This window comes from Brevundimonas sp. TWP1-3 (genome assembly GCF_049896085.1).
In the GTDB taxonomy this organism is placed as follows: domain Bacteria; phylum Pseudomonadota; class Alphaproteobacteria; order Caulobacterales; family Caulobacteraceae; genus Brevundimonas.
The window spans coordinates 113338-166337 of sequence record NZ_JAFCTP010000003.1 but is presented as its reverse complement, the minus strand read 5'-3'; the positions used below and the strand labels follow the sequence as shown (position 1 = coordinate 166337).

General features: G+C 66.5%; 66 protein-coding genes (2 of these 66 only partly in view). 51 read left to right on the top strand and 15 right to left on the bottom strand.

Annotated elements, in window-relative coordinates; translation table 11 throughout:
* From ACP693_RS17270 to ACP693_RS17115, 32 genes are all read left to right on the top strand, one after another.
* Positions 1 to 367, top strand: the end of a protein-coding gene (locus ACP693_RS17270; RefSeq protein ID WP_426016412.1) for an acyl-CoA thioesterase. 368 nt of this gene lie to the left of the window's left edge; the window shows 367 of its 735 coding nt (coding positions 369-735); its start codon lies beyond the left edge, outside the window; its stop codon occupies positions 365 to 367.
* 325 nt (positions 368 to 692) lie between these two features.
* Entirely contained in the window at positions 693 to 998 is a 306-nt protein-coding gene (rpsJ, locus tag ACP693_RS17265) for a 30S ribosomal protein S10 (protein ID WP_105563630.1), read from the top strand.
* A gap of 21 nt (positions 999 to 1019) precedes the next feature.
* The gene (gene rplC / locus ACP693_RS17260) at positions 1020 to 1769 is read left to right on the top strand and encodes a 50S ribosomal protein L3 (RefSeq protein WP_055753390.1); all 750 of its coding nucleotides are present in this window, start codon (positions 1020 to 1022) and stop codon (positions 1767 to 1769) included.
* The gene (gene rplD / locus ACP693_RS17255) at positions 1769 to 2407 is read left to right on the top strand and encodes a 50S ribosomal protein L4 (protein WP_135195321.1); all 639 of its coding nucleotides are present in this window, start codon (positions 1769 to 1771) and stop codon (positions 2405 to 2407) included. Before rplC ends, rplD begins: the two co-directional genes overlap by 1 nt.
* Complete coding sequence (locus ACP693_RS17250; RefSeq protein ID WP_135195322.1) at positions 2407 to 2709, top strand: 50S ribosomal protein L23; 303 nt, start codon at positions 2407 to 2409, stop codon at positions 2707 to 2709. The genes rplD and ACP693_RS17250 overlap by 1 nt, the downstream gene beginning before the upstream one ends.
* Before the next feature lie 4 nt (positions 2710 to 2713).
* Entirely contained in the window at positions 2714 to 3550 is an 837-nt protein-coding gene (gene rplB / locus ACP693_RS17245; protein WP_135195323.1) for a 50S ribosomal protein L2, read from the top strand.
* Between the two features lie 2 nt (positions 3551 to 3552).
* A complete protein-coding gene (rpsS, locus tag ACP693_RS17240) occupies positions 3553 to 3831 on the top strand; it encodes a 30S ribosomal protein S19 (protein WP_135195324.1) in 279 nt (92 codons plus the stop codon).
* Positions 3832 to 3834: 3 nt separating this feature from the next.
* Positions 3835 to 4215: a 50S ribosomal protein L22 gene (gene rplV, locus ACP693_RS17235; RefSeq protein ID WP_135195325.1), complete on the top strand. Its 381-nt coding sequence runs from the start codon at positions 3835 to 3837 to the stop codon at positions 4213 to 4215.
* On the top strand, positions 4215 to 4970 hold the full coding sequence (gene rpsC, locus ACP693_RS17230) for a 30S ribosomal protein S3 (RefSeq protein WP_135195326.1): 756 nt from the start codon (positions 4215 to 4217) through the stop codon (positions 4968 to 4970). Before rplV ends, rpsC begins: the two co-directional genes overlap by 1 nt.
* A gap of 3 nt (positions 4971 to 4973) precedes the next feature.
* Positions 4974 to 5414: a 50S ribosomal protein L16 gene (gene rplP / locus ACP693_RS17225; protein WP_087119314.1), complete on the top strand. Its 441-nt coding sequence runs from the start codon at positions 4974 to 4976 to the stop codon at positions 5412 to 5414.
* Positions 5414 to 5611: a 50S ribosomal protein L29 gene (gene rpmC / locus ACP693_RS17220; RefSeq protein ID WP_135195327.1), complete on the top strand. Its 198-nt coding sequence runs from the start codon at positions 5414 to 5416 to the stop codon at positions 5609 to 5611. Before rplP ends, rpmC begins: the two co-directional genes overlap by 1 nt.
* A 10-nt stretch (positions 5612 to 5621) precedes the next feature.
* Positions 5622 to 5864: a 30S ribosomal protein S17 gene (gene rpsQ / locus ACP693_RS17215; protein ID WP_008262472.1), complete on the top strand. Its 243-nt coding sequence runs from the start codon at positions 5622 to 5624 to the stop codon at positions 5862 to 5864.
* A gap of 18 nt (positions 5865 to 5882) precedes the next feature.
* Positions 5883 to 6251 carry a 50S ribosomal protein L14 gene (gene rplN, locus ACP693_RS17210; protein WP_003164378.1) on the top strand — a complete coding sequence of 123 codons (369 nt, stop codon included), beginning with the start codon at positions 5883 to 5885 and terminating at the stop codon, positions 6249 to 6251.
* Between the two features lies 1 nt (position 6252).
* Entirely contained in the window at positions 6253 to 6561 is a 309-nt protein-coding gene (gene rplX / locus ACP693_RS17205) for a 50S ribosomal protein L24 (protein ID WP_135195328.1), read from the top strand.
* Entirely contained in the window at positions 6561 to 7121 is a 561-nt protein-coding gene (rplE, locus tag ACP693_RS17200; RefSeq protein ID WP_426016414.1) for a 50S ribosomal protein L5, read from the top strand. The genes rplX and rplE overlap by 1 nt, the downstream gene beginning before the upstream one ends.
* A 19-nt stretch (positions 7122 to 7140) precedes the next feature.
* Positions 7141 to 7446 (top strand): 30S ribosomal protein S14, encoded by a 306-nt coding sequence (gene rpsN, locus ACP693_RS17195; protein WP_135195330.1) that lies wholly within the window; start codon positions 7141 to 7143, stop codon positions 7444 to 7446.
* Between the two features lie 15 nt (positions 7447 to 7461).
* Positions 7462 to 7860, top strand: a complete 399-nt coding sequence (gene rpsH / locus ACP693_RS17190) for a 30S ribosomal protein S8 (protein WP_135195331.1) — start codon at positions 7462 to 7464, stop codon at positions 7858 to 7860.
* A 1-nt stretch (position 7861) separates the two neighbouring features.
* Complete coding sequence (gene rplF / locus ACP693_RS17185; RefSeq protein ID WP_426016416.1) at positions 7862 to 8395, top strand: 50S ribosomal protein L6; 534 nt, start codon at positions 7862 to 7864, stop codon at positions 8393 to 8395.
* 3 nt (positions 8396 to 8398) lie between these two features.
* On the top strand, positions 8399 to 8755 hold the full coding sequence (gene rplR / locus ACP693_RS17180) for a 50S ribosomal protein L18 (protein WP_135195333.1): 357 nt from the start codon (positions 8399 to 8401) through the stop codon (positions 8753 to 8755).
* 12 nt (positions 8756 to 8767) lie between these two features.
* Positions 8768 to 9376 carry a 30S ribosomal protein S5 gene (gene rpsE, locus ACP693_RS17175; RefSeq protein WP_135195334.1) on the top strand — a complete coding sequence of 203 codons (609 nt, stop codon included), beginning with the start codon at positions 8768 to 8770 and terminating at the stop codon, positions 9374 to 9376.
* 2 nt (positions 9377 to 9378) lie between these two features.
* A complete protein-coding gene (gene rpmD / locus ACP693_RS17170; protein ID WP_135195335.1) occupies positions 9379 to 9582 on the top strand; it encodes a 50S ribosomal protein L30 in 204 nt (67 codons plus the stop codon).
* Positions 9583 to 9725: 143 nt separating this feature from the next.
* On the top strand, positions 9726 to 10319 hold the full coding sequence (gene rplO, locus ACP693_RS17165) for a 50S ribosomal protein L15 (protein ID WP_135195336.1): 594 nt from the start codon (positions 9726 to 9728) through the stop codon (positions 10317 to 10319).
* Between the two features lie 127 nt (positions 10320 to 10446).
* Positions 10447 to 11826 carry a preprotein translocase subunit SecY gene (secY, locus tag ACP693_RS17160; protein WP_409718676.1) on the top strand — a complete coding sequence of 460 codons (1380 nt, stop codon included), beginning with the start codon at positions 10447 to 10449 and terminating at the stop codon, positions 11824 to 11826.
* A gap of 37 nt (positions 11827 to 11863) precedes the next feature.
* Complete coding sequence (locus ACP693_RS17155) at positions 11864 to 12424, top strand: adenylate kinase (RefSeq protein WP_409718673.1); 561 nt, start codon at positions 11864 to 11866, stop codon at positions 12422 to 12424.
* Positions 12425 to 12451: 27 nt separating this feature from the next.
* Positions 12452 to 13189: an energy transducer TonB gene (locus ACP693_RS17150; RefSeq protein ID WP_426016418.1), complete on the top strand. Its 738-nt coding sequence runs from the start codon at positions 12452 to 12454 to the stop codon at positions 13187 to 13189.
* Entirely contained in the window at positions 13186 to 13971 is a 786-nt protein-coding gene (locus tag ACP693_RS17145; RefSeq protein ID WP_426016420.1) for a hypothetical protein, read from the top strand. Before ACP693_RS17150 ends, ACP693_RS17145 begins: the two co-directional genes overlap by 4 nt.
* A 110-nt stretch (positions 13972 to 14081) precedes the next feature.
* The gene (gene rpsM, locus ACP693_RS17140; protein WP_135195340.1) at positions 14082 to 14450 is read left to right on the top strand and encodes a 30S ribosomal protein S13; all 369 of its coding nucleotides are present in this window, start codon (positions 14082 to 14084) and stop codon (positions 14448 to 14450) included.
* Between the two features lie 9 nt (positions 14451 to 14459).
* Entirely contained in the window at positions 14460 to 14849 is a 390-nt protein-coding gene (gene rpsK, locus ACP693_RS17135; protein WP_013268944.1) for a 30S ribosomal protein S11, read from the top strand.
* Positions 14850 to 14942: 93 nt separating this feature from the next.
* The gene (locus tag ACP693_RS17130) at positions 14943 to 15962 is read left to right on the top strand and encodes a DNA-directed RNA polymerase subunit alpha (RefSeq protein ID WP_135195341.1); all 1020 of its coding nucleotides are present in this window, start codon (positions 14943 to 14945) and stop codon (positions 15960 to 15962) included.
* A 103-nt stretch (positions 15963 to 16065) separates the two neighbouring features.
* On the top strand, positions 16066 to 16485 hold the full coding sequence (gene rplQ / locus ACP693_RS17125; protein WP_055753399.1) for a 50S ribosomal protein L17: 420 nt from the start codon (positions 16066 to 16068) through the stop codon (positions 16483 to 16485).
* A gap of 89 nt (positions 16486 to 16574) precedes the next feature.
* A complete protein-coding gene (locus ACP693_RS17120; RefSeq protein ID WP_426016421.1) occupies positions 16575 to 17033 on the top strand; it encodes a GNAT family N-acetyltransferase in 459 nt (152 codons plus the stop codon).
* 189 nt (positions 17034 to 17222) lie between these two features.
* Positions 17223 to 18140, top strand: coding sequence for a LysR substrate-binding domain-containing protein (locus ACP693_RS17115; RefSeq protein WP_426016423.1), 918 nt, complete (start codon positions 17223 to 17225; stop codon positions 18138 to 18140).
* Here the strand turns inward: ACP693_RS17115 and ACP693_RS17110 are convergent.
* Positions 18112 to 18969, bottom strand: a complete 858-nt coding sequence (locus ACP693_RS17110) for an ABC transporter permease subunit (protein WP_426016425.1) — start codon at positions 18967 to 18969, stop codon at positions 18112 to 18114. The two genes, ACP693_RS17115 and ACP693_RS17110, sit on opposite strands and share 29 nt — an antisense overlap.
* Positions 18959 to 19870 (bottom strand): ABC transporter ATP-binding protein, encoded by a 912-nt coding sequence (locus tag ACP693_RS17105; protein ID WP_425984269.1) that lies wholly within the window; start codon positions 19868 to 19870, stop codon positions 18959 to 18961. Before ACP693_RS17105 ends, ACP693_RS17110 begins: the two co-directional genes overlap by 11 nt.
* Positions 19871 to 19969: 99 nt before the next feature.
* Between ACP693_RS17105 and ACP693_RS17100 the strand changes: the two genes are divergently transcribed.
* The gene (locus tag ACP693_RS17100; RefSeq protein WP_426016426.1) at positions 19970 to 21226 is read left to right on the top strand and encodes an ectonucleotide pyrophosphatase/phosphodiesterase; all 1257 of its coding nucleotides are present in this window, start codon (positions 19970 to 19972) and stop codon (positions 21224 to 21226) included.
* A gap of 74 nt (positions 21227 to 21300) precedes the next feature.
* Positions 21301 to 23022, top strand: coding sequence for a hypothetical protein (locus ACP693_RS17095; RefSeq protein WP_426016428.1), 1722 nt, complete (start codon positions 21301 to 21303; stop codon positions 23020 to 23022).
* A 152-nt stretch (positions 23023 to 23174) separates the two neighbouring features.
* Here the strand turns inward: ACP693_RS17095 and ACP693_RS17090 are convergent, their stop codons facing one another.
* Genes ACP693_RS17090 through ACP693_RS17080 form a run of 3 tightly spaced genes read right to left on the bottom strand, consistent with a single transcriptional unit; the run spans position 23175 to position 28171 of the window.
* Positions 23175 to 23957 carry a thioredoxin domain-containing protein gene (locus tag ACP693_RS17090; RefSeq protein ID WP_426016430.1) on the bottom strand — a complete coding sequence of 261 codons (783 nt, stop codon included), beginning with the start codon at positions 23955 to 23957 and terminating at the stop codon, positions 23175 to 23177.
* 21 nt (positions 23958 to 23978) lie between these two features.
* Positions 23979 to 25379 (bottom strand): M48 family metalloprotease, encoded by a 1401-nt coding sequence (locus tag ACP693_RS17085; protein WP_426016431.1) that lies wholly within the window; start codon positions 25377 to 25379, stop codon positions 23979 to 23981.
* A gap of 59 nt (positions 25380 to 25438) precedes the next feature.
* The gene (locus ACP693_RS17080) at positions 25439 to 28171 is read right to left on the bottom strand and encodes an Rne/Rng family ribonuclease (protein WP_426016433.1); all 2733 of its coding nucleotides are present in this window, start codon (positions 28169 to 28171) and stop codon (positions 25439 to 25441) included.
* A 508-nt stretch (positions 28172 to 28679) separates the two neighbouring features.
* Here ACP693_RS17080 and ACP693_RS17075 point away from each other — a divergent pair.
* Together ACP693_RS17075 and ACP693_RS17070 are read left to right on the top strand one after the other, a co-directional pair.
* Positions 28680 to 29849, top strand: coding sequence for an N-acetylmuramoyl-L-alanine amidase family protein (locus tag ACP693_RS17075; RefSeq protein WP_426016435.1), 1170 nt, complete (start codon positions 28680 to 28682; stop codon positions 29847 to 29849).
* 45 nt (positions 29850 to 29894) lie between these two features.
* Positions 29895 to 30572: an SDR family oxidoreductase gene (locus ACP693_RS17070; RefSeq protein WP_426016436.1), complete on the top strand. Its 678-nt coding sequence runs from the start codon at positions 29895 to 29897 to the stop codon at positions 30570 to 30572.
* Positions 30573 to 30576: 4 nt separating this feature from the next.
* On the opposite strand, the gene ACP693_RS17065 is transcribed toward ACP693_RS17070, so the two are convergent.
* Complete coding sequence (locus ACP693_RS17065; protein ID WP_426016437.1) at positions 30577 to 31245, bottom strand: J domain-containing protein; 669 nt, start codon at positions 31243 to 31245, stop codon at positions 30577 to 30579.
* Positions 31246 to 31290: 45 nt separating this feature from the next.
* On the opposite strand from ACP693_RS17065, the gene ACP693_RS17060 reads away from it, so the two are divergent.
* From ACP693_RS17060 to ACP693_RS17030, 7 genes are all read left to right on the top strand, one after another.
* Positions 31291 to 31596 carry a BolA family protein gene (locus ACP693_RS17060; RefSeq protein ID WP_426016439.1) on the top strand — a complete coding sequence of 102 codons (306 nt, stop codon included), beginning with the start codon at positions 31291 to 31293 and terminating at the stop codon, positions 31594 to 31596.
* Between the two features lie 79 nt (positions 31597 to 31675).
* Positions 31676 to 33496, top strand: a complete 1821-nt coding sequence (locus ACP693_RS17055) for a response regulator (RefSeq protein WP_426016441.1) — start codon at positions 31676 to 31678, stop codon at positions 33494 to 33496.
* Positions 33497 to 33620: 124 nt separating this feature from the next.
* Positions 33621 to 34097: an RcnB family protein gene (locus ACP693_RS17050; protein ID WP_426016442.1), complete on the top strand. Its 477-nt coding sequence runs from the start codon at positions 33621 to 33623 to the stop codon at positions 34095 to 34097.
* Positions 34098 to 34192: 95 nt separating this feature from the next.
* Entirely contained in the window at positions 34193 to 35881 is a 1689-nt protein-coding gene (locus tag ACP693_RS17045; protein ID WP_426016443.1) for a cisplatin damage response ATP-dependent DNA ligase, read from the top strand.
* Positions 35882 to 35931: 50 nt separating this feature from the next.
* A complete protein-coding gene (locus ACP693_RS17040; protein WP_426016445.1) occupies positions 35932 to 36894 on the top strand; it encodes a mechanosensitive ion channel family protein in 963 nt (320 codons plus the stop codon).
* Positions 36894 to 37910 carry a threonine aldolase family protein gene (locus ACP693_RS17035; protein ID WP_426016447.1) on the top strand — a complete coding sequence of 339 codons (1017 nt, stop codon included), beginning with the start codon at positions 36894 to 36896 and terminating at the stop codon, positions 37908 to 37910. Before ACP693_RS17040 ends, ACP693_RS17035 begins: the two co-directional genes overlap by 1 nt.
* Positions 37911 to 38020: 110 nt before the next feature.
* Positions 38021 to 39871, top strand: a complete 1851-nt coding sequence (locus ACP693_RS17030) for an ABCB family ABC transporter ATP-binding protein/permease (RefSeq protein WP_426016449.1) — start codon at positions 38021 to 38023, stop codon at positions 39869 to 39871.
* Here the strand turns inward: ACP693_RS17030 and ACP693_RS17025 are convergent.
* The 4 genes from ACP693_RS17025 to ACP693_RS17010 form a co-directional block, all read right to left on the bottom strand.
* Positions 39856 to 40335 carry a chemotaxis protein CheE gene (locus tag ACP693_RS17025; protein ID WP_426016451.1) on the bottom strand — a complete coding sequence of 160 codons (480 nt, stop codon included), beginning with the start codon at positions 40333 to 40335 and terminating at the stop codon, positions 39856 to 39858. The genes ACP693_RS17030 and ACP693_RS17025 overlap by 16 nt on opposite strands.
* Positions 40332 to 40883, bottom strand: a complete 552-nt coding sequence (locus ACP693_RS17020) for a response regulator (RefSeq protein WP_426016453.1) — start codon at positions 40881 to 40883, stop codon at positions 40332 to 40334. The genes ACP693_RS17025 and ACP693_RS17020 overlap by 4 nt, the downstream gene beginning before the upstream one ends.
* Positions 40884 to 40995: 112 nt before the next feature.
* The gene (locus tag ACP693_RS17015; RefSeq protein ID WP_159844693.1) at positions 40996 to 41943 is read right to left on the bottom strand and encodes an acetyl-CoA carboxylase carboxyltransferase subunit alpha; all 948 of its coding nucleotides are present in this window, start codon (positions 41941 to 41943) and stop codon (positions 40996 to 40998) included.
* 90 nt (positions 41944 to 42033) lie between these two features.
* Complete coding sequence (locus ACP693_RS17010; RefSeq protein WP_426016454.1) at positions 42034 to 42954, bottom strand: site-specific tyrosine recombinase XerD; 921 nt, start codon at positions 42952 to 42954, stop codon at positions 42034 to 42036.
* Positions 42955 to 43079: 125 nt separating this feature from the next.
* On the opposite strand from ACP693_RS17010, the gene ACP693_RS17005 reads away from it, so the two are divergent.
* The 4 genes from ACP693_RS17005 to ACP693_RS16990 all read left to right on the top strand — a co-directional run bounded on the left by ACP693_RS17005 (position 43080) and on the right by ACP693_RS16990 (position 46878).
* Positions 43080 to 43646 carry a shikimate kinase gene (locus ACP693_RS17005; protein ID WP_426016456.1) on the top strand — a complete coding sequence of 189 codons (567 nt, stop codon included), beginning with the start codon at positions 43080 to 43082 and terminating at the stop codon, positions 43644 to 43646.
* Entirely contained in the window at positions 43643 to 44749 is a 1107-nt protein-coding gene (gene aroB, locus ACP693_RS17000; RefSeq protein ID WP_426016458.1) for a 3-dehydroquinate synthase, read from the top strand. Before ACP693_RS17005 ends, aroB begins: the two co-directional genes overlap by 4 nt.
* The gene (locus ACP693_RS16995) at positions 44749 to 45342 is read left to right on the top strand and encodes a GNAT family N-acetyltransferase (RefSeq protein ID WP_426016460.1); all 594 of its coding nucleotides are present in this window, start codon (positions 44749 to 44751) and stop codon (positions 45340 to 45342) included. The genes aroB and ACP693_RS16995 overlap by 1 nt, the downstream gene beginning before the upstream one ends.
* A gap of 96 nt (positions 45343 to 45438) precedes the next feature.
* Positions 45439 to 46878: a serine hydrolase gene (locus ACP693_RS16990; RefSeq protein WP_426016463.1), complete on the top strand. Its 1440-nt coding sequence runs from the start codon at positions 45439 to 45441 to the stop codon at positions 46876 to 46878.
* Positions 46879 to 46883: 5 nt separating this feature from the next.
* On the opposite strand, the gene ACP693_RS16985 is transcribed toward ACP693_RS16990, so the two are convergent.
* Complete coding sequence (locus ACP693_RS16985; protein ID WP_426016465.1) at positions 46884 to 47945, bottom strand: SDR family oxidoreductase; 1062 nt, start codon at positions 47943 to 47945, stop codon at positions 46884 to 46886.
* A 96-nt stretch (positions 47946 to 48041) separates the two neighbouring features.
* Here ACP693_RS16985 and ACP693_RS16980 point away from each other — a divergent pair, with 96 nt between their 5' ends.
* Positions 48042 to 48422, top strand: a complete 381-nt coding sequence (locus tag ACP693_RS16980; RefSeq protein ID WP_426016467.1) for a winged helix-turn-helix transcriptional regulator — start codon at positions 48042 to 48044, stop codon at positions 48420 to 48422.
* 4 nt (positions 48423 to 48426) lie between these two features.
* Here the strand turns inward: ACP693_RS16980 and ACP693_RS16975 are convergent, their stop codons facing one another.
* Together ACP693_RS16975 and tadA are read right to left on the bottom strand one after the other, a co-directional pair.
* Entirely contained in the window at positions 48427 to 48858 is a 432-nt protein-coding gene (locus ACP693_RS16975) for an MliC family protein (RefSeq protein WP_426016469.1), read from the bottom strand.
* A gap of 43 nt (positions 48859 to 48901) precedes the next feature.
* Entirely contained in the window at positions 48902 to 49360 is a 459-nt protein-coding gene (gene tadA, locus ACP693_RS16970; RefSeq protein WP_426016470.1) for a tRNA adenosine(34) deaminase TadA, read from the bottom strand.
* A gap of 12 nt (positions 49361 to 49372) precedes the next feature.
* Between tadA and ACP693_RS16965 the strand changes: the two genes are divergently transcribed.
* Genes ACP693_RS16965 through rsmD form a run of 3 tightly spaced genes read left to right on the top strand, consistent with a single transcriptional unit; the run spans position 49373 to position 51923 of the window.
* On the top strand, positions 49373 to 50908 hold the full coding sequence (locus ACP693_RS16965) for a pseudouridine synthase (protein ID WP_426016472.1): 1536 nt from the start codon (positions 49373 to 49375) through the stop codon (positions 50906 to 50908).
* A 21-nt stretch (positions 50909 to 50929) separates the two neighbouring features.
* Positions 50930 to 51343 carry a GFA family protein gene (locus ACP693_RS16960; RefSeq protein WP_426016474.1) on the top strand — a complete coding sequence of 138 codons (414 nt, stop codon included), beginning with the start codon at positions 50930 to 50932 and terminating at the stop codon, positions 51341 to 51343.
* Positions 51344 to 51347: 4 nt separating this feature from the next.
* On the top strand, positions 51348 to 51923 hold the full coding sequence (gene rsmD / locus ACP693_RS16955) for a 16S rRNA (guanine(966)-N(2))-methyltransferase RsmD (RefSeq protein WP_426016476.1): 576 nt from the start codon (positions 51348 to 51350) through the stop codon (positions 51921 to 51923).
* 72 nt (positions 51924 to 51995) lie between these two features.
* Here rsmD and ACP693_RS16950 read toward each other — a convergent pair whose 3' ends face one another.
* A complete protein-coding gene (locus ACP693_RS16950; protein WP_426016478.1) occupies positions 51996 to 52448 on the bottom strand; it encodes a hypothetical protein in 453 nt (150 codons plus the stop codon).
* A 248-nt stretch (positions 52449 to 52696) separates the two neighbouring features.
* Positions 52697 to 53000, bottom strand: the 3' portion of a protein-coding gene (locus ACP693_RS16945; protein WP_426016480.1) for a low molecular weight protein-tyrosine-phosphatase. Its footprint extends 158 nt past the window's final position; the window shows 304 of its 462 coding nt (coding positions 159-462); its start codon lies off the right edge, out of view; it ends in the stop codon at positions 52697 to 52699.

The window sequence follows — 53000 nt, the reverse complement described above, 5'->3', positions numbered from 1 at the left end:
GCCCGAGGACGACGGCTGGCTGAGGGCCGTGGAGATGGTCTTCCCGACCTGGACCAATCACTACGGCACGCTTTACGGCGGTGACGCGCTGAAGCTGATGGGCAAGGCGGCCTTCATCTGCGCCACGCGAAAGGCCAGGGCCGTCATGGTCATGGCGGCGTCGAACCGCATCGATTTCTCGTCTCCCATAAGAGAAGGCGACATGATCGAGCTGGCGTCGCGCGCGGCGAAAGTTGGTCGGACGTCGGTGACCATAGAGGTCGAACTCTGGGCCGAAGGGCTGCTGACCGGTGAACGCCGACGGTCTGCAGCGGCAGAGTTCATCATGGTGGCGGTGGACGAAGCCGGACGGCCCAGGCCGATTTAAAGGCCGGCGTCGGCGCTTGAGATCGCCTGACGAAATCCTGTGTCAGCACGGGTTTGCGCGCTTGACGAAATCAGAATCGGTAGGCATAAGCCACCACTCTTGTTGGACCGGCTGTGCAGTTCGCTGCAAACGCGGTTCGCAGGAACGACCTAAGTCACTGTTCTTTGCAGCTTCTTGGGACTTCAGCGGCCTTCGCGGGTAACTGCGTGGGCCGATCGTTTTTGCGGATTTGCGTTCCCTGAGGGCTTTTTGCCCGAAGGCCTTCGGTCTTTGAAATGGTTCACAGGGACGCGGTCCTCCGACCGCATTGGAAGTAAGCACCGATATGGATCAAAGCATCCGCATCAGGCTCAAGGCCTTTGATCATCGCGTCCTCGATTTCTCGACGCGCGAGATCGTCAATACAGCCAAGCGCACCGGCGCGACCGTTCGCGGTCCGATTCCGTTGCCGACCCTGATCGAAAAGTTCACCGTGAACCGCTCGCCGCACGTCGATAAGAAGTCGCGTGAGCAGTTTGAAATCCGCACGCACAAACGCGTGCTCGACATCATCGACCCCACCCCGCAGACCGTGGACGCGCTCATGAAGCTCGACCTGTCCGCCGGTGTGGACGTCGAGATCAAGATTTAAAGTAGAAAGAGGCGGGATCCGATGCGCACGGGCGTGATCGCCAAGAAGCTGGGCATGACCCGCGTGTTCGCCGATGACGGCGCGCACGTACCGGTCACTGTGCTCCAGCTCGACGGCTGCCAAGTCGTCGGCCAACGTACCCAGGAGCGTGACGGTTACGTCGCCCTCCAACTGGGTGCTGGCACGAAGAAGGCCAAGAACACCAACAAGGCTCAACGCGAGACCTTCGCCAAGGCGGAAGTCGAGCCGAAAGCCTATGTGACCGAGTTCCGCGTCGATGCGGACGGTCTGCTGGACGTGGGCGCCGAACTGTCGGCCGAACACTTCCTGGTAGGCCAGAAGGTCGACATCCAGGGCGAGACCATCGGTAAGGGTTTCGCCGGCGCCATGAAGCGCTGGAACTTCGGCGGCCTTCGCGCCACCCACGGCGTTTCGGTCTCGCACCGTTCGCACGGTTCGACGGGTAACCGTCAGGATCCGGGTCGCACGTTCCCCGGCAAGAAGATGGCCGGCCATTACGGCACGGAAACCGTCACCACCCAGAACCTGACCGTCGTCCGCGTGGACGCCGAGCGTGGCCTGATCCTGATCAAGGGCGCTGTCCCCGGTCATGACGGCAGCTACGTCAAGGTTCGCGACGCCATCAAGAAGGCTCGTCCGGCCGACGCTCCGTTCCCCGGTGCGCTGAAGTCGAGCAAGTCTGCTGCTCAACCCGCCTCGACTCCGGCTGAAGAAGCCCCTGTCGAAGCGACCGAAGGCGGTGAAGCGTAATGAAACTCTCTGTCATCCAACTCGACGGCAAGGCTGCTGGCGACGTGGAACTGTCGGACGCCGTCTTCGGCATCTCCGACATCCGCGGCGACATCCTGGCCCGCACCGTCAACTGGCAACTGGCCAAGCGCCGCGCTGGTACGCACAAGGTTCAAACCCGCAACGAGAACTCTCGTACGGGCAAGAAGATGTACAAGCAAAAGGGCACCGGCGGCGCTCGTCACGGTTCGCGCCGTGCACCGCAGTTCGTTGGTGGTTCGCGCGCCTTTGGTCCGATCGTTCGCGATCACGGCTTCTCGCTGCCGAAGAAGATCCGCGCGCTGGCCCTGCGTCACGCCCTGTCCTCCAAGGTCAAGTCGGGCGACCTGATCATCGTCGACACCGTCTCGGTGAAGGAAGCCAAGACCGCCTCGCTGCGCGAGACGCTCGGCAAGCTGGGCTGGACCAAGGCTCTCATCATCGCGGGTCCCGAAGTCGACACGAACTTCGGCCTGGCCGCACGCAACATCCCGCACATCGACGTGCTGCCGAACGCCGGCCTGAACGTCTATGACATCCTGCGGGCTGACAAGCTGGTGCTGACCAAGGCCGCCATCGAAGCGATCGAAGCTCGCTTCAGCGATAAGGAAGCCGCGTAATGGCCGCTCAACCTACCGCCAAGCACTACGACACGATCCTCTCGCCGATCATCACCGAGAAGGCGACGATCCTGTCCGAGCAGAACAAGGTCGTCTTCCGCGTCGCCGACACGTCGACCAAGGACGAGATCGCCGCAGCGGTCGAAAGCCTGTTCAAAGTCAACGTCCTGAAGGTCAACACCCTGGTTCAAAAGGGCAAGACCAAGCGCTTCCGGGGTATCCTGGGTCGCCGGGTCGACATCAAAAAAGCGATCGTGACGCTGGCCGACGGCCAGTCGATCGACGTCACCACGGGGCTCTGATCAGATGGCCTTGAAACATTACAATCCGACCTCGCCGGGCCGTCGCGCCCTCGTGCTGGTCGACCGTTCGGAGCTCCACAAGGGCCGTCCGGAAAAGTCGCTGACCGAAGGCCTGACCAAGTCGGGCGGACGCGGGCAGGGCGGTCGCATCGCGGTCCGCTTCCGCGGCGGCGGCGCCAAGACCCTGTACCGCCGGATCGACTTCAAGCGTCGTAAGTGGGACATGGTCGGCACGGTCGAGCGCCTGGAATACGATCCGAACCGCACGGCCTTCATCGCCCTCGTGACCTACGAAGACGGCGAGAAGACCTACATCATCGCGCCGCAACGCCTTAAGGCCGGCGACACGGTGATCGCGGGCGAAAAGACCGACGTGAAGCCGGGCAACGCCATGCCGCTTCGTTCGATGCCGGTGGGTACGATCATCCACAACATCGAAATGAAGCCGGGCAAGGGCGCTCAGCTGGCCCGTTCGGCAGGCGCCTACGCCCAACTGGTGGGTCGCGATCAGGGTTACGCCCAGATCCGTCTCGGCTCGGGCGAACTGCGCATGGTCCTGGACGGCTGCATCGCCACGGTGGGCGCGGTTTCGAACCCCGACCACATGAACCAGAACCTGGGCAAGGCCGGTCGCAAGCGTCACATGGGCTTCCGCCCGCACGTTCGCGGCGTCGCCATGAACCCGATCGACCACCCGCATGGTGGTGGTGAAGGCCGGACCTCTGGTGGTCGTACCCCGGTTACACCGTGGGGCAAGGACACCAAGGGCACCCGTACCCGTAAGAACAAGGCTACGGACAAGTACATCATCCGTACCCGCCACGTTAAGAAGGCTCGCTAAGAATGGCCCGCTCCTCCTGGAAAGGCCCGTTTGTCGACGGGTATCTGCTCAAGAAGGCCGACGCCGTTCAAACGTCGGGCCGCAAGGACGTGATCAAGACCTGGTCGCGCCGTTCCACCATCCTGCCGCAGTTCGTCGGTCTGACGTTCGGCGTCCATAACGGTCAGAAGCATGTGCCCGTGTCGGTCTCGGAAGAGATGGTCGGCATGAAGCTCGGCGAGTTCGCCCCGACCCGGAGTTTCCCGGGTCACGCGGCGGACAAGAAGGCCAAAAGGAAGTAACTGATGGCCCAGACAAAAAATGAGCGTCGGGTCGCCCCGACAGAGGCCCGCGCAAAGCTGGTCAACGTACGCATCAGCCCGCAAAAGCTGGGCCTGGTCGCCGCATCGATCCGCGGCATGCCGGTCCAGAAGGCGCTGAACGAGCTGGAATTCAGCCGTAAACGTATCGCGACCGACGTCCGCAAGGTCCTGTATTCGGCGATCTCGAATGCCGAGAACAACCACAACCTCGACATCGACAACCTGATCGTCGCCGAGGCCTATGTGGGCAAGAACCTGGTGATGAAGCGCTTCGCGAGCCGTGCTCGTGGTCGTTCGTCGCGCATCCTGAAACCGTTCAGCGAGATCACCATCGTGGTCCGTGAAGCCGGCGAGGCCGCCTGATGGGTCAGAAAATCAATCCGATCGGTCTGCGCCTCGGCGTGAACCGTACGTGGGACAGCCGTTGGTTCGCCGCCGGCGCCGACTACTCCCGCCTGCTGCACCAGGACCTTAAGTTGCGCGAGTGGCTGCGGGAACGTCTGGGCGCCGCCGGTGTGTCGCGCATCATCATCGAGCGCCCTCACAAGAAGTGCCGCATCACCATCTACGCCGCCCGTCCGGGCGTCGTGATCGGTAAGAAGGGCGCTGACATCGAGAAGCTCCGCAAGGACATCTCGGCGCGCACCGAAGGTGAAGTTCACCTGAACATCATCGAAGTCCGCAAGCCGGAAACCGATGCGCAGCTGATCGCTGAAAACATCGCGCAACAACTGGAACGCCGCGTGGCCTTCCGTCGCGCCATGAAGCGTTCGATGCAGTCGGCGATGCGTCTCGGCGCCAAGGGCATTCGTATGAATGTCGCTGGTCGTCTGGGCGGTGCGGAAATCGCACGTATGGAATGGTACCGCGAAGGTCGCGTGCCGCTTCACACGCTGCGCGCCGACATCGACTATGGTTTCTATGAAGCCAAGACGACCTACGGCATCATCGGCGTGAAGGTCTGGGTCTTTAAGGGTGAAGTGCTGGAGCACGATCCCATGGCGCAGGACAAGCGTTGGGCCCAGGAAGCGTCGGGTCCGTCCTCGAACGAAGGCCGCGAACGCGGCGGCCCCCGTGGCGACCGCGGTCCGCGTCGCGACCGGGGACGTGAGAACTAAGTCATGTTGCAACCGAAGAAGACCAAGTACCGCAAGGCCTTCAAGGGCCGGATCCATGGCTCGGCCAAGGGTGGCTTCTCGCTGAACTTCGGGTCGTATGGCCTGAAGACGCTGGAGCCGGAACGCATCACTGCGCGTCAGATCGAGGCGGCTCGCCGCGCGATCACGCGCCAGATGAAGCGTCAGGGCCGCGTCTGGATCCGCGTCTTCCCCGACCTGCCCGTCACGGGCAAGCCGGCCGAAGTCCGGATGGGTAAGGGCAAGGGCGCCGTGGACCACTGGGCCGCGCGCTGCCACCCTGGCCGTATCCTGTTTGAAATCGACGGCGTTCCGGACGATGTCGCCCGCGAAGCGCTCCGTCTCGGCGCAGCCAAGCTGCCGGTCCGCACCAAGGTGGTGACCCGCATCGACGCCGGCGTCGCTCATGTCGAGGTAGCCGCCTGATGACCAAGATCGCCGACTTGCGGTCGCAAACGACCGACCAGCTGTCCGACGAGCTGCTGAAGCTCAAGAAGGAACAGTTCAACCTGCGCTTCCAGGCGGCCACCGGCCAAATGGAAAAGACTCACCGCGTTGGTGAAGTCCGCAAAGACATCGCACGCATCTCGACGCTTCTGCGCGAGCAGCGTGCGGCCTCGTAAGGAAACGAATATGCCCAAGCGAATTCTTGAAGGCGTGGTCGTGTCCGACAAGGGCGAAAAGACCGTCGTCGTGAAGGTGGAGCGCACGCTGCTTCACCCCGTTCTGAAAAAGATCGTTCGTCTTTCTAAGAAGTATCACGCGCACGACGAAGCCAACGCGCTCAAAGTCGGCGACATCGCTCGCATCGTCGAGTGCGCCCCGAAATCCAAACTGAAGCGCTGGGAAGTCCTTTCCAACGCCTCGGCCTCGTAATCAGAAGGATCTGATCTTATGATCCAGATGCAAACTAACCTGGAAGTGGCCGATAATTCGGGCGCCCGCCGGGTCATGTGCATCAAGGTGTTGGGCGGCTCCAAGCGCCGCTACGCCTCGATCGGCGACACAATCGTCGCCTCCGTGAAGGAAGCCATCCCTCGCGGCCGCGTGAAGAAGGGCGACGTCGTTCGCGCCATCGTCGTGCGCACCGCCAAGGACATCCAACGCAAGGACGGCTCGGTCATTCGTTTTGACAAGTCGGCCGCCGTCATCGTCAACAAGCAAAACGAGCCAGTCGGCACGCGGATCTTCGGCCCGGTTCCTCGCGAACTGCGCGCCAAGAACCACATGAAGATCATCTCGCTGGCTCCGGAGGTCCTGTAACATGGCCGCCAAGATCAAAAAGGGCGACCGCGTCGTCGTCCTCACCGGCAAGGACAAGGGCCGCACGGGCAACGTGCTGAAGGTCCTGCCTACCGAAAACCGCGTCCTCGTCGAAGGCTGCAACATGGTTCAGCGCCACACGCGCCCGAGCCAGGCTGACCCGCAGGGCGGTATCAAGAACAAGGAAGCCTCGCTTCACCTGTCGAACGTCGCGATCGCCGACGCCAACGGCAAGGCGACCCGCGTCGGCTTCAAGATCGATGGGGACACCAAGGTCCGCATCGCCAAGACGACGGGAGACGTCATCTGATGGCTACCGAAAAGTACACTCCGCGCCTCAAGGACGAGTATCACGCTCGCATCCGCCAGGTGATGAAGAAAAAGTTCGGCTACACGAACGAAATGCAGGTGCCCAAGCTGGACAAGATCGTCCTGAACATGGGCATCGGTGAAGCCGTCGCGGACTCCAAGAAAGCGAACACCGCCCTCAAGGATCTGACGGCCATCGCCGGTCAGAAGGCCGTCGCCACCAAGGCCCGTAACTCCATCGCCGGCTTCAAGCTGCGTGAAGGCATGGTCATCGGCGGCAAGGTCACCCTGCGCGGCGACCAGATGTACGAGTTCCTGGACCGGTTCATCACGATCGCGCTGCCGCGCGTGAAGGATTTCCGTGGTCTGAAGGGCACGTCCTTCGATGGTCGCGGCAACTACGCCACGGGTCTGAAGGAACACATTGTGTTCCCCGAGATCAACTACGACCAGATCGATCAGATGTGGGGCATGGACATTGTCGTCTGCACCACGGCCAAGACCGATGAGGAAGCCAAGGCTCTCCTCACCGAGTTCAAGTTCCCGTTCGTGAAGAACTGAGCGGGAAGGGAAGAGCACAATGGCTAAGAAAAGCGCCGTAAACCGTAACGAAGCCGTCAAGGCCCTGGTTGCGAAGTATGCCGCGAAGCGGGCCGCCCTGAAGGCGACCGCCAACGACGAAAACCTGCCGCTGGAGGAGCGCTTCGACGCGCGCCTGAAGCTGGCTGAACTGCCGCGCAACTCCGCGCCGAGCCGCATTCGCAACCGTTGCGAAGTGACGGGTCGTCCGCGGGCGTTCTATCGCAAGCTCAAGATGAGCCGGATTGCGCTGCGTGAACTCGGCAACCAGGGCCAGATCCCTGGCCTGACGAAATCCAGCTGGTAAGGGGAGCGAACAGACATGATGATCAACGATCCCCTGAGCGACATGATCGCTCGCATCAAGAACGCGGCGACCCGCAAGCGTTCCAAGGTGCTGACCCCCGCTTCTCGTCTGCGTCAGCGCGTCCTCGACGTGCTGCAGGACGAAGGCTACATCCGCGGCTACAACCTGGTTCAGAACCCGGGTGAGTTTCCGCAGTTCGAGATCGAGCTGAAGTACTTCGACGGTCAGCCCGTCATCGCCGAGATCGCTCGCGTGTCCAAGCCGGGCCGCCGCGTCTATTCGGCGATCGGCGATCTGAAGCCGATCAAGAACGGCCTCGGTATCTCGATCCTCTCGACTTCGAAGGGCGTCATGTCCGACGCCTCCGCCCGCGACGCTAACGTCGGCGGCGAAGTCCTCTGCAGGGTCTACTGATATGTCCCGTATTGGCAAGAAAACCATCGCTGTGCCGAAGGGCGTGACTGTCACGCTCGACGGCCAGAAAGTCACCGTGAAGGGCCCCAAGGGCGAGAGCTTCTGGACCGTCGCCGAAGAAGTCGAAGTCACCCAGGAAGGCGACGACCTGTCGCTGGGTCTGCGGTCGGACACGCAACGCGGTCGTGCGATGTGGGGCCTGTCGCGCACCCTGGTCGACAACATGGTCGTCGGCGTCACCTCCGGCTTCGAAAAGTCGTTGGAGCTGGTCGGCGTGGGTTACCGCGCCGCCATGAAGGGCGACGCCCTTTCGCTGCAACTCGGCTTCTCGCATGAAGTCGATATCGCTCCGCCGGCCGGCGTCAGCTTCGCAGTGCCGAAGCAAACCGAGATCAAGGTCTCGGGCGCTGACAAGCAAGCCGTCGGTCAGATCGCCGCGGTCATCCGCAAGCTGCGTCCGCCGGAGCCCTACAAGGGTAAGGGCGTCCGTTACGCGGGCGAGAAGGTCCGTCGCAAGGAAGGCAAGAAGAAGTAAGTCATGGCTCTTTCTCTTCGACAACAAGCCAAGCGCCGCTCGGAGCGCACTCGTCGCCGCCTGAAGGCTGTCGCCAACGGTCGCCTTCGTCTGTCGGTCAGCCGTTCGGACAAGAACATCTCGGCCCAGATCATCGACGACGCCCAAGGCGTGACCGTCGCGTCTGCCTCGTCGCTGGAAGGCGGCAAGGGCAAGCGTGGTTCGGACACCGCTGCGGCCGCCGCGATCGGCAAGCTGATCGCCGAACGCGCCATCGAGAAGGGCGTCAAGGACGTCGTCTTCGACCGTGGCGAGTACATCTATCATGGACGGGTCAAGGCGCTGGCGGAAGCCGCGCGTGAAGCCGGCCTGAACTTCTAAGGGACGCGACAGATGGCGCATCAACCCCAACGTGGCGGCGGCGGCAACGACCGCAACCGTCGTGACAACCGCAATGGCCCCCAAGCCGATGGTCCGGATTCGGACATCGTCGAGAAGCTGGTCCACATCAACCGCGTCGCCGCCACCGTCAAAGGCGGCCGTCGCTTCAGCTTCGCAGCCCTGATGGTCGTCGGTGACGGCAAGGGTCGCGTCGGCTTCGGTCACGGCAAGGCGCGCGAAGTGCCGGAAGCCATCCGCAAGGCGACCGAAGAAGCCAAGAAGACCATGATCCGCGTTCCGCTTCGCGAGAACCGCACCCTGCACCACGACGGCAACGGCCGTTGGGGCGCCGGCAAGATCATGATGCGCGCTGCCCCTCCCGGGACCGGCGTCATCGCAGGTGGTCCGATGCGCGCCGTGCTCGAAACCCTCGGCGTCCAGGACGTCGTGGGCAAGTCGACCGGTTCGTCGAACCCCTACAACATGATCCGCGCGACGTTCGAAGCGCTGAAGGTCCAGTCCTCGCCCCGTCAGGTCGCGTCCAAGCGCGGCAAGAAGGTCGCGGATCTGATGGGCCGTCGCAACGACGGCGCTTCGACGCCCGAAGCTGTGGAGTCCTAATCATGGCCCCGTCCAAGAAGACCGACGCCAAGACCGTCACCGTCAAGCAGACCGGTTCGCCGATCCGTCGCAAGAACGACCAGCGCGCCACCTTGGTGGGCCTGGGTCTGAACCGCCTGGGCCGTGAGTCGACCCTGGAAGACACGCCTTCGGTTCGTGGGATGATCGCCAAGGTCGCCCACCTGACCGAGATCGTCGAAAAGTAAGCCGTTTCGCCCTCTCCCGGACCCGGGGGAGGGCGTTTCTGCACTTGCGAATACCCCAAGGGTCGCCTATCAGCGGCCCTTAAATTTTTACAGCCGAGTCCGGATCAACGATCCGGGCGCTAGCACCCGAAAGGATCAGGCATATGAAACTGAACGAAATCCGAGACAACGAAGGCGCGCACAAGAAGCGCATGCGTGTCGGCCGTGGCCCCGGTTCGGGCAAGGGCAAGACCGCTGGCCGTGGCGTCAAGGGTCAGAAGTCGCGTTCGGGCGTCGCCATCGGCGGCTTCGAAGGCGGCCAAATGCCGCTGTACATGCGTATGCCTAAGCGTGGCTTCAACAACGCCAACGCTCTGAAGCTGGCCGAAGTGAACCTGTGGCGCCTGCAAGACGCCATCGACGCCGGCAAGCTGGACGCTAAATCGGAATTGAAGGGCGACGCCCTGGTCGCCGCCGGCGTGATCCGTCGCGTCAAGGACGGCGTGCGCCTGCTGGGCACCGGCGAGCTGAAGCAAGCGCTGAACCTGGTCGTCTGGTCGGCCACCTCGGGCGCCATCAAGGCCATCGAAGCCGCTGGCGGTTCGGTCGTGCAAGAGCGCATCGCCGCCGAAGCCAAGGCCGCTGCCCGCGTCGAGAAGCGCAACCTGGCCAAGGGCAAGGTTCCGCCCGCCAAGGCACGCCTGGGCGACGAGAACAAGATCTCGGCCCGCACCAAGCGCGCCGCCGCCAAAGCCTGATCAACGCGTCGTTGCGGCTGATTGGGCCGTGGCCTGAACACATCGCAGCGACGAAAGAACGGAAGCGGCCTCGCAAGAGCGCCGCTTCTCGCCTATCTGACGACTCAATCAGTCGTGGGGACGCATAATGGCTTCGGCCGCAGAACAACTCGCCGCCAATATGAACATGGGCTCGTTCGCGAAAGCGACCGAGCTGCACAAGCGCCTGCTGTTCACGCTGGGCGCGCTCCTTGTTTATCGGATTGGGACGTACGTGCCGATTCCGGGCATCAACTCGCAGGCCTTCCTGCAGTTCTTCCAGGACCCGTCGGGTCAGCGCGGCATCCTGGACATGTTCAACATGTTCTCGGGCGGCGCGGTCGAGCGTATGGCCATCTTCGCGCTGAACGTGATGCCGTACATCTCGGCCTCGATCATCGTGCAGCTGATGGGCACCGTGTACCCGCCCTGGGAGAAGCTGAAGAAGGAAGGCGGCGAAAGCGGCCGCAAGCAGCTGAACCAATACACCCGCTATTTGACGGTGTTCCTGGCGCTGGCGCAGTCCTTCGGCATCGCGGCGGGCCTGAACAGCACGGCCGGCCTGGTCGACAATCCGGGCGTCTTCTTCATCGCCTCGACGGTCGTGACCCTGACCGGCGGCACCATGTTCCTGATGTGGCTGGGTGAGCAGGTGACGGCGCGCGGCGTCGGCAACGGCATCTCGCTAATCATCTTCGCCGGTATCGTGGCGGTCCTGCCTTCCACCATCGCCCGCCTGCTGGGCCTGGCCCAACAAGGCCAGATGTCGGCCTTCGCCCTGTTGTTCATCGCTGCGCTGGCGGTGGCGACCGTGGTCTTCATCGTCTTCATGGAACGCGCCCAGCGCCGTCTTCTGATCCAGTATCCGAAGCGCCAGGAAGGCAATCGTATGGCGGGCGGCGAGCGTTCGTTCCTGCCGCTGAAGGTCAATACCGCAGGCGTGATCCCGCCGATCTTCGCCTCGTCGCTGCTGATGCTGCCGACGACGGTGGCGACCATGACGGCCAACGCCGACCTGCCTAGCTGGATGAGCTGGCTGCCGCTGGTGACGGCGCAGCTGACGCACGGCCAACCGCTGTTCATGGCGCTGTACGCCGCCCTGATCGTCTTCTTCTGCTTCTTCTACACCTCGATCACCTTCAACCCCGAGGACACGGCCGAGAACCTGCGCAAATACGGCGGCTTCCTGCCGGGTATCCGTCCGGGCAAGCGCACGGCGGAATATCTGGACTATGTCCTGACCCGCCTGACCGTGATCGGGGCGGCCTACATCACAGCCGTCTGCCTGCTGCCTGAGTTCCTAGTCGCCCAGATGGGCAACAGCCTCTACTTTGGCGGAACGTCTATCTTGATCGTCGTGTCGGTCACGATGGACACTGTGGCGCAGATTCAGTCCCAACTGCTGGCGCACCAGTACGAAGGCCTGATCAAGAAGGCGAAGCTGCGCGGTCGTGGCGGTCGTGGCGCGCCCACGCCTGTGCGCCGCTAGGTCTTAAGCTGACAGACGCCCAGGGGAGGGCTGAAGCATGAACTTGATCCTGTTCGGACCGCCGGCGGCCGGCAAGGGCACCCAGGCGAAGCGGCTGGTGGAAGAGAAGGGCATGGTCCAGCTCTCCACCGGCGACATGCTGCGCGCGGCGATCGCCTCTGGCTCGGAGCTGGGGCTCAAGGTCAAGGACGTGCTGGCGCGTGGCGACCTGGTCACTGATGAGATCGTCATCGCCCTGATCGAGGATCGCCTGACGGAGGCCGAGGCCGCCGGCGGAGCCATCTTCGACGGCTTCCCCCGGACCGTGGCCCAGGCCGAGGCGCTGGACGAGATGCTGGCCAAGCGCGGCGTGCAGATCGACGCCGTCGTGCGGCTGAAGGTCGATGACGCCGCCCTGACCGAACGGATCGCCAAGCGGTTCGCCGAGCAGGGACGGCCCGACGACAATCCTGAATCGTTTAAGGTTCGGCTTGAGGCCTACAACCGCAACACAGCGCCGCTGCTTCCCTATTATGAAGCCCAGGGCAAGCTGACCGAAGCCGACGGCATGGGCACCATCGAGTCTGTGGCCAAGGCCATCGACGAGGCCCTGGCCTGATTTGCGATCTCGGGCGTTGATCGCCTGATGAACGAGCCTGCCGATCCCGGACCTGAGAAGAGCCGCCTGCGTCGCTGGCGCATGGCGGGCATCTTCGTCGCCGTCGCCGTCGCCGAGATCGGACTGTTCCTGCTGCTGGGGCGGGTGAGGGGGCCGGCGCAGACGCCTGCGGTCGAGCCGCCGCCGTTCGAGGTCGTGCTTTACGATCCTCCGCCGCCCATTTCCAACGAACCGCCTGCGCCCGAAACGGGCGGCGGCGCGCCCGCGGCCCCCTCGGTCATCCACACGCCTCCACCTCCGCCCAAGGAACGCCCGCGCGAGGTTCCGGCGCCGCCCGTGAAGGCGCCCGAGCCTGCGCCCGTCGTGGGTATCGCGCCCGCCCCGTCGCCCCAGCCCGGTTTTGGCCAAGGCGGGCAGGGGACCGGCAGTGGTTCAGGCGTGGGATCCGGCAATGGTCCCGGCAGCGGCTCGACCGGACCACGCCTGGTCACCGGCCCCACCATCGGCCAGATTCGCGCCAATCACCCGTCGAACGCGCGCAGCCGTTATGGTCGGGTGGAACTGTCTTGCATAATCCGCCTGGACAGCCGTCTGGACGGTTGCCGCGTGGTGGACGAGTCGCCGCCCGGTATGGGCTTCGGCGCGGCGGGCCTTCAGGTCTCCGGCTTCTTCCGTTTTCAGCCCCCCACCGAGGACGGACGACCCGTCGAGGGACAGCGCGTCACTGTTGGTGTGGACTTCGGGCGTCCGCCGAACAGAGATTGACGAAGGCCGTGATGGATTTCATGGTGGCGGCGGAGGGAAGTATGTTCGCCGCATTACATTTTTCTTCGCCTCGACGCCGCAGCAGTCGGCTCCTGACGGCGGTTCTGGTGGCTGCAATTCACCTGGCAGCCCTATGGCTGCTGGCGACCACGGCGACAAGAATGGTCGTTCCTTCCGAACCTCCAGTTTTCAATGTTGTTTTGTTTCCTCGCATCGACGTCGGTGCGAACAGCAATTTGAGCACGTCGGGAGGCGCTCCTGCGGCGCCATCTCGTATCCACACGCCTCCGATCTTTCCTGATCTGGAAGAAGAGATCGCGGCCCCGCGCGCCCAAGACATCGCTCAGCCGTTGGTGACTGGCTTTACTGATGTTCTAAGCCCCGCTCCTGGGATGGGTGAGGGCGGCATCGGCGACGGGCTAGGCGCGGGGCTGGGATCCGGCAACGGGCCAGGAGATGGAGGGGGGAGCGGCCCGACGCTGATCCAGGGGCCTGCTCATTCAGTCATATCGGAATCCGTGTCTAGAGCCGCGCTTTACGACAGCGCCGGCGCGCATGTCGTTTTGCGGTGCCAGCTGAGGATATCCGAGCGGTTGGAACGTTGTCGTGTGATCGGAGAGCACCCGCGACCCTCTGGTCACCGACGAGAAGCTCTTGCGCGTGCAAGGGAGTTTCGAATTAAACCTCCTACGAGAAACGGAATTGCGATGGATCGTCACACGATGACGGTTGCCCTGGCTTTTCCGCTTCCAAAGGAAGAGGCGGACCAGCCCTCTGGTTGACGCCTCGTGAATCACATGTATAAGGGCGCCTTCCCGCGAAGGGCGCCACGCTCCTGGTCTGTTGACCGGAGCGTTTGTTGCGTATGACTAACGCGTATCTGGAGAATTTCGTGGCCCGTATTGCTGGCGTCAACATCCCGACCAACAAGCGCGTAGAGATCGCGCTTCAGTATATCCATGGCATCGGCCCCGCCGCCGCCAAGGACATCACCGAGAAGGTGGGCATCGAGTCCGCCCGCCGCGTGAACCAGCTGACGGACGCCGAAGTCCTGTCGATCCGCGAGACGATCGACAAGGATCACACCGTCGAGGGCGACCTGCGCCGCGAGACGTCGATGAACATCAAGCGTCTGATGGATTTGGCCTGCTACCGCGGCCTGCGTCACCGTAAGGGCCTGCCGGTCCGCGGTCAGCGCACCCACACGAACGCCCGCACCCGCAAGGGTCCCGCCAAGCCGATCGCCGGCAAGAAGAAGTAAGACAGACACATGGCCAAGGAACCGGGTCGCGTAAAGAAGCGCGAGCGCAAGAACATCACCTCGGGCGTCGCCCACGTGAATGCTTCGTTCAACAACACCATGATCACGATCACAGATGCCCAGGGCAACGCGATCTCGTGGTCTTCGGCCGGTCACATGGGCTTCAAGGGTTCGCGTAAGTCGACCCCTTACGCCGCCCAGATGGCCGCTGAAGACGCCGGCAAGAAGGCTCAGGAACACGGCGTCAAGACGCTGGAAGTGAACGTCTCGGGTCCGGGTTCCGGTCGTGAGTCGGCTCTGCGCGCTCTGCAGTCGGTCGGCCTGACGATCACGACCATCCGCGACGTCACGCCGATGCCGCACAACGGTTGCCGTCCGCCCAAGCGTCGTCGCGTCTAAGCGATAGCGTTCTAAGGCACCCCCCATCTCCGTCCGCTCCATCATGGCCTCGTCGACAAGGCCGGAGCAGGCGAAACCCGTTCGAGGGACAAAATGATCGAAAGAAACTGGCAAGAGCTGATCCGTCCCGAGAAGCCGCAGATCGAGATCGGTTCCGACGCCCAGCGCAAGGCGCGCCTGGTGGCCGAACCTCTCGAACGTGGCTTCGGCGTGACGCTCGGCAACGCACTCCGTCGCGTTCTGCTGTCCTCGCTGCAAGGCGCGGCTGTCACGGCCATCCAGATCGACGGCGTCGTTCATGAATTCTCGTCGCTGGAAGGCGTGCGGGAAGACGTGGTCGACATCGTCCTGAACATCAAGCAACTGGCGCTGCGCATGCACGCCGAAGGCCCCAAGCGCATGACCTTGCGCGCCACGGGCCCCGGCGTCGTGACGGCCGGCCAGATCGACGTGCCGGCGGACATCGAGGTTCTGAACCCCGATCACGTCATCTGCACGCTGGACGACGGCGCGTCGGTCCGCATGGAACTGACCGTCCAGAACGGCAAGGGCTACGTCGCCGCCGAACTGAACCGTCCGGAAGATGCGCCGATCGGCCTGATCGCCGTCGACGCCCTGTATTCGCCGGTCAAGAAGGTGGCTTATCGCGTCGAGCCGACCCGTCAGGGCCAGTCGCTGGACTACGACAAGCTGCTGCTCGAAGTCGAAACCAACGGTGCGGTTACGCCGGTTGACGCCGTCGCTTATGCGGCGCGCATCCTGCAGGACCAACTCCAGATCTTCATCACCTTCGAAGAGCCCAAGAAGGCTGTCGAGCAGTCGGACGGCAAGCCCGACCTGCCCTTCAACCCGGCACTGCTGAAGAAGGTGGACGAGCTGGAACTGTCGGTTCGTTCGGCCAACTGTTTGAAGAACGACAACATCGTCTACATCGGCGACCTGATCCAGAAGACCGAGGGCGAAATGCTTCGCACCCCGAACTTCGGCCGCAAGTCGTTGAATGAGATCAAGGAAGTTCTCACGACGATGGGCCTCAGCCTCGGCATGGATGTGCCGAACTGGCCCCCCGAAAACATCGAAGACCTGGCCAAGAAGTTCGACGACCAGATCTAAGTTCAACCCTCCGCCCGTCTCCTTCGGGAGATGTCGGGGCGGTTAGAAGATTACGGCGTCAGGTCTCGCGAGAGATACCTTCGCCGGAGTAGGAGAGACCCAGATGCGCCACGGCGCCGCCCATCGTAAACTCGGTCGCACGAGCAGCCACCGCACCGCCATGTTCGCGAACATGGCCGCCTCGCTGATCAAGCACGAGCAGATCACCACGACCCTGCCCAAGGCGAAGGAACTGCGTCCCTTCGTCGAGAAGCTGGTCACCCTCGCCAAGAAGGGCGACCTGCACGCTCGTCGTCAGGCCATCAGCCAGGTTCGCGACGTGCCGCAAGTCGGCAAGCTGTTCGAAACGCTAGGCCCGCGCTACAGCGAGCGTAACGGCGGCTATATCCGCATCATGAAGGCGGGCTTCCGTCACGGCGACAACGCCCCGATGGCCGTCATCGAGTTCGTCGATCGCGACGTCGAAGCCAAGGGCAAGGACTCCGGTCCGGTCCTGGCCTTCGAAGGCGGCGACGAAGACTAAGATTTGGTCGCAGGACCAAACGCCGGAAGGGCGGTCGGAGCAATCCGACCGCCCTTTTGCTTTGCGCGGACACGGGGCATGAGGGGTGAATGAGCGTTTCGATCGTTGATTATCGTCCCGACCACGCCGCCGTCTGGGCGCGCTTGAATACATCCTGGCTGGCCGAGGGCGGGTTCGCCGTCGAGGCCAAGGATCGGCTCGCCATTGACGATCCGCAGGGTGTGTTCCTGGGCAAGGGCGGGCGCATCTTCATCGCTGAACGGGATGGCGAGGCCGTGGGGTGCTGCGCCCTGGTCCCGACCGACGACGGGGTCGAGGTCTGCAAGATGACGGTCACGCCCGCCGCGCGAGGTCTTGGGTTGGCGAGACGCCTGCTTGAGGCCTGCGAGGCGGCGGCGCGAGAGGCCGGCGCCGGGCGGCTCTATCTGGAGACCAACAGCGCGCTGACGCCGGCCATCGCCCTGTATGAAAGCTTCGGCTTCATCCATCTGCCGGCTCGGCCGACGCCCTATGCCCGCGCCGATGTCTTCATGGAAAAGCGGCTCTAGCCGTCGAGCATGGCGGTTAGCGCCATGCCCCATATGAGCAGAATGCACAGGCCATAGGCGATCTGGTCCTGGCGTGAGGGGCGGGGCGGTCTTGGCGGCGGGTTTGGGAGCGGCATCGCCAAGCTTGAACCCGATTTCCCAAGGCGCAGAAATCGATTAAGCGGGTCGGTGTCTGTGAGGGGAGGTCACATGTCGAGCCGGGCGCCGCCACCGCTGAATGCATTGCGAACCTTCGAGGTCTTTGGCCGGCACAGGAGCATGACCCGTGCGGCGGCCGAGCTGTGCGTGACCCACGGCGCGGTCAGCCGACAGATCGCGGCCCTGCAGGCCTCGCTGGGCGTGACCTTGGTCACCGGGCCGCGACATGCACTGACCCTGACTGACGCGGGCGCGCAGTTGGCCGAGCGGCTGACGCCGGCTTTTGTGGCGATCGCCGATGCCGTCGAGGGCGTGCGGCAGGGTGCGGCGCGCGAGATCGAGATTTCCTGCCTCGGCACGTTCGCGCTCAAATGGCTTATCCCGCGCCTGCCGGGTTTCCTGGAGACCCACCCTGAAGTGCGGGTCAGGTTGTCGGAATCCTATGCGACGGTCGATTATCGGCGCGATCGGTTCGACGGCGCCATTCGCATCGTCGAACAGGATCAGGGTCATGCGCGCACGGAAGCGACGCGCTTTCTGGCTCAGTATCAGGGGCCGGTCGGGGCGCCGGCCTTGATGGCGGGGTTGCCGACGCTGGAGGCCGTGGCGCATGCGCCGCGCCTGCGCTCGGCCACCTTCCGGCGTGCCTGGCCTGCGTGGTCGGAACTGGCGGGCGTGGCCCTGCCGGTGGCGACGACGGAGCGGGAATTCGCGCACAACCATTCGCTGGTCGAGGCGGCGATCTCGGGACTGGGCGTCGCCATCGCGCCATGGGCCTTCGTGGCGCCGGATATCATCGCGGGACGTCTGTCGGCGCCGTTCGGCTTCGTGGAGCGGCCGTCGTGGTTCGCTTTCCTGCGGCCGGAGGAACGCAGGGATGCCGCGGTGGACGCCTTCCGCGACTGGCTGGTCGCGGAAGGCGCGCGCAGTCCGCCGCCGCCTATTCCTTCGACAGGTCCTGGCGGTTGAACCAGGCGACCGAAGCCGCGAACGGGACGCCGATCCACAGGGCCAGGCTGATCACACCCTTGGCGAGGGCGTGATCGGGCAGTTCGGCCGCCGCCATTCCGCCCTGGATGACGGCTTTCAGCAGGTCCGTGGCCAGGCCGGGCGACAACAGGGGCATAAGCCAGCCGTCCGGCGTCACGCCCATCGGCAGCAGCAGCTGGGGCAGGAAGAACTGGGCGATGCCGATCACAAGAGGCGCGAACAGGGCCGCCAGCAGCGACCGTGTCACCACGGCGCCGAGCAGGCCCAGCATGGTGAACTGAAGGATGCGCGCCCAGGACGTCAGGGTCAGCAGGCCGAAGTCGGCGGCCGCCGCGCCGGTCATCGAGAAGGTGACGGGGCGGCCGAACACCGCCGCCTGGATCAGGCTGGCGATCACGTCAGAGATCAGGGCGGCGAAGGTCGCCAGCACGATCACCAGGGCCACGACCGCCACCTTGCCGATCAGCAGGTTCGGGCGCGTGTTGCGCGCGCTGATCAATCGCCAGGTCTCCCAGCGATAATCGCCGGCGTAGATGGTCGCCGCGCCGATCAGGACGAACATCAGGATGGCGGGGTTGGCGAAGTCCCCGGCGCTCTTGACCAGGGTCAGGCCCAGGTCCAGCGGACCGCCCTTCATCAGCTCGGGCGGCAGTTTTCCGGCCAGCTTGGCCTCGTTGGCCTTGGCGACCACGAAGCCCAGGGTGGAGAGGAGGATGCCCATGATCGGGATGAACAGCACGCTCCAGAACAGGGCGGTGCGGTTCTTGGACAGGCGGTAGGTTTCGGATCGGATTGCGTCAGCCAGCACGGTTTTGCTCCTGCACGCCGGTCCAGCCGGTTTCGCTCATGAAGACGTCTTCCAGGTCGGCGCCGATCCAGCGGGCTTCCTCGATATCGACGCCGCCTTCGACCAGGGCCTTGATGGCGGCGGCGGCCTCGGCGCGCGGCACAGCGGCCACCACGGCGTCGCCGTCCAGGGTGGCGCGGTCGCCCAGCACCGACAGGGCCTTGGCCAGGGGCGTGACGGACAGGCGCAGACGCTCGCCCGAGGCGGTCAGGTCGGAGACCTTGCCCTCGGTGATCACCTTGCCCTTGTTGAAGATGGCGACGCGATCGCAGACGCGCTGAACTTCCTGCAACTGGTGGCTGGCCAGGATGACGGTGACGCCGTCGTGGTCGGCCAGGCTGCGGATCAGGGCGCGCATTTCCTGGATGCCGGGCGGATCCATGCCGCTGGTCGGTTCATCCAGGATGACGAGGTCCGGCTTGGTCATCAGGGCGGCGGCGACGCCGAGGCGTTGCAGCATGCCGACCGAAAAGCCCTTCACGCGCCGGTTCGCCGCCTCGGTCAGGCCGACGCGTTGCAGCCAGTTGTCGATCTCGGCCGAGGTCACGCCGCCGTGCGCGCGGGCCAGCCATTCCAGCACCTGGCGGGCGGTCATGAAGGGGGGGAAGCGCGGCGTCTCGATCATCGAGCCCATGCGGCGCATCGACGCCGGATCGCCGATCCGCCCCCCCATCACCGTCGCCTCGCCTTCGGTCGGACGAATCAGGCCCAGCAGGGTGCGGAACAGGGTGGACTTGCCCGCGCCGTTGGGGCCGAGAACGCCATAGACCCCGCCACGCGGGATCGACAGGGTCAGGCCGTCCAAGGCCCTCACCGTCCCATAGGTCTTGGTCAGGCCGCGAATGTCGATGACGGTTTCCATGACGCAAGCTTGGCGCGAGAACCCCGTTCCCACAAGCCGTCGCAAGCCTGTCGTCCATTAAGTTTAGGCAATGGTTCGATGTCGCCTGTGAGTAAGCTTATGTCCCGTCTTCCCGCCTCCTGCCTGGCCTTGGTCGCCGCCGTTGTAGTTGCGTCCTGCGCCGCAACGCCGGTCTCGAACCCGCCAGCCTCGCAATCCCCGGTCGTTTCCACCTCGGCGTCGCAGGCGGCGCGACCCGATCTGGTGATTCTGATCTCGATCGACGGGTTCTCGCCGGATTATATGGGCAAGGGTCAGACGCCGGTGCTGGACGCGCTGGCAGCGGGCGGCGCCTTCGGGCCGATGCGGCCGTCGTTCCCCAGCGTGACCTTCCCCAATCACTATACGCTGGTGACGGGCCTGCATCCGGATCACCACGGCGTCGTCGGCAATCGATTCACGGACGCTCAACTGGGCGCCTTCACCATGGCCAGCAAGGAGACCGGCTTCTGGGATCAGGGCGAGCCGATCTGGGTCACGGCGGAAAAGGCCGGCATTCGCACGGGCACGATGTTCTGGCCGGGGTCGGAGGTCGAGATACAAGGCGTGCGGCCCAGCCATTGGATGCCCTTCGATCAGTCCATGCCGGGCGACGCGCGGGTGGACCGGGTGCTGTCGTGGCTGGACCTGCCGGCGGATCAGCGGCCGAAGCTGGAGACCCTCTATTTCGACATCGTCGATACGGCCGGACATCGCCATGGTCCCGACGGCGCAGAGACGCGTGCCGCCGTGGCCACGGTCGATGCGTCCATGGGGCGGCTGGTCGAGGGGCTGAAGGCGAGGGGGCTTTATGATCGGGCGATGCTGGTGATCGTGTCCGATCACGGCATGGCCGCCACCTCGCCGGACCGGGTGGTCTGGGTCGACGATATCATCGACCCGGCGGCGCTGAAGATCGGCTATGGCGGGGCGGTCCTGACCGCCGACCCGGCGCCGGGTCGCGAGGCCGAGGTGCAGGCCAAGCTGGTCGGTCGTCATCCGCATATGGAATGCTGGAACAAGGCCGATGTGCCGGCGCGGCTGGTCTATGGCTCCAATCCGCGCGTGGCCCAGATCGTCTGCCTGGTCGAGACCGGCTGGCTGGCGGCGACACGGGATCGGCCGGTCACCCGCGCGGGCGGCGCCCACGGCTATGACAATCAGGCGCCCGAGATGGCGGCGGTCTTCATCGCCCACGGGCCGGACGTCGTCGCGGGGCGGCGGCTGACCGATCTGGACAGCGTGGACGTTCAGCCCTTTTTGGCGCGGATGCTGGGCCTCAGCGCGCCTGCGGGCGACGGCCGGGCCGCAGACACCTTGCCCGTCACCACGCCCTGATCGGGTGCCCTGATTGGATAATTGGCGAGGCGGCCAATTAGGCGCACAAAGGTCGGCAAGCGGGGGAGGCGGGAATGCGCAAGGGTCTGTGGGTGGCGACGGTTTCGGTCGCCTGTCTGATGGCGCCGATCGCGGTCGCCGACGCCACGGCGACTGCGGCGACCCTGGCCCTGATCGCCAATCCCCAGGTCTGCGGTCGCGTGGACGCGGTCGGCGATGTCCAGCCCACGGCGGACATGGTTATGGTCCCCGGCTTCGGAGACGAGGCTTTCGCCGTCGATACCAAGAACCCGCAGGCCCAGGCCTGGTTCGACCATGGGGTGCGGCTGCGCTGGGCGTTCGAACATTCGGAATCGGTTCGGGCCTTTCGCAAGGCGCGGCAGCTGGATCCGGCGTGCGGCATGTGCGCCTGGGGCGAGGCCTGGGCCATCGGGCCGAACCTGAACGGCGGTGGGAACGACCCTGAATCCATCGCCACGGGATTGAGAACGGCGCGCGAAGCCCGGCGGCTGGCCGGCGACGCCACGCCGATGCAGCGCCAGATGATCGACGCCCTGATCCAGCGTTACTCAGGCAAAGAAAACACCCGCGCCCTGCGCTTCGCACGCGCCATGGACCGGATCTCCAAACGCCATGCCGACGACGTCTCGGTGGGGTCGATCACCGCCGACGCCTGGATGCTGCAGCCCGAGGGCGAATGGTGGGACGAGAACGGCAAGGCGACCGATCCCGCCGTGACGCGCGCCATGGCGATCCTGGAACACAGCCTGACGGTCAAGCCGAACGATCCGGCCTCCATCCACCTCTATATCCACCTGACGGAATGGTCCGAAGATCCGCATCGGGCGCTGGCCTATGGCGAGCGGCTGGCGCTGCTGGCGCCGGGCGCCAGCCATCTGGTGCATATGCCGTCGCACACCTTCTATCGCGTCGGGCGGTACAAGGACGCGATGATGTCCAACGTCAACGCCGTGGCGCTGGACAAGACCTACGACCGGCTGGCCAGCCCGCCAGGCGGTATTCGTGGCATGCGGCTTCACGCCCACAACATCCATTTCGGCATGGGCGGCGCCCTGATGGCGGGCGGGGCCGAACGAGGGCTGGAGTTGGCCGACTGGTATATGGCGACCTATCCGCAGCTGCTGGGCGCGCCCGAACCCGGTGACGACGGCTATGTCGTTTATCGTCAGATCATGGCGGCCGACGCCTATGCGCTTTACGGCCGGTTCGGATCCGACGCCCAGGTCGCGGCCTTGCCCGAGCCGGACGTCGGGCGGCCGCTGATGCGGGTCGGCTGGCGCTATGCGCGCGGCGAGGCGGCGGCGCGCAGAGGCGATGCGGCGGCTGTGCGGATCGAGGCCCAGGCCATCGCGGCCCTGCTTGCGGACAAAGCCTTCAAGGGCGCGATGGCGGATCGTCAGATCGGATTCGCCGAACTGTTCCAGAAGGTGCTGGAAGGCCGCGCGGCCATGATCGACCAGGATTATCCGACCGCCATCGCTGCCTATGGCCGGGCGGCGGCGATCCAGGCGATGAATCCCGAAGGCGGCGACCCGCCGATGATCTGGTATCCGACGCGCCGCAGCCTGGCCGCCGCCATGCTGGCGTCGGGGGATGCGGCCGGGGCCAAGGCCAAGATCGCCGAACTGCTGACGGACTGGCCCAGCGATCCCTACAGCTACTATGTGCTCTATCGCGCCGAGCAGGCGCTGGGCGACGAGGCTGCGGCGAACGACGCCCTGCGCCATGCGGGCGTCGAATGGATCGGCGGGAAGATGACGCTGGGTGAGGCCTGACGACTTTTCCTTCTCCCGTTGGGAGAAGGTGGCCCGAAGGGCCGGATGAGGGTTGGCCGGTGGGCCAGTTCGCACCACCCGACCCTCACCCTTTCGCGCCAGAACGACGGCTTCGCCGCCGTGCGCTCAAGCCCTCTCCCAGCGGGAGAGGGTTATTTCTTGGCCGCTTCGATCAGTTTGGCGATTTCGGCGGGGTCGATGCCGGGGCTGGCCTTGCCGTTGATGAAGAAGGTGGGCGTGCCGCGCAGGCGCAGGGCGGCGGCCGTGGTGTGGATGTCGGCGATGTGGCGTGTGGTGTCGGGCGCGGCGATAGCGGCCTTGGCGCGGGCCATGTCGACGCCGTTGGCGGCCAGGATGGCGTCGATGGACTCGATCGACAGGGCGCGCTCGGTCATCAGGGCGTCGTAGACCTCCAGATACTTGCCCTGCTGATGCGCGGCCAGGGCGGCGCGGGCGGCGTATTGCGAGGCGATGTCGTCGCCGCGGTCCAGGATGGGCCAGTCCTTGAAGACGAAGCGGACCTCGGGGTGGGCGGCCATCAGGGCGCGATAGTCGTGGGCCACGGCCTTGCAGCCGGGGCAGCGGAAGTCGAAGAATTCGACCACCGTGACCTTGGCGTTCGCCGGACCGAAGGCGGGGTCGCGGGCGTCGGGCGCCAAGAGGCCGGCGTTGGCGGCGGCGGCCTGGTTGGTCTCTTCGACGCTGGCCTCGGCTTCCTTGGACTGCAGCGCCAGCTGCGTCTCCTGCAGCACCTCGGGATGCTCCAGCAGATAGGACCGGACGTCGGCGCCACCGGCGCTGAAATAGGGCGCGACCGAGAACCCCAGGGCGATGACCGACAGGCCCAAGGCCAGATAGCCGGCGCGCGCGCCGTTCCGCCACGCAGGCTTGGCGGTCTTGGTTTCGGGCGCAGGCGTGGGGGCGTCGTCGGTCATTCAGTCTCGCAGTTGGAAAGGTTAGTTGAGGGTTGTCGGTCGGCGCGCGGCGTCGCGACGGTCCAGGTCGTTGAGATCGTCGGGCGTGGCGCCCGAGGCCAGGACGATGTCCACGGCCCTGCGCCATTCCATGGAGCCGGGGTCCAGCATGGAGCGGGCGCGAAGGGCGAACTGGGTCGCCTGCTGCTCGCTGCCGGCCGCGAAATAGTATTCGGCCGAGGCCAGGCGCGCCTCGCCCTCCTTGCCTTGCGAGGCATAGGCCTGGGCCAGCAGGCGCCAGGCCATGGTGTTGTCCTTCTCAGCGACCACGGCATGTTTCAGCTGGTCGATGGCCTCGTCCAGATTGGCCTTGTCGTTGGTCTCGATCAGGGCGTGGGCCAGGTTGACGCGCAGCAGGGGGGCATCGGGCTTGAGCCGCACGGCCTCGCGATGGGCGGCGACGGCCTCGGCCGGACGGCCTTCCTCGAACAGGATCTGGCCCTTCAGTTCCTGGAAATAGGGGTTGGTCACGTCGCCGGCGATCAGTTCGTCCACCGCCGTCAGCGCCTTTTCGGTCTGGCCGTCGCGATACCAGGCGATGGCGCGGGCATAGCGGCCGGGCAGGGAGGTGTTGGTCGACGGATAGTCGCGCAACGTTCCATTTGGCGGGTCCATGAAGGCGTGAATCTTGGCCAGGATCAGGGCGTGCTGGGCCATCCGCTCGGGGCTGTCGCGGTGATCGTAGTGCGGCTGTTCCTGCACATAGCGGCGCAGGGTCTCGATCCGGTTCGACGACAGAGGGTGGCTGCGGAAATAGGGATAGCGACGGGCGTCGGAGAAGACTTCCTGCGAACGGAAATTCTCGAAAAAGGACACCAGGCCGGCCCCCGATTCGCCTGCGCCTTCCAGCGCGCGTGCGCCCGTTATGTCAGCCTCGCCTTCCTGGCTCTGCATATAGTGCAAGGCGCCCAAGGCGCCGAAATACTGGCTGGAGCCCAGCAGGGCGACGCCGGCGTCGGGCGCGCCGGCGGCGATCGCCAGGGCGCCCAGGGCCATGGTCATCAGCATGGGCTGGCGGCCGGCGTTCTGGGCCCCGTCGCGCAGGGTGTGGCGGTTCTTGATGTGGCCGGCTTCGTGCGCCATCACGCCCAGCAGTTCGCCGGGCGTCTTGGTGCGCAGGATCAGGCCGGTGTTGACGCCCATGATCCGCCCGCGCGTGGCGAAGGCGTTCAGGTCGTCGTCATTGACCAGCAGGACCTGGATGTCGGTCGGGTTCAGCCCCATCGAGACGAAGACCGGGTCGGCCCATTCGCGCACGATGCCCTCGACCTCGGTGTCGCGGATCAGGCTCTGGGCCGAGGCCTGGCCGGCGGCGACGAGAGCCATAAGGCCCGCCGCCGTCGCCGCCAGAACGCGAGATGCAGATCGGGGAAGCCATCTCATGGCTCTACTCCAATAGCGACCGGCCCCCGCCTGCATCCTGACAGTCTAATCGTGACCGATCAGCGGCGCCACCACCCACGCTTGGGCTTTTCAGGCGGTGCGACGATCTGGTTCGGATCTTCGGCGATGATCGCCTCGACATCAATCTCGGGGACTGGCGCGACGAATGGCTCGGCCAGAACAGCTTCTGCGACCGGAATCGGAGCCGGCTCCTCGACCGGCGAGACCTCGACCGGCTCAGCCGCCAGGGCCTCCTGCGGGGTCACGTCCAGTTCGACCGGCGCGCCCTCGACCGCAGCCTCGTTCGGCTCGATGGCCGTGTCGGGATGCGGTTCGGCCGCGATCTCGACATTGGCGCTGGCCGACTTGCGGCGAACGCGACGACGTTGCGGTTCCGGCGCGACAGCCGGGGTATCGATTTCGGTCGTCTCGGCGGGCGTATCGACCATCACGGCCATCGGCGTCTCGGGCGAGCCGTCGGGCGGCATGCCTTCGTTGGTGGCGCGGTTCTCGACCTTGATCTCGTGACCGACAGGCGCGTCGCCACGACCCCGACCGCGACGACGGCGACGGCGCGAACGGCCGCCCTCTTCGCCGGCGCCTTCACCAGCGACAGCGTCCAGGCCTTCGACCTCGGACTGAGCCACAGCGGGGCGTTCGACGCGCTCGGGACGCTCGGCACGTTCGGAGCGCTCAGTACGACCTTCCGACCGGCCCGGATTCAGCGGGTCGAACCAGACATAGGGGTCGTCCAGCGACGGCGTGCGACCGCGGACCCAGGTGTAGACGTCGCGCTCGCCATCCTCGCGGACCCGGCGCCCGCCACGGCGCCCACGGCGACGGCGACGGCCGTTCTCGTCTTCCTCGTCGTCCGAGGCGTCGTCGACGTTCAGCGTGTCGGCGGCTTCGACGGTTTCGGCGACCTCTGCGGTCTCCTCGTCGCGACGACCGCCACGACGGCGGCGATTGCGGCCCCGACCGCGATCGCGATCACGACCGCCGGACTCGGCGCGTTCAGCCCGTTCGCGCGGCTCATCGTCGTCGCTGTCCTCGCGGTCCAGCGCCTCGACATCGTCGTCATCGTCGCCGACGATTTCCTCGTCGTCGTCCTCATCTTCGTCTTCGTACAGCGAGGCGTCGAAGTCGTCGTCGAGATTGGGCATCTCGATCTCGGGCGCGACGAAGTCCTCGTTGGTCTCGGTGCGCTCGATATTGTGCTCGCCCTGGCCCAGGCTGTCGTCGATCTGGACGATGACGTTCAGGCCGCGACGTTCCAGCAGCGACTGCAGATAGGCGCGCTTGTGGTTCAGGATGTACAGGCCGACGGCGGTGCAGACCTTCAGCACCACGACGCCGGCACCGTTCTTGCCGGCCTCGATATCGACCGCGCGCAAGGTCATCAGGGCGGCGGATTCGGCCGAGCGGATGCGGCCGGTGCCCTGGCAGTGCGGGCAGGCCTCGGTGGCGCCCTCGATCACGCCCAGGCGGCGACGCTGGCGGCTGATCTCCATCAGGCCGAAGGGGGAGATGCGGCCCATCTGGATGCGGGCGCGGTCGGAGGACAGGGCCTCCTTCAACACGCGCTCGACGGCGCGGTTGTTCTTGCCCTCATCCATGTCGATGAAGTCGATGACGACCAGGCCGGCGAGGTCGCGCAGGCGCAGCTGGCGAGCGGCTTCTTCGGCCGCTTCCATATTGGTCTTGAACGCCGTCTGCTCGACGTTGCGTTCCTTGGTGGCGCGGCCCGAGTTGACGTCGATGGCCACCAGGGCCTCGGTCTGGTTGATGACCAGATAGCCGCCCGACTTCAGCGGCACGACCGGCTGATGGATCTGCGTCAGCAGTTCCTCGATGCCGTTGGCGGCGAACAGGGGCCGCGAGCCGCGATACAGGTGAACCTTGTTGGCCTGGGCGGGCATCAGCACGCGCATGAAGTCGCGCGCTTCCTTGAAGCCCTCGACGCCCTCGACCTGGATGCCGTCGAAATCCTTGTCGAACATGTCGCGCACGGCGCGGCGGACCAGGTTTTCCTCCTCGTAGATCACCGAGGGGGCGTGAGAGGCGAGGGTGGTCTCGCGGATCGTCTCCCACAGGCGCAGCAGATACTGATAATCGCGCTTGATCTCGGCCTTGGTGCGCTTGGCGCCGGCCGTGCGGATGATCAGGCCCATGCCCTTGGGCACGTCCAGAGCCGAGACGGCGCTCTTCAGCCGGCGACGGTCGGAGGTGTTGGTGATCTTGCGGCTGATGCCGCCGCCCTTGCCCGTGTTGGGCATCAGGACGCAGTAGCGCCCGGCCAGTGACAGCCAGGTGGTCAGGGCCGCGCCCTTGGCGCCGCGCTCGTCCTTGACGACCTGAACCAGCAGGATCTGGCGGCGCTTGATGACGTCCTGGATCTTGTAGCGACGCATCAGGCGGCGCTTCAGACGTTCCTCGTCGGCCAGGGCGCCTTCGGGATCGACGTCGTCGCCGGTCGATTCCCGATCCAGATCGTCCTCGTCCTCATCGTCGTGCGCTTCGGCCATGATGGCTTCGCGATCGGCGACCGGGATCTGGTAATAGTCCGGGTGGATTTCGTTGAAGGCTAGGAAGCCGTGGCGATTGCCGCCGTATTCGATGAACGCAGCCTGCAGGCTGGGCTCTACGCGTGTGACCTTGGCGAGGTAGATGTTGCCGCGAAGCTGGCGCTTCGCACGGGATTCGAAGTCGAATTCCTCAATTTGGCGTCCGTCCACGATGGCGACCCGGGTCTCCTCGGGATGCGCCGCATCGATCAGCATTGTCTTTGACATGGATAGTCTCTCTCTGGCGCGCGCAGGCCGACCGTCCCGGAACACCGGGCAGGGTCATGGCGGCTCGCCGAATGAAGGTGAGGGCCGGCGCGCGCGACATCCCCTCGCCGAGAACGGCGAAGCGGGCTTGATCAAGCCGTTGGGGAACGCAGGCGGAAAGGCCCATTGAAGTCGTCGGTCCTGAACCGGGCGCGCCAATCCCTTGGGAAGGCCGCGTCCCTGGTCCGCTCTTCGAACCATCGGCGATGCCGGGGCGGTTCTCGGATTGGTGAAAGTCAACGCCGCGAGGAGGGCGCGCCAAGATCCGCAGAGGCGAAATCGGCGCGATCGGTTCGCGAGCGGTCACAGCATAGTCACGCAACTGGAGAATTAAAAGGCGTTCGCCTTAACCCCCTGAATACGAGCGTCTGGCATGATGACGGCCTAGTAGGCTTTATTTGGGTTTGGCGTCGCAATGAGCGGTCGCGTTTTGACAGGTTTGATGCGCTGGGGCGCGAAGGAATGGGCGATGACCGCCTTGGCCTTCGTTGTCATCTGCATGGTCGGTCTGTCTGCGACGCGCGGTTTCGCCTGGGGCGCCCAAGGCGACGTGCTGGCGGTGCGCTTCGGCGCTGACGGCGACCGAACCCGTGTGGTCATCGATCTGGACAAGTCGGCGCAAGGGCGCGTCATCGACGCGGGCGGCGAGGGCCGCGTAATCCTGGCCCTGAACGGCGTTGCGCCGGGACGGGGACTGAACGGCGGCGGATCGGGCCTGGTAAGGTCTTACGAGGTGACCTCGTCTGGGGGGGCGTCGCGGGTTCAGTTGGAGCTGGCGCGCGGCAGCGAGATCGAGCGCCGTTTCCTGCTGCCGCCCGGCGACGGCGTCAGCCACTATCGTTATGTCGTGGATCTGAAGGCGACCGGCGCGGCTGCGCGCGCGTCCGCCGCGCCTGCGCCGCGCCCCAGCGCGCCGCCGCGCCGGGCCGAACGGCCGCTGATCGTCATCGACGCCGGCCACGGCGGCAACGATCCCGGCGCCAGCGGCGCTCGCGCCAAGGAAAAGGAAGTCACCTTGGCCGCCGCCCTGGCGCTGAAGACCGAACTGGAGAAGAACGGTCGTTACCGCGTGCGGCTGACGCGGTCCGACGATCGGTATGTCGACCTGTATCGCCGGGTGTCCATTGCGCGTCAGTCGGACGCCGACCTGTTTATATCCCTGCACGCCGACGCCGGGGCCGATCCTGCGCTGCGCGGGGCCAGCGTCTATACGCTGTCGGAACAAGGCGCCGGCCGGGCCGTGCGCGAGTTCACGCGCGGCGACAACTGGCACCGCGAACTGCACCTGCCGGGCCGCGACCCGTCGGTGGACCGCATCCTGCTGGATATGACCCAGCGCGCGACCCAGAATCGCTCGGCCCAGTTCGCCCGCGTCCTGCTGACCCATCTGGAAGGCTCGGACCAGCCCCTGCTGCGCCGCAGCCACCGCGATGCGGGTCTGGCCGTTCTGCTGGCCCCCGACGTGCCGGCCGTGCTGCTGGAGATGGGCTTCATCACCAATCCCGAGGACGAGCGGCTGCTGACCGACGAGCGCGCCCGCCGTCGTTTGATGAAGTCGGTCGCGGATGGCATCGACCGCTATTTCCGCGAACCGTCGGCGCCGATGATGACCGCCTCGAACAGCGGGGCGGCGGGTTAAGGCCGGCGCGGCGCAACCAAGGCCGTCTTCGCCGGTTCCAAGGCCATGAGAAAAGCAATCGTTACGGGCGGCGCAGGTCTGATCGGATCCGGCGTCTGCAAGGCGCTGGCTGCGCGCGGGTGGGAAGTCGCGTCTTTCGACCTGAAAGCCATCATGGCCGGCACGCGCCAGATCCTATGCGACATCGGCGACGAAGCCTCTGTGGCCAAGGGCTATGAGGAACTTGGCTGGTCGGAACTGGACCTGCTGGTGAACAACGGCGGCGTGGCTGATCCGGTCAACGGGCCGCTGGCCGAACTGTCGCTGGAGGACTGGCGCAAGACGGTCGACAGCCATCTGACGGGCGCCTTCCTGATGACCCGCAGCGCCATTCCGCTGATGGCGAAGGGCGGGAGCATCATCAACATGGCCTCGACCCGCGCCTTCATGTCGGAACCGGAGACCGAGGCCTATGCCGCATCCAAGGGCGCCATGGTCGCCCTGACCCACGCCCTGGCCATCAGCCTGGGGCCGAAGACGCGGGTGAATGCGATCGCGCCGGGCTGGATTTCCGGCGACGACGACCTGCGTCCCGTCGATCACGACCAGCATCCCGTCGGCCGGGTGGGGCGTGTCGATGACATCGCCCAGGCCGTGCTCTATTTAGCCGATGCGGGCTTCGTCACAGGTCAGGTGTTGACGGTGGACGGCGGCATGACGCGCAAGATGAACTACGCCGAATAGGCGATCAGGCCAGGCCGGCTTTCTTCAGCGTCTTCCAGGCCTTGATGACCCGTTGCAGCTTGGCCTCCGCGCCCCGGTCGCCGTTGTTGGTGTCGGGGTGAAACCGCTTCAGCAGGTCGTGGTACTGGGCCTTGATCTTGGCCTTGTCCGCGCCGGGATCCAGATCCAGGTCGGCCAGGGCGGTGCGTTCCAGCTTGCCGATGCGACGATCCTCGGTCGGAGACTGGGGCGCCTGGTCGCCCTTGCGCCCGAACAGGCCAAAGCTGTCGCGCCATGAGCCGGCGCCGGTGGTGTTGGACGTGCCCATCTTGGCGGCGAAGGCGGCGGCCTCGCGCGTGAACTTGCCGGCCTGCATTTCCCAGGTCGGGCGGCCGCCGGTCATGGCCTCGTTTTCCTGAAGGTTGCGAATCTGGCCTTCGCTCATGCCGGCGTAGAAGTTCCAGCCCTTGTTGTACTCGCCGGCGTGGGGCTGGCAGAATTCGTAGAAGTCGTTCAGCCGCTCGCGCGACTTCGGCGCCTTGGCGGCCGCGGCCCTTCGGCAGTCGGGCCATTGGCACGGCGTCTCGCCCGGCTTGAGGTGAAGGACGTCGGCTTTCGCCGCCTCTTCATCGGGCTTGGGCGGCTTCACCCGAATGTCGGTGAAGCGCGGCTTGTATTGAAAGGAGGCGGACATCAGCCGAAGTGTAAGGCCGAATGGGACAGCATCAAGGAATCGATCATGTCAGAAGGCCCGGTTGCGACGATTATTCGTGCAAAACTTACCGATGGGCTATCGCCGCAACGGCTGGAGGTCGAAGATGACAGCTGGCGACACGCCGGGCATCACCATGAAGGCGGGATGGACGCCAAATCCGGTGGGGAAAGCCATTTCAATCTGGTGATCGTTTCGGCCGCTTTCCAGGGGCAGTCGCGTCTGGCGCGACAGCGTGCGGTCAACGCCTTGCTCAAGGACGAGATGGCCGGACCCGTCCACGCCCTGTCGATCAAGGCCTTGACCCCCGAGGAGGCGGGAGAGAGCGCCTGACGGAAAAACACCGTTCACATCGTCTTAGAACCTTCGTCTTAGCGTCACGCGACCAAACAGAACGTGGGGATCTGGGCTTATGGTGGAATCCGACGGCGTCGCGAAGGCGTTTGAAGGCGATCAGCGCGCCGGCGATGCAGCCCAGGCCCTGACGGCCATCCTGCAAACGCAATATCTGCGCTACCTGATCATCGCCTCGTGGGCTGTCGGGCTGCTGGGCACGGTGGGCCTGTGGCAGGCGGTGCTGTGGTTCGGCGTGACGGTCGCGGCGGGTGCGGTGCGTGGCTTGGTCGAACACCGGCTGAGCCATCGCGTGGGCACGAACTGGGGGGTGATCTTCCCCATCGTCGCCACGGTGACGACCGGCGCCTGGGCCATCGCGCCCTTGCTGGCCTGGTTCTCGCCTTCCGATTTCGGACGACCGCTGGCCCTGGCCCTGATCATCTCCGGCTATGTGCTGGTGTTCGCCCAGCTGCGTAGCTCGCCCCGTCAGGCCCTGATCATTTCGTCCCCCTATGGTGCGGCGGCGGCGGTTATTCTGTTCAGCCTGTGGGGCTCCAGCGATTTCTGGTCGATGCTGGCCGTCCTGCCGTTCACGGCGGCGGGGCTGTTCGTTCTGGTGACCATGACCCTGCTGCGCGAAGAGCGCATCCGCGCCTTCCAGTCGCATCAGTCCCATTTGATCGAGGAACTGGAAGCCGCGCGCGACAAGGCCAACGCCGCCAATGACGCCAAGTCGAACTTCCTGGGCGTGATCTCTCACGAGCTGCGCACGCCGATGAACGGCGTCCTGGGCGCGGCCCAACTGCTCAGCGCCACGCGTCTGGAGGCGACGCAACGCGAGTATCTGTCGATCATCCGCAACTCGGGCGACAACCTGCTGTCGCTGCTGAACGACATCCTCGACATGACAAAGATCGAGGCGGGCAAGATGAACTTCGAGGTCGTCGATATCGCTGTCGACAGCCTGCACAAGCGGATCACCGGACCGTTCGAAGCTCAGGCCGAAGCCAAGGGGCTGGAGTTCGTCTCGACCCTGGAAGGGGAAATCCCGACGGTGGTGCGTGGCGATCCGCTGCGGGTCTGCCAGGTGGTTCAGAACCTGCTGTCGAACGCGGTCAAATTCACCGAATCTGGCCAGATCCATTACATCGTGCGCGGTCATCGCGTGTCGGACCAGCGGGTGCGGTTCGAGTTCATCGTCAAGGACAGCGGCACCGGCATTGCCGCGGCGGACCTGGAGCGGCTATTCCTGCCCTTCACCCAGGTCGACACCTCTTCCACACGCCGCTTCGGCGGCACGGGCCTGGGCCTGACCATTGCGCGGCGCATGGCCAACATCATGGGCGGCGATATCACCGTCACCTCAAGGCTGGCGGAAGGGTCGTGCTTCACCCTGGAGATCGAGGCCGAGGTGGTCGAATGGGCCAAGCCGGTCGCGGCCGATGAAGTCCATGCCGAGATCGCAGGCGGCGAATCACTGCGCGTCCTCGTGGTCGAGGATCACCCCGTGAACCGCATGATCCTCGAAGCCTGGATGAGTTCGGCCAGCCACGTCACCTCGACGGCCGAGAACGGCCAGATGGCGGTCGAGATCGCCCAGGAACAGCCGTTCGACCTGATCATCATGGATGTGAACATGCCGGTCATGGACGGTCTGACCGCGACCCGACTTATTCGCGACGGCGGGGGCCAGAATGCGGGCACGCCCATCGTCGTCCTGTCGGCATCCGCCCGGAACGAAGACCATGAGGCCGGCCTGGACGCCGGCGCAGACGCCTATCTGAACAAGCCCATCGACTTTGGCGCACTGGCTGCGCTGATAGAACGGGTCGGGGGCGGACGCGAGGCTGTCGGAGAGATGGCGCTGCCGCCGTCCGAGACCTCCGTCGCCGCCTGATTGAGGCCGAGACGTGTTCCTCATGTGAATGTAAGCCGATGACGGCGGTTCAGACACGCCTCAGCCGGCAGGCTCCATAACTGCGATCAAGTCGAAGCCCTTCGACGCAGATGGAGACACGATCATGAGGAAGATCCTTACCGCTACGATGGCCGCCCTGATGGCCACCACCGCCCTGGGCGCCGCCGGCGCCGCCTCGGCCCAGTCGCGCGGCGATCATCGCTATGAGCAACGCGAAGACCGTCGCGATCATCGCCAGGACCGTCGTGACGACCGCCGCGAGTTCCGTCAGGACCAGCGCCAGGACCGCCAGGAGTATCGCCAGCAACAACGCGCCTATGACCGCTGGCAGCGGGCCGAGCGTCGCTATAACGCTCCGCGCTATGCCCCGCCTCGCGGCTATGCAGTGCGCACTTGGAGCTATGGTCAGCGGATGCCGTCCTACTACCGGACCAACGCCTATGTGGTGAACGACTACAACCGCTATGGCCTGCGCGCCCCGCCCCGCGGCTACCAATATGTCCGCAGCGGCAATGACGTGGTTCTGGCCGCCGTCGCCGGGGGTCTGATCACCGCCGTGATCGCCGGCCTGTTCAACTGATCCCCTAAGATCGAAGACGCGCCCCGGAGGGAAACCTCCGGGGCGTTTTTCGTTCTGGTATGCGGCGACGCTTCGAGCGCCCAAGATGGATGACGATGCGCGCCTTCGCCGAGCTTCTGGATCGTTTGTCCCTGACGGCTTCGCGCAATGCGAAGCTGGTGCTGGTCAGGGATTATCTGAGGGCGACGCCCGATCCCGACCGGGGATGGGCGCTGGCGGCGCTAACGGGCGATCTGACATTCGACGCCGCCAAGCCGGCGATGATCAGGAAGGCGGTCGAGGGGCGGGTGGACAGCGTACTGTTCGGCTGGTCCTACGATTATGTCGGGGATTTGGCCGAGACGGTGGCCTTGATCTGGCCCGTCAGCCCCGATCACCGGCCCAATCGCGAGCCGGAGCTGGCCGAGGTGGTCGAGGCGTTGCGCACCGCCAGCCGCGCCGAGGTGCGAGGCCTCCTGGAAGGCTGGCTGGACGCGCTGGAGCCCAAGGGCCGTTGGGCGCTGCTGAAACTGATGACCGGGGCCTTGCGTGTGGGCCTGTCGGCGCGGCTGGCCAAGACGGCGGCGGCGATGATGCGACCGGACGCCGTGATGGACCCGCCGTCGCCGGACGGGGACGAGGCGCAGACGACGCTGGACGCCATCGACGCATCGGCGATCGAAGAGGTCTGGCACGCGGTCGAGCCGCCCTATGCCGACCTGTTCGCTTGGCTGGAGGGCAGGGCGGAACGACCCAGCCCCGATGCGCCCGGCCGGTTCCGACCCGTCATGTTGGCAGTCGCCATCGACGAGGCGGTCGATCTGCCCAAACTGTCGCCCGCCGACTACGCCGCCGAGTGGAAGTGGGACGGCATACGGGTTCAGGCGGTGCTGGAGGGCGATGTCGGCAAGCTGTATTCCCGCACCGGCGACGAGATTTCGGCCGCCTTTCCCGATGTGATGGAGGCCCTGGCGTTCCAGGGGGCGATCGACGGCGAACTGATCGTGTGGCGCGACGGGGCGGTGGCGCCGTTCGGGGATCTGCAGCAGCGGCTGAACCGCAAGACGGTGGACGCCAAGTCGATGCAGGCCTTTCCGGCGGCGGTGGTCGCCTATGACCTGCTGGCTCAGGACGGCGAGGACTTGCGGACTTTACCTCTGCGCGACCGTCGCGCACGACTGGAGACCCTGGTGGCGAGCCATACGGGCGAGCGGCTGCATCTGTCGCCGGTGGTCGACTACGCCGACTGGGATCAGCTGGCGCAGCTCCGGGCCGATCCGCCGGTCGGGGCGGCGGCGGAAGGCCTGATGCTCAAACGCTGGGACAGTCCCTATCTGGCGGGACGGCCGAAGGGGCCGTGGTTCAAGTGGAAGCGCGATCCCCACGTCATCGACGCCGTCCTGATGTATGCTCAGCGGGGGCATGGGAAGCGATCCAGCTTCTATTCCGACTATACCTTCGGGGTCTGGACGCCGGAGGGGGCACTGACGCCGGTGGGCAAGGCCTATTTCGGCTTCACCGACGAGGAGTTGAAACAGCTCGACAAGTTCGTGCGCGACCACACCATCGACCGGTTCGGGCCGGTGCGGTCGGTGCGGGCAGAGCGCGACTTCGGCCTGGTGCTTGAGATCGCTTTCGAGGGGTTGAACCGATCGACCCGGCACAAGTCGGGCGTCGCCATGCGCTTCCCGCGCGTCAGTCGTATTCGCTGGGACAAGCCGGCGCGGGAGGCCAACACCATCGACGACGTGATGGACCTGCTGGACGCCATCGAAAGCGGCGGCGGACGGATCGCCAAGGCCTGAAATCGGGCTTCGGGGGTTCCAATCGGCGCGTCAGGCGTTAGACCCGGCGCATGTCTTCGCCCCTGCCTACTGACGTCACCCCTATCGCCGAAGCGGTCGCCGCAGGCCGCAAGGCCGTATCCGTAGACGCCGCCGTGATCGCCAAACTGACCGACATGGCCGGTGATTTCGCGATCAACCTGACCATCGCCATCCTGATCTTCGCCGCGACGGTCTTTGCGGCGAAATGGGCTTCGAGGGCGGCGCGCAACGGTCTGTCGCGCGTCAAGGGCTTCCGTCATGATCCAACGGTCCTGAGCTTTGCGGTTCAGGTCGTGCGGGTGGTGGTGTTCATCATCGGCATGATCGCGGTGCTTCAGCGTCTGGGCGTGCAGACGACCTCGATCATCGCGGTCTTGGGCGCGGCGTCTCTGGCCGTGGGGCTGGCGCTTCAAGGCACGCTGTCGAACGTGGCGTCGGGGATCATGCTGCTGGTGCTGCGGCCCTATCGCGTCGGGGACGTCGTGGACGTGGGCGGCATGTCCGGCACCGTGCAGCGGCTGGACCTGTTCACCACCCAGCTTTCGAACGCCAACAACCACAAGATCGTCATCCCGAATTCCAAGGTTCTGAGCGATCCTTTGACCAATCTGACGGGACAGCAGACGCGCCGGATCGAGATCAACTTCACCGTCGGTTACGGCGACGACCTGAACCAGGCGCGCTGCGTTCTGGCCGACATGGCCGAAGCGCATGACAAGGTGCTGCACGACCCCCATCCTTGGACCGGGGTGACGGGCCTGCTGGACAGTTCGGTCCAGGTGACGCTGCACGCCTGGGTCAAGGTCGGCGACTGGTGGCAGACCCAGGCCGATCTGATGCAGGGCGGCAAGGAGGCGCTGGACGCCGCGGGCATCGAGATTCCGTTCCCGCATCAGGTCGCCGTGCCTTATGGCGACGAGGATGTGATGCCGGTGGTCCGTGTGCGGACTGTCGAGGATGACGCAGCTGATTTGAAGGCGACGGCCCGCTGATGCGCTACGATTTCGGATCCGACAACACCGCCGGCATGGCCCTGAGCGCCATCGAAGGCCTGGTGCGCGCCAACAAGGGGTTCGCCCGCGCCTACGGCGGCGACGACGTCACCGCGCGCGCCGCCGATCAGATTCGCCAGCGGCTGGATGCGGACGCCGAGGTGCGGTTCGTCTTCAGCGGCACGGCCGCCAACGCCATCGCCCTGTCGATGCTGGCCCAGCCCTATGAGGCGGTTCTGGCGCACAACGCCGCCCACATCTGCACGGACGAAACCGGCGCGCCGGGCTTCTTCGGTCATGGCGTCGGCCTGATCGGCCTGCCGGGTTTTTCGGGCAAGATCGATCCGCTGGCCCTGCAGGCGCATCTGGGCGAGGCCGAAGTCGGCCACCGCCAGCCGCCGGCGGCCCTGTCTCTGACCCAGGCCACCGAGTATGGCGCGGTCTATACCGAGGAGGAGCTGCGCCACCTGATCGAGCCGACCAAAGCGCTGGGCTACGGCGTCCATATGGATGGCGCGCGCCTGACCAATGCGGTCGCCTCGGGGTTCGATCTGAAGGACATCCCGCGCCTGGGCGTGGACGTGCTGGTGTTCGGCGGGGCCAAGGCGGGCGCCAACTGCGCCGAGGCCATCGTCCTGTTCGACAAGCGTCTGGTGCGGCGTCTGGACAATCGTCTGAAACAGGCGGGGCAGACGGCTTCCAAGGCGCGGATGCTGTCGGGACCGATGCTGGGACTGCTGGAAAGCGGAGACTGGGAATCGGGTGGCGCCCACGCCAATCTGATGGCGCAGCGCCTAGCGGCGGGGATCGCGGTACGCACGCCCTTCGTGTTGGCGCATCCGGTCGAGGCCAACGCCGTCTTCGTGCGGATGTCGCCTGAGGCGCACGCGCGCCTGAACGCCCTGGGCTGGGCCTGCTATCCGTTCGACGATGGATCGGTGCGGTTCGTTTGTTCGTGGGCGACGCAGGAAGCGGCCGTGGACGAGCTGATCGAGGCGATCGTCAGCCTGGGTTGAGCGACTAATCCCCGGTCGCGCGCCAGCGTGGCCTTTCCCCGGTCGCAATGGCTTTCCATATGCGGATCATGGCGATACGAGGCGAACGCTCCGGCGGCAGGCGTGACCCGATGGTCAAGGCGCAGCAGGCAGGGAGCCTACAGGACAAGACGGACGGACCCCCGACGCTAACGGCGTTGGCGGACCTCGCGCGGCTGGTTGCCCGTTCAGGTGCGCCGCACCTGAAACTGAGGCTGATCTTCGCCATTATGCTGACGCTGGCGGGCAAGGGACTGGGCGTGATGGCGCCGCTGGTGCTGGGCGCGGCGGTCAATCGGCTGGCGGCGTTGCAGGGCGCGGCGACGGCCGTTGGTCTGGGCTTTGCAGCCTTCGCCATCGGCTGGACCTTTGTGCGGTTCCTGTCGGCCGCCTCTCCCTTGATTTCGGACGTGGTGTTCGCGCCCGTGCGCGCCGCCGCCCAGCGCACCACGGCGGCCGAGGCCTTCGCCCACGCGTTGAGCCTGTCGCTGGACTTCCACCAGACCAAACGCTCAGGCGCCCTGTCGCGGACGATGGATCGCGGGTCGCGCGCGGTGGACTTCCTGCTGCGTATCCTGGCCTTCAACCTGATCCCGACCGGGGTGGAGCTGGTGCTGGCGGCGGGGGTGCTGGGCGCGAAATACGACTGGCGGTTCGCGGCCGTCGCCGTGGTCGTGGTGGTGATCTACACCGCCGCCACCTTCGCCATGTCCAACTGGCGGCTGGAACATCGCCGGATCATGAATGCGGCCGATTCCGAGGCCGCCGGCGTGTCGGTGGACGCCCTGCTGAACTATGAGACGGTCAAGTCGTTCGGCGCCGAGACGCGTGCGGCCCAGACCTATGACCGGGCGCTGGGCGACTATGCCGAGGCCTCGCTGAAGGCCAACAGCTCGCTGGCCATGCTGAACGGCATGCAGGCCCTGGTGATGAACCTGGGTCTGGGTGTCATGGCGGTGATGGCCGGGTTCGAGGCGGCGGCCGGGCGGATGGGGCCGGGCGACGTGACGGCGGCGGTTCTGATCATGATATCGCTGTATGCGCCGCTCAACATCCTGGGCTTCGCCTATCGGGAAATCCGCCAGTCCTTCATCGACATGGAGGAGATGCTTAAGGTGGCGCGTCAGACGCCCCAGGTCGCCGATGCGCTAAACGCTGTGGCCCTGCCGCGACCCGTCGATGCGCGGGGGGCGTCGGTCGCGTTCGAGGGCGTCGGCTTCCGCCATGATGCCCGCGCGAACGGCCTGGAGGACGTCAGCTTCTTCGCGGCGCCCGGCACGACGACGGCGCTGGTCGGGCCGTCTGGCGCGGGCAAGTCTACCATCGTCAAACTGGCGCTGCGGCTGCTGGATCCGCAGGAAGGGCGCGTGCTGATCGACGGTCATGATGCGCGTCAGGTGACCCAGGCGTCGTTGCGCGCCGCCGTGGCCCTGGTGCCGCAGGACGTGGCCCTGTTCAACGACACCCTGGGCGCCAACATCGCCTTCGCGCGACCCGATGCAGACGCGGCCCAGGTGTGGGCGGCGGCCGAGGCGGCGGAACTGGCCGACTTCATTCGCGGCCTGCCGGACGGGATGGAGACCAAGGTCGGAGAACGGGGCCTGAAGCTGTCGGGCGGCGAGCGCCAGCGTGTGGGCATCGCGCGAGCCTTGCTGGCCGATCCCTGTATCCTGATCCTTGACGAGGCGACCAGCGCCCTGGACAGCCGCACCGAGGCGGCGATCCAAAGGACTCTGCAAAAGGCCCGACACGGCCGCACGACCCTGGTGGTGGCGCACAGGCTGTCGACCGTGGCGGACGCCGATCAAATCCTGGTGCTGAAGGCCGGGCGGATCGTCGAGCGCGGCGGGCACCATGAGCTTGTGGCGCGTCAGGGCGGGGAATACGCCGCCCTGTGGCGCAAGCAGACGCGCGCCGGCAAGGCGTCTCAGGTCGCGGACTGATCGCTCGCGGGCAGCTTCTTGCGAAGGACTTCGTGCAGATTGGTCAGGATGGCCGTTCGCGCGGCCTGTTCCTCGGCCGGCAGGGACAGCAGCAGCTTCATCGCCTGGGCGTGAACGGTGGCGATGCGCCAGTCAAATCCCCCCTGGCGCGGCGCGGCGTCCAGCAGGTCGCACAGACCCTTGGCCGCCGTGCACAGGTCGTCCATCGCGAACGGGCTGGCCGCATCGATGATCTGGCTGGAGGCGGAATAGGCCAGGTCCAGCCGCATCGGTTCGATCAGGTCGGGGTCAGGCTTGGCCAGCAGGACGGCGATATTGTCGGCGATGATGGCGCGGGCCTGATCCTGCAGGGCGTCCAGATTGGCCCTGGCCTGGGCCAGGGCGACGCCGACGCTGACGCCGCCGGGGCGATCCAGCATTTCGGACAGGCGCGACTTGCGCTGGGTGTGGGTGATGACGGTCATAGGGCCAGGCTCTCCATCCCATTGGCCTTGCGCAGCATGTCGGCCCGGCGTTCGACGCCCTCATAGCCGCTGTGTCGGAACCGGCGATCCGGTCCCAGATAGTCGCCGACCTCCAGAAAGGGCCGGCTGTCGCGCGCGACCCACAGGATGCGCTCCAGCAGCATGGCGGGGCTGAACGGTTTGGTGACGACGAAGTTGGCGCCGCAGTCCCGGGCCTCGGCCACACGCCCGCGCCGGATATGGCTGGCGGTCATGATGACGGGGGTGAAGGCGTTGGGGTTGGGGCCGGATCGACGCAGCCAGCGCACCAGTTCGAACCCGTCGATGTCGGGCATGTCGGTGTCCACGACCAGTAGGTCGATGGGCTTGTCGGTCAGCAGCTTCTTGGCCTGGGTTCCCGTGCCGCAGGCGAAGGCCGGGCGGATGCCGAACCCGGTCAGGGCGTTGGACGTCAGCGTCAACGAGAAGGGCGAATCGTCGACGATCATCGTGATGGCGCCGCCCAAGTTGAAGACAGCGCTTTCGCGCAGGGATTCGCCGCCGCTCATGCCGGATTGGCCCGGTTTGGTCGCGCCGCAATGGTCATGGCCGGTCGCAAACCCCGTGGATGAAGGAGCAAGCTTGGCAGACGATGGTGGACGCTGCGTTAACGCTGTTCGGCTAGAGCGCGCCGATGGCGTAGAAGCGGTCGGCGCGGCGCTTCTTGATCTGCTGGGGCGACAGGCCCTCGAAACCCTTCAGCTCTTCGGCCAGCACGTCGCCGACATTGGCCATGGCCGCGTCGCGGTCGGTGTGGGCGCCGCCGACCGGTTCCTCGATCAGGCGATCCACGATCTTTAGGCCCATCAGGTCCGGGCCGGTGATCTTCATCGCCATGGCCGCGTCCCGGGCCCGCGCGCCATCGCGCCACAGGATGCCGGCCGCACCCTCGGGCGAGATGACCGAATAGATCGAATGCTCCAGCATCAGCACGCGGCTGGCCGCCGCGATGGCGATGGCGCCGCCCGAGCCGCCTTCGCCGGTGATGGTGGCGATGGAGGGCACGCCCAGCGTCAGGCAGCGCTCGGTCGAACGGGCAATGGCCTCGGCCTGGCCGCGCTCCTCGGCGCCCAGGCCCGGATAGGCGCCGGCCGTGTCGATGAAGCTGAGGACCGGCAGGCCGAACTGCTCGGCCATGTCCATCAGGCGCACGGCCTTGCGATAGCCCTCGGGCCGGGCCATGCCGAAGTTGTGGGTGATACGGGTGGCGGTGTCGTGGCCCTTTTCATGGCCCATGATCACGACCGGACGGCCCCGGAAACGGGCCAGGCCGCCCAGGATGGCCTGGTCGTCGCCGAACTGACGGTCGCCGTGCAGCTCGTTCCAGTCGGTGAACAGGCTCTGGACATAGTCGATGAAGTGCGGACGCTGCGGATGGCGCGCGACCTGGGTCTTCATCCAGGGGTCCAGACCGGCGTAGGTCTTCTTTCGCAGCTGCTCGGCCTTCTTGCGCAGGCCCTCGATCTCATTGTCGAAATCGCCCGAGGCGTCGGACAATAGCGACAGCTCCTCGATCTTGGCTTCCAGATCGGCGATCGGCTTTTCGAAGTCGAGATAGTGCGTGGCCATCAGGGCGTCCGGGAATTGCGAGCGGGCAAGAGCGCCCTTAGGGAAGGCGGGGGAACCTAGAGAGGTCAACGCCGCCGGGCAAGCGGCGGTTCAGTCGTCGCGCGCCAAGGGGTGGTTTTGCTGGACGACCTGGGCCAGGCGGTCGGTGGCGACGTAGGTGTAGATCTGGGTGGTGGCGATGTCGGCGTGGCCCAGCAGGGTCTGGACGACACGCAGGTCGGCGCCGCCTTCGAGCAGGTGGGTGGCGAAGGCGTGGCGCAGGACGTGGGGGCTGACGCGGGCTGGGTCTATCCCGGCGACTATGGCGGCCTCGTCCAGCAGTTGGGCGAAGCGGCGCGGGGTCAGGTGGCCGGTGCGGCCTGAAGAGGGGAACAGCCAGGGACTGTCAGGCGCCTCGGGCTTTCGCCCATCTTTGCCCTTGAGCTTGGCGTCGCGGGCCGTCAGCCAGGCCTTGACGGCCTCGCGGGCGGCGGTATTCAGGGGCGCGAGACGTTCCTTGCCGCCCTTGCCGCGCACGATTAGATAGGCGGGGTCGCGGCGGATGGCCTCGACCTTGAGCCCCAGCAGCTCCGACACCCGCAGACCCGAGGCGTAGGCCATCTCGACCAGGGCGACCAGGCGCAGGCCCGCCGCCGCATCTCGGCTGGCCGAGGCGGTCAGCAGGGCGTCGATCTCGTCGCGGCTCAGCACCTTCGGCAGGGACCGGCCCTGTTTCGGCGCGTCGAGGCGGCGCGACGGGTCGTCGGTGCGCCAGCCCTCGGCCAGGGCGAAACGGTAGAACTGGCGCGCGGAGGATCGGCGACGGGCGGCGGTGGCGGCGGACAGGCCGCGCCGCGACAGGTCGGCGAACCAGCCCTCGACGGCCTCGGCGTCAGCCTTCATCAGACCGCCGGCGTCCGACAGCGCCGTATCGGCGTCGGCCAGATCGCGGCCATAGGCGGACAGGGTGTGGGGCGAGGCGTCGCGTTCGACGGCCATCATCTCCAGAAAGGCCTCGATCTGGGGCGTCATCGCACCGTCCGTCCTTCGAACGGATGGCGTGGGAGCGGGCTTGGTGTAGAGGTTTGATCGATCATGCCTGCCTGCGTCGCCGCCTTCGCCGTCCTTTCGACCGACCGTTCCGCCGGAGCCGCCGGATGAGGCGGCGCGCGAATCCGGGACCGACCCGCACCATAGCCCTGGTCGGGCTTATGGGGGTGGGCAAATCGTCGGTGGGGCGCCGGCTGGCCAACCGGCTGAAACTGCCCTTCGCCGACGGCGACGTTGAAATCGAATCGGCGGCCGGGATGACGGTGTCGGAAATCTTCGCCGCCCTGGGTGAGGCCGAGTTCCGGGCTGGCGAGGCGCGGGTGATCCGCCGCCTGCTGGAAGGGCCGCCCATCGTGCTGGCCACCGGCGGCGGGGCGATGATGAACCCGGAAACGCGGGCGCTGTTGAAAGCGCGGTCCGACACGGTGTGGTTGAGAGCCGATCTGGCGGTGATTGCGGAGCGGGTGGCGCGGCGTGATACGCGTCCCCTTCTGCGGGGCAAGGACCCGCTGGAGGTGCTGACGAGCTTGGCTGAGGCCCGCTATCCCATCTATGGCGAGGCCGACGTGACGGTGGACGTCGGGCAGGGCTCGCACGGCCAGGCGGTGGACGCCATTCACAAGAATCTGCGCCGGCACTGGCGCCACAGACGGCGCGCGGAGACGAAGACGTGACGATCATTCCGGTCAGCGGCGGGGCCTTCGCGGCCTATGACGTGGTGGTGGGACGCGGGCTGCTGGCTCAGGCGGGTGCGCATATCGCGCCGCTGGCCAAGGGGCGGACTGTCATCGTCACCGACGAGACGGTGGCGGGCATCCACGCCGAGGCCCTGACGGCGTCGCTGACGGCGGCGGGCGTCAAGAGCGAGGTCGTGACCGTGCCGGCGGGAGAGGGATCCAAGTCCTTCGCCGAGCTGGAGCGGGTGCTGGACCGGCTGCTGGAGATCGGGCTGGACCGCAAGGATGTGGTGATAGCCCTGGGCGGCGGGGTCGTGGGGGATCTGGCCGGTCTGGCGGCGGCGCTGTTCATGCGCGGCATCGACTTCGTGCAGATCCCGACGACCCTGCTGGCCCAGGTCGACTCGTCGGTTGGCGGCAAGACCGCTATCGACACGCCACGCGGCAAGAACCTGGTCGGCGCCTTTCACCAGCCGCGTCTGGTCCTGGCCGACATCGACGTGCTGGCGACGCTGCCGGCGCGGCAGGTGAAGTCTGGCTGGGCCGAGGTGCTGAAGCACGGGCTGATCTGCGACGCGGCATTCTTCGACTGGCTGGCCGGCGAAGGGGCGGCGGGTGCGACCGGCGATCCGGCGGCGCTGGAGCGGGCTGTGATCCGCTCTGTCGAGATCAAGAGCGCGGTGGTCGGGGAGGACGAGAAGGAAGCCGGGCGGCGCGCCCTGCTGAACCTGGGCCACACCTTCGGCCATGCGGTCGAGACCGAGGTCGGGTTCGACGAAGGCGCGCTGGCGCACGGCGAGGCGGTGGCGCTGGGGTGCTGCATGGCCTTCCGGTATTCGGCGCGCGAGGGGTTGTGTTCGTCGGCTGATGTGGCGCGGGTCGAGGCGGTGGTCGCGGCGGCGGGCCTGCCGATGCGGCTGGAGCAGGCGGGATCGTTCGCGGTCAACCGGCTGCTGGCCCTGATGGCCGGCGACAAGAAGGCCGAGGGCGGGGCGCTGACCCTGATCCTGGCGCGCGGCATCGGCCAGGCCTTCGTGGCCAAGGGGGTGGATGCGGACAAGGTCCGGGCCTTCCTGATCGAGGAAGGCGCGACCGCGTGATGCGGATCGCCACGGTCCCGCTGGAGGATCGGTTCGTGCGGCTGGAGCCGTTCGAGGACGGGCTGAAGGCCGACATGCGGACGGCGCTCGATTGCGACGCCGCCGCCTGGGACATCATGGTGGGTCCGGCCTATGGCGAGCATTTCGACGGCTGGTGGGACAGCGCCCTGGCGGCCATGCGGGCCGGGACGCGGATCGCCTATGCGGTGCGGCGGCGCTCAGACGGCGCGGTGGTCGGGACGACCAGCCTGTATGAAATCAACCCGGCCTATCGCCGCTGCGAGATCGGCTCGACCTTCTATCGACCAGAGGCCCGGGGCGGGCCGATCAATCCATCCTGCAAGCGGCTGTTGCTGGGCCACGCCTTCGATGCGGGCGCAGTGCGAGTCGAGATCATCACCGACGCCGTCAACGCCCGGAGCCAGGCCGCCATCCTGAAGCTGGGCGCCAAGGCCGAGGGCGTGCTGCGCAAGCACAAGATCACCTGCACCGGCCGGGCGCGCGACACCGCCATGTTCGCGGTGATCGACGACGACTGGCCCGAGGTGCGGGACGGGCTGGATCGAAGGCTCGCGGCGTTTCGGGCCGATTAGTCAGGGCTTTCAAGCCTTTCGCCCATTACCAAAGCTTCACTGGCGGCCTGGGGATTGAAGTGGTGGGTTGCCGGCTTCTCGAACGGGGCCGGCATCATGTTTCGACAGCTTACGGCGACACTGGCGATCGTCGTCGCCCTGACCGGCGCGCCGCTCTGCGCCCTGGCCCAGACTTCGACCAGCGCGGATCTGGACGCCTGGGCCCAGCGCCAGATGAGCCTGCGCTCCATTCCAGGCATGCAGATCGCGGTCGTGAAGGATGGGCGGATCGTCCATTCGGGCGCCTATGGCCTGGCCAATCTGCAGACGCCGGTCCCCGTGACCGAAGAGACCGTCTTCTCGATCAACTCGGCGACCAAGACCTTTACCGGCGTCGAGATCCTGCGGCTGGTCGAGCGCGGCGAGGTGGACCTGGATGCGCCGGTTTCGACCTATCTGGCGGACTTGCCGCAAGCCTGGCGTCCGATCACCGTGCGTCAGTTGCTGACCCATATGTCGTGTCTGCCGGACATCATCACGCCGGACGGCGGCTACGTCGGTCGGGACAGGGCGAGCGCGCTGGCGGCCCTTGCGGGCCTGCCTTTGAGGTCGGTTCCGGGCGAGCGGTTCGCCTATAACCAGACCAACTATATGCTGCTGCAATGGATCGTCGAACAGGCGCAGGAGCGTCCGTTCGAGGCGGTCTTGGGCGAGGACGTCTTCAAGCCGCTGGGCATGACCCATTCGGGGTTCGGCGATTCCCTGGATCTGATTCCCGGCAAGGCCGACAGCTATCGCTTCAGTCGTCCCGGAGAGGGCGAGGCGCCGCGCCTTCAGAACGTGCACGAGCTGTTTCCGTCGTTCGCCCGCGCCGCCGCCGGCATCAACAGTTCGGCGCCCGATCTGGCGCGGTGGTTGATCGCGCTTCAGGCGGGCCAGATTCTAGCGCCGGCGACGCTGGAGGCGCTGTGGACGCCGGGACGCTTCAACGACGGCAAGGCGGGCGAGTGGGCCAATGGATGGCTCGTCGTCGAGCGCCAGGATCATCCTGCGGTCGGCATGACGGGCGGCGGCCGATCCGCCTTCTTCGTTTATCCGAAGGATCGGGTGGCGGTGATCATCCTGACCAATCTCGCGGGCGCCTCTCCCGAGGAACTGGTCGATTCCGTCGCGACCCGCTTCATTCCCGGCATGAAGTTGACGGGTGTGGCCGCGTTGCAGGAGCGGCTGGAAGCGGAAGGGTTCGATCAGGCCGAGCGGGTTGCGGCGGAACTTGCAGCACGGGACGGCGCCGGCGCGCTGCCGGAAAGCGATCTGAACAACTGGGGCTACCGGCTGCTGTCCAGGGGCCGGGTCGCAGACGCCCTGACCTTGATGAAGCTGATCGTCAGCCTCTATCCGCAAAGCGGCAACGCCTACGACAGCCTGGCCGAGGCCTATGCAAAGTCAGGCGACCGTGCGCGGGCCAGGGAGAACTACCAGCGCTCGCTCGCGCTGGATACGGCCAACGCCAACGCCGTCGAGCAACTGCGTCTGCTGGGAACCGACCCGTCCTAGAGGCGTCAGGGGATCAGGCGCTCGGCCCTGAGTTGCTTGAACAGGGCGAAGAAGGCGTCGTCGGTGGGCTGGTAGTCGAGGAAGCCCAGGCGGCGGCTCTTGCCCATGTCGGTCACCACCTCGATGGGGCGGCCGAGGTCGGCGTCGGTGTGCCAGGGCGAGGCCAGGCGGTCGAGGTTCGGCTCGACCAGGTTTTTGCGAGCGGCGAGGCGGCGCCAGACTTCGCGGTCCTCAGCCATCTGGGTCTCCAGCGGCGTGATCGTCCCGTCAAACGGGGCGGGCGTCAGGCCGAACCAGTCGGCGATACGGCCCCACATCCACTTCCAGCGGAAGACATCGCCGTTGACGACGTTGAAGGCTTGGTTCGCGGCGGCGGGCGTGGTTGCAGCCCAGACCAAGTGACGCGCCAACTGGGTCGCGCTGGTCATGTCGGTGAGGCCGTTCCACTGGGCCTCCGAGCCGGGGAAGCGGAACGGGCGGCCCGTCTCGCGGCACAGGCTGGCGTAGGCGGCCAGGGTGGTTCCCATGTTCATGGCGTTGCCGACCGCCTTGCCGATGATGGTGTGTGGGCGGTGAAAGCTCCAGGCGAAGCCGTCGCGTTCGGCGGCGGAGAAGACCTCGTCCTCCTGGGCGTAGTAGAAGTTGTCGATGTCGAGCCGGCCCTGTTCCTCGCGGAACGGGGTCTGGGGCAGGACGCCCTGGCCGTAGGCTTCGAACGGGCCGAGGTAGTGTTTCAGGCCGGTGACCAGGGCGACATGACGCACCGAGGCCGCCGGGCGCACGGCGTTCAGCAAGGTGCGGACCATGGCGGCGTTGACGCGGATGTTCTCCGCCTCCGTGGCCTGGCGCGCCCAGGTGGTGAAGAAGACGGCGTCGGGGCGGGCGTCGGCGAGGGCCGCCGCTGTCGCCGCCGGATCGTGGAGGTCGGCGACAATGGGCGTGACGCCCGCCTGCGCGACGGGACGGCGGGCGAGGCCCAGCACCGACCAGCCCTGGGCTGCAAGCTCGGCCGCGACCGCGCCGCCGGCGATGCCGCTGGATCCCACCACAAGGGCTGTTTTCGACATGGTCGTCTCCTCTTCGTTCGCCGCATCACCTAGTGGGGCCGATGCAGGGTCGCTAGAAGGCACCATTTGGGGACCTGGTCCCGGAAGGCGAGCACCATGCAGGCGAGCGGCGAAGACGAGGACTGGCGCGAGGACTGTGCGCCCCGGCGGGTGCTGGAGCTGTTTGCGACCAAATGGACCAGCATGGTGATGCACACGCTGCATGCGCGTCATGGCGGCTGTGCGCGGGCCGGCGTGCTGCTGCGCAGCCTGCCGGGGGTGTCCAAGAAGATGCTGACCCAGACGCTGCGCGAGATGGAGGTCAGCGGCTTGATCAGCCGCCATGTGCTGGAGACGATGCCGCCCGCCATCGAATACCGGCTGACGGACCTGGGCGCGCGGTTCGTGGAGCCGGTCGAGCTTCTCTATGCCTGGGGGCGTGACAACGCGGAGGCGCTGGATCAGCTCGCGCCGCGACCGACGTCGCGACGGGGCTAGGCTTTTAGTCCACCGCCCGGCACTGCGTCGGCTGACGGCCTTCGACGGACCAGGTGGCGAGGACGCCCTTGCCGCGCAGTTGGACGTTGGAGGCGCGGTACCAGATGCCGTCGGCGGCGCGTTCCTGATACAGGTCGATGGCCTCGCCGGACGAGTTGCGGATGGTCGCCATCTGGCGCGGATTGTCGAAATCGACCGACAGTCGCTCGCCGTTGTCGCACAGATAGACGGTGTGGACGACGCGGTTCAGGGTGCGGTCCTGGATCTCGGCGCCGGTGCGCTGGCGGGCGGTCTGGGCGTCGATGGCGCGTTCCTTGACCTCGTCGCCGGTGGTGGGCGCCTTGTCGGGGTCGGGACCGCAGGCGGTCAACAGAGCAAGCGCGGCGAGGCCGCTGAAGACGATCGACTGCGGCAGATCCGGCTTGAACAACGACATTCCCTCCACGGCGACGCCAAACAGCGCAGCTTTTCGCGGCGTTCTAACGTGCGCCGCCTGCCGCCGTTCCCCGCCTTTGACGGAAGAAGGATTTGAGCAGGGTGGACGCCTCTTGCCCCAGAAGACCTGAGTCCGTCGCCGGGCGCCAGTGGCAGGTGGGTTGTTCGAACAGGCGCGGGCCGTGGATGACGGCGCCGCCCTTGGGATCGTCGGCGGCCCAGACGACGCGGCCGATGCGGGCGTGGCTGATGGCGCCGGCGCACATGGCGCAGGGCTCCAGCGTCACATAGAGGGTCAGGCCCGTCAGGCGGTAGTTCTCCAGCGCCGTCGCGGCGCGTCGCATGGCCACGATCTCGGCATGGGCGGTGGGGTCGTGTGACGCGATGGGACCGTTGGCGCCGGTCGAAATTACCTCACCTGAGACAGGATCGACAAGAATTGCACCCACAGGCACCTCTCCTGCGTCCGCCGCCGCTTGCGCTTGGTCCAGCGCCATGCGCATGAACCGCTCATCATGGTCCGCCATACAGACGACAACGACAAGAAGCCCCGCGCCCGTCAAGACGAACGGTCGCCCCGGCCCTTTAAATCCTCCGGTCCCCGCAAGAGCGGCGACGGGACGAAATCCTATGGCGACAAGCCACGCAGCCCTCGCGAAGACGGCCCCAAGCGGTTCGGCGACAAGCCTGATCGCGGCGACAAGCCACGTGCCGGCAAGGACGGAAAGCCGTCCAAGACGCCCGACACGCCCCTGCGCGCCGAGCGAATCGCCAAGACCATGGCCCGCGCGGGCATCGCCTCGCGCCGCGAGGTCGAGCGGCTGATCGGCCTGGGCAAGGTGGCGGTCAACGGCCGCATCCTGGACACGCCCGCCACCCTGGTGACGCGCGACGACGTGATCACGGTCGACGGCAAGCCCATGGGTTCGACCCAGGCGACGCGCGTCTGGCGCTATCACAAGCCTGCGGGCCTGCTGACCAGTCACAGGGATCCGACCGGACGCCCGACGGTGTTCGACGCCCTGCCGGCCGGCCTGCCGCGCGTGATCTCGATCGGACGACTGGATCTGTCGACCGAAGGCCTGCTGCTGCTGACCAACGACGGCGAGCTGAGCCGGGCGATGGAGCTGCCCTCGGCCGGGCTGGTGCGTCAGTACCGGGCGCGGGCGCGGGGCAAGATCACGCAAGACCAACTGGACGAGCTGAAGAACGGCGCCGTCGTGGAGGGCATCTCCTACGGTCCCATGGTGGCGACGCTGGACAAGGCCAAGGAGTCCAAATCCGAGGACGGCCGGACGCCGAGCAACCTGTGGATCTCGGTGTCGATCACCGAGGGCAAGAACCGCGAAGTCCGCAAGGTGCTGGAGTCCGTCGGTCTGACGGTCAACCGCCTGATCCGCCTGGCCTATGGTCCGTTCCGCCTGGACGTCCTGCCGGTCGGCTCGGTCGAGGAGATCGGGCCGCGCGTGATCCGCGAGCTGCTGGCCGACTACATCCGGCCCGAGAACCTGCCGACCGGCAATACGGTCGAGACGCCTGCGCCCATTCCCGGTCGTCGGGTGTCGACGCCGATCCTCAAGGGAAACTCGGGCTCGGCCATGTCGGACCCGTCGCGCAAGCCCAGCCGGGTGCGCGCCGCCGAGACGGCCCAGGCCGATGCGGTCGAGCGCCGCGAGCGGCCACCCAAGAAGGAAGGCTGGGCCAAGGCGACGCCCCGCACCGTCCACCCCAAGAAGACCTACAAGCCCCGTGAGGACGGCGAACGCCCGGCGCGCGCCTACACGCCCCGCGAGGATGGCGACCGTCCAGTCCGCACCTACACGCCGCGCGAAGGCGCTCCGGCGCGCGCCAGCGACGGGCCCAAGCGCGAGTACAAGCCGCGCACGGCGGCTGGCCCAGAGGGCGCCAAGCGCGACTTCAAGCCGCGCGGCTTCGGCGCGAGCGGCAGCAGCCGTGAGACCCGGCCGCCCCGCACCGGCGGCGGCAAGCCGGCTGGCCCGTCGGGCACCAGCGGTCGCGCGCCGGGGGGCAAGCCCCGCACGCCGCGCTAAGGGGCGAATGGAGACCTGACGATGGATGCACGCCTGTCCGGCCGGTGCCTGTGCGGCGCGGTGACCTTCACCGCCACGCCCAACGGCGGCATGCACGCCTGCCATTGCCCCACCTGCCGACGGCAGTCGGGCGGCATCCTGTTCAGCGTCGACTGCGGCGACAGCGTCGAGGTGCAGGGGGATGTGGCGACCTACGCCTCGTCCGAATGGGCGACGCGGCAGTTCTGCCCCGCGTGCGGGACCGGCCTGTTCTGGCGCGCCAACGACGGCGGGATCACCATGGTCTCGGCCCAGGCGTTCGACGATCCGACGGTCTTCGCGCTGGAGGACGAGTTCTGCATCGAGAGCAAGCCGGACGGCTATGCGCTGGCGGGCGACCGGCCGCGCCTGACGACCGAACAACTGTGGGCGCAGTTCGCGCCGTCGCAGGCCTGACGCCGTGCGGATCGTCGCCGGGAGCCTGAAGGGCCGGGCCATCGTCGCGCCGGAGGGGCAGGGCACGCGCCCGACCTCGGACCGGGCGCGGCAGGCGGTGTTCAACGTGCTGGAACACGCCGCCTGGGCCGAGAGCCTGCAGGGCGCGCGGGTCATCGACCTGTACGCCGGATCGGGCGCCCTGGGGTTCGAGGCGGTCAGCCGGGGGGCGGGCTTCTGCCTGTTCGTCGAGACGGACGACGGCGCGCGCGGCGCCATCCGCGAGAACGCCGACGCCTATGGGGTGATGGGGCGCACGCGCGTGCATCGTCGCAGCGCCACGGACCTGGGCGTCAGGCCCGGATCGGACGGCGAGGCCTTCGACATCGCCTTCCTGGATCCGCCCTATGGCAAGGGGCTGGGCGAGCAGACGCTGTTGCGGCTGCTGGAGGGGAACTGGCTCAAGCCCGGAGCCCTGGTGGTGTTCGAGCGCGGGTCGGACGAGCCGGAGATCGACACGCCCGGCTATCAGCGGCTGGACGCGCGCGACTATGGCGCGGCGCGGGTGCTGTTCCTCAAGGCCCTGACCCCAACCGCCTGAGCGGGAAAAAGTGCACTCCAAATTTTTTGAGTGCACTTTCGTGCAGATTTTTGCGAGCGGATCGCAGCGGGATCAGTCCTCAGGCGGCGGACCCAGCAGGGCCTCGTCCTCATCCTCGATCTCGCGGCGTTCCCGTTCCAGAAAGGCCTGGGTCTCTTCGCGGCTCATGCCCTTGAAGAATTCGGCGTCGGCTTCGCGGCACGCGTCGCGAAGTTCCAGCCACAGGCGCTGCCAGCGACGCGCATCGGTGGCGCGACCGGCCTCCGTCGCCTCTATGAAATGCAGTCGGGCGGTCCGGGCCAGATGGTCCATGCCGACGTCCTCATAGAGGCTCAGGTCGATCTCGCCGGGCGGCGGCTCGACCTGATCGCTGCGCCGCCAGCCGTATTTGCGGGCGCGACGGCGGAAAGCGGACAGGCCCAGGTCGTGGCGGCGACACACGGCCTCGGCGCTGAGGCCGGACAGATAGTCGGCGCGGGCCTGGGCCCAGGTTTGAGCGGCGCGGATGCGATAAACGTCGGTCATGACCGCAGCCGTAAACCAACGCTACGTCAAATGCGGACGTGGGGTTTTGCTTCCTTCTCCTGTTGGGAGAAGGTGGCGCGTAGCGCCGGATGAGGGTCGGCTCCATCCGTCGGCGTCAGCCGTCGCAGGGGCTCGGGTCCAACATGCGACCCTCACCCTTTGGCTGCTTCGCGCCGCCCTTCGGGTCGCGCGAAGGCCGATCGCTCGCGCTCTCGGGCGCTCAAGCCCTCTCCCAACGGGAGAGGGTGTTAGAGTTTGGCGACCAGGCCGCGCGCGGCGGCCGTCACCTCGGCCCAGGTGATCTCGAACCCGGCGTCGTCGCCGAAATAGGGGTCGGTCACGGCCTGGCCCTCGCGGCCGGGGACGTGGTCGAGCAGCAGGCTGAGGTCGGCGGTCGCGTCGGCGGGGGCGATCCGGCGCAGGTTGTCCAGATTGTCGTGGTCCAGGGCCACCACATGGGTGAAGCGATGGAAATCGGCCTGCGTCACCTGCCGCGCCCGCAACCCCGAGATCTCGACCCCATGCCGCCGCGCCGTCGCCTGCGCCCTCGGG

What these genes read in the sequence shown, in the direction of transcription:
- rpsJ (WP_105563630.1), top strand. Translation starts at nt 693, where the DNA reads ATGGATCAAAGCATCCGCATCAGGCTCAAGGCCTTTGATCATCGCGTC.
- rplC (WP_055753390.1), top strand. Translation starts at nt 1,020, where the DNA reads ATGCGCACGGGCGTGATCGCCAAGAAGCTGGGCATGACCCGCGTGTTC.
- rplD (WP_135195321.1), top strand. Translation starts at nt 1,769, where the DNA reads ATGAAACTCTCTGTCATCCAACTCGACGGCAAGGCTGCTGGCGACGTG.
- ACP693_RS17250 (WP_135195322.1), top strand. Translation starts at nt 2,407, where the DNA reads ATGGCCGCTCAACCTACCGCCAAGCACTACGACACGATCCTCTCGCCG.
- rplB (WP_135195323.1), top strand. Translation starts at nt 2,714, where the DNA reads ATGGCCTTGAAACATTACAATCCGACCTCGCCGGGCCGTCGCGCCCTC.
- rpsS (WP_135195324.1), top strand. Translation starts at nt 3,553, where the DNA reads ATGGCCCGCTCCTCCTGGAAAGGCCCGTTTGTCGACGGGTATCTGCTC.
- rplV (WP_135195325.1), top strand. Translation starts at nt 3,835, where the DNA reads ATGGCCCAGACAAAAAATGAGCGTCGGGTCGCCCCGACAGAGGCCCGC.
- rpsC (WP_135195326.1), top strand. Translation starts at nt 4,215, where the DNA reads ATGGGTCAGAAAATCAATCCGATCGGTCTGCGCCTCGGCGTGAACCGT.
- rplP (WP_087119314.1), top strand. Translation starts at nt 4,974, where the DNA reads ATGTTGCAACCGAAGAAGACCAAGTACCGCAAGGCCTTCAAGGGCCGG.
- rpmC (WP_135195327.1), top strand. Translation starts at nt 5,414, where the DNA reads ATGACCAAGATCGCCGACTTGCGGTCGCAAACGACCGACCAGCTGTCC.
- rpsQ (WP_008262472.1), top strand. Translation starts at nt 5,622, where the DNA reads ATGCCCAAGCGAATTCTTGAAGGCGTGGTCGTGTCCGACAAGGGCGAA.
- rplN (WP_003164378.1), top strand. Translation starts at nt 5,883, where the DNA reads ATGATCCAGATGCAAACTAACCTGGAAGTGGCCGATAATTCGGGCGCC.
- rplX (WP_135195328.1), top strand. Translation starts at nt 6,253, where the DNA reads ATGGCCGCCAAGATCAAAAAGGGCGACCGCGTCGTCGTCCTCACCGGC.
- rplE (WP_426016414.1), top strand. Translation starts at nt 6,561, where the DNA reads ATGGCTACCGAAAAGTACACTCCGCGCCTCAAGGACGAGTATCACGCT.
- rpsN (WP_135195330.1), top strand. Translation starts at nt 7,141, where the DNA reads ATGGCTAAGAAAAGCGCCGTAAACCGTAACGAAGCCGTCAAGGCCCTG.
- rpsH (WP_135195331.1), top strand. Translation starts at nt 7,462, where the DNA reads ATGATGATCAACGATCCCCTGAGCGACATGATCGCTCGCATCAAGAAC.
- rplF (WP_426016416.1), top strand. Translation starts at nt 7,862, where the DNA reads ATGTCCCGTATTGGCAAGAAAACCATCGCTGTGCCGAAGGGCGTGACT.
- rplR (WP_135195333.1), top strand. Translation starts at nt 8,399, where the DNA reads ATGGCTCTTTCTCTTCGACAACAAGCCAAGCGCCGCTCGGAGCGCACT.
- rpsE (WP_135195334.1), top strand. Translation starts at nt 8,768, where the DNA reads ATGGCGCATCAACCCCAACGTGGCGGCGGCGGCAACGACCGCAACCGT.
- rpmD (WP_135195335.1), top strand. Translation starts at nt 9,379, where the DNA reads ATGGCCCCGTCCAAGAAGACCGACGCCAAGACCGTCACCGTCAAGCAG.
- rplO (WP_135195336.1), top strand. Translation starts at nt 9,726, where the DNA reads ATGAAACTGAACGAAATCCGAGACAACGAAGGCGCGCACAAGAAGCGC.
- secY (WP_409718676.1), top strand. Translation starts at nt 10,447, where the DNA reads ATGGCTTCGGCCGCAGAACAACTCGCCGCCAATATGAACATGGGCTCG.
- ACP693_RS17155 (WP_409718673.1), top strand. Translation starts at nt 11,864, where the DNA reads ATGAACTTGATCCTGTTCGGACCGCCGGCGGCCGGCAAGGGCACCCAG.
- ACP693_RS17150 (WP_426016418.1), top strand. Translation starts at nt 12,452, where the DNA reads ATGAACGAGCCTGCCGATCCCGGACCTGAGAAGAGCCGCCTGCGTCGC.
- rpsK (WP_013268944.1), top strand. Translation starts at nt 14,460, where the DNA reads ATGGCCAAGGAACCGGGTCGCGTAAAGAAGCGCGAGCGCAAGAACATC.
- ACP693_RS17130 (WP_135195341.1), top strand. Translation starts at nt 14,943, where the DNA reads ATGATCGAAAGAAACTGGCAAGAGCTGATCCGTCCCGAGAAGCCGCAG.
- rplQ (WP_055753399.1), top strand. Translation starts at nt 16,066, where the DNA reads ATGCGCCACGGCGCCGCCCATCGTAAACTCGGTCGCACGAGCAGCCAC.
- ACP693_RS17120 (WP_426016421.1), top strand. Translation starts at nt 16,575, where the DNA reads ATGAGCGTTTCGATCGTTGATTATCGTCCCGACCACGCCGCCGTCTGG.
- ACP693_RS17115 (WP_426016423.1), top strand. Translation starts at nt 17,223, where the DNA reads ATGTCGAGCCGGGCGCCGCCACCGCTGAATGCATTGCGAACCTTCGAG.
- ACP693_RS17105 (WP_425984269.1), bottom strand. Translation starts at nt 19,870, where the DNA reads ATGGAAACCGTCATCGACATTCGCGGCCTGACCAAGACCTATGGGACG.
- ACP693_RS17100 (WP_426016426.1), top strand. Translation starts at nt 19,970, where the DNA reads ATGTCCCGTCTTCCCGCCTCCTGCCTGGCCTTGGTCGCCGCCGTTGTA.
- ACP693_RS17095 (WP_426016428.1), top strand. Translation starts at nt 21,301, where the DNA reads ATGCGCAAGGGTCTGTGGGTGGCGACGGTTTCGGTCGCCTGTCTGATG.
- ACP693_RS17090 (WP_426016430.1), bottom strand. Translation starts at nt 23,957, where the DNA reads ATGACCGACGACGCCCCCACGCCTGCGCCCGAAACCAAGACCGCCAAG.
- ACP693_RS17085 (WP_426016431.1), bottom strand. Translation starts at nt 25,379, where the DNA reads ATGAGATGGCTTCCCCGATCTGCATCTCGCGTTCTGGCGGCGACGGCG.
- ACP693_RS17080 (WP_426016433.1), bottom strand. Translation starts at nt 28,171, where the DNA reads ATGTCAAAGACAATGCTGATCGATGCGGCGCATCCCGAGGAGACCCGG.
- ACP693_RS17075 (WP_426016435.1), top strand. Translation starts at nt 28,680, where the DNA reads ATGACCGCCTTGGCCTTCGTTGTCATCTGCATGGTCGGTCTGTCTGCG.
- ACP693_RS17070 (WP_426016436.1), top strand. Translation starts at nt 29,895, where the DNA reads ATGAGAAAAGCAATCGTTACGGGCGGCGCAGGTCTGATCGGATCCGGC.
- ACP693_RS17065 (WP_426016437.1), bottom strand. Translation starts at nt 31,245, where the DNA reads ATGTCCGCCTCCTTTCAATACAAGCCGCGCTTCACCGACATTCGGGTG.
- ACP693_RS17060 (WP_426016439.1), top strand. Translation starts at nt 31,291, where the DNA reads ATGTCAGAAGGCCCGGTTGCGACGATTATTCGTGCAAAACTTACCGAT.
- ACP693_RS17055 (WP_426016441.1), top strand. Translation starts at nt 31,676, where the DNA reads ATGGTGGAATCCGACGGCGTCGCGAAGGCGTTTGAAGGCGATCAGCGC.
- ACP693_RS17050 (WP_426016442.1), top strand. Translation starts at nt 33,621, where the DNA reads ATGAGGAAGATCCTTACCGCTACGATGGCCGCCCTGATGGCCACCACC.
- ACP693_RS17045 (WP_426016443.1), top strand. Translation starts at nt 34,193, where the DNA reads ATGCGCGCCTTCGCCGAGCTTCTGGATCGTTTGTCCCTGACGGCTTCG.
- ACP693_RS17040 (WP_426016445.1), top strand. Translation starts at nt 35,932, where the DNA reads ATGTCTTCGCCCCTGCCTACTGACGTCACCCCTATCGCCGAAGCGGTC.
- ACP693_RS17035 (WP_426016447.1), top strand. Translation starts at nt 36,894, where the DNA reads ATGCGCTACGATTTCGGATCCGACAACACCGCCGGCATGGCCCTGAGC.
- ACP693_RS17030 (WP_426016449.1), top strand. Translation starts at nt 38,021, where the DNA reads ATGGTCAAGGCGCAGCAGGCAGGGAGCCTACAGGACAAGACGGACGGA.
- ACP693_RS17025 (WP_426016451.1), bottom strand. Translation starts at nt 40,335, where the DNA reads ATGACCGTCATCACCCACACCCAGCGCAAGTCGCGCCTGTCCGAAATG.
- ACP693_RS17020 (WP_426016453.1), bottom strand. Translation starts at nt 40,883, where the DNA reads ATGAGCGGCGGCGAATCCCTGCGCGAAAGCGCTGTCTTCAACTTGGGC.
- ACP693_RS17015 (WP_159844693.1), bottom strand. Translation starts at nt 41,943, where the DNA reads ATGGCCACGCACTATCTCGACTTCGAAAAGCCGATCGCCGATCTGGAA.
- ACP693_RS17010 (WP_426016454.1), bottom strand. Translation starts at nt 42,954, where the DNA reads ATGACGCCCCAGATCGAGGCCTTTCTGGAGATGATGGCCGTCGAACGC.
- ACP693_RS17005 (WP_426016456.1), top strand. Translation starts at nt 43,080, where the DNA reads ATGAGGCGGCGCGCGAATCCGGGACCGACCCGCACCATAGCCCTGGTC.
- ACP693_RS16995 (WP_426016460.1), top strand. Translation starts at nt 44,749, where the DNA reads ATGCGGATCGCCACGGTCCCGCTGGAGGATCGGTTCGTGCGGCTGGAG.
- ACP693_RS16990 (WP_426016463.1), top strand. Translation starts at nt 45,439, where the DNA reads ATGTTTCGACAGCTTACGGCGACACTGGCGATCGTCGTCGCCCTGACC.
- ACP693_RS16985 (WP_426016465.1), bottom strand. Translation starts at nt 47,945, where the DNA reads ATGTCGAAAACAGCCCTTGTGGTGGGATCCAGCGGCATCGCCGGCGGC.
- ACP693_RS16980 (WP_426016467.1), top strand. Translation starts at nt 48,042, where the DNA reads ATGCAGGCGAGCGGCGAAGACGAGGACTGGCGCGAGGACTGTGCGCCC.
- ACP693_RS16975 (WP_426016469.1), bottom strand. Translation starts at nt 48,858, where the DNA reads ATGTCGTTGTTCAAGCCGGATCTGCCGCAGTCGATCGTCTTCAGCGGC.
- tadA (WP_426016470.1), bottom strand. Translation starts at nt 49,360, where the DNA reads ATGCGCATGGCGCTGGACCAAGCGCAAGCGGCGGCGGACGCAGGAGAG.
- ACP693_RS16965 (WP_426016472.1), top strand. Translation starts at nt 49,373, where the DNA reads ATGGTCCGCCATACAGACGACAACGACAAGAAGCCCCGCGCCCGTCAA.
- ACP693_RS16960 (WP_426016474.1), top strand. Translation starts at nt 50,930, where the DNA reads ATGGATGCACGCCTGTCCGGCCGGTGCCTGTGCGGCGCGGTGACCTTC.
- ACP693_RS16950 (WP_426016478.1), bottom strand. Translation starts at nt 52,448, where the DNA reads ATGACCGACGTTTATCGCATCCGCGCCGCTCAAACCTGGGCCCAGGCC.